Annotated in this window: 51 protein-coding genes and 3 tRNA genes (2 of these 54 only partly in view); 31 read left to right on the forward strand and 23 right to left on the reverse strand. The window is 68.1% G+C overall.

Features of this window, described 5'->3' with window-relative positions; all coding sequences use genetic code 11:
- The 5 genes from GNX95_RS40275 to GNX95_RS40295 form a co-directional block, all read right to left on the reverse strand.
- Positions 1-942, reverse strand: partial view of a serine/threonine-protein kinase gene (locus GNX95_RS40275; protein WP_163513309.1) — the 5' portion only. The gene continues 465 nt to the left of window position 1, outside the view; the window shows 942 of its 1,407 coding nt (coding positions 1-942); the start codon lies at positions 940-942; its stop codon lies beyond the left edge, outside the window.
- A 178-nt stretch (positions 943-1,120) separates the two neighbouring features.
- Positions 1,121-2,017, reverse strand: coding sequence for a phosphotransferase family protein (locus GNX95_RS40280; protein WP_163513311.1), 897 nt, complete (start codon positions 2,015-2,017; stop codon positions 1,121-1,123).
- A gap of 642 nt (positions 2,018-2,659) precedes the next feature.
- Positions 2,660-2,733, reverse strand: a tRNA-Phe gene (locus GNX95_RS40285).
- Positions 2,734-2,764: 31 nt separating this feature from the next.
- Positions 2,765-2,838 (reverse strand) — tRNA-Asp (locus GNX95_RS40290).
- A 63-nt stretch (positions 2,839-2,901) separates the two neighbouring features.
- Positions 2,902-2,974, reverse strand: a tRNA-Glu gene (locus GNX95_RS40295).
- Between the two features lie 131 nt (positions 2,975-3,105).
- On the opposite strand from GNX95_RS40295, the gene GNX95_RS40300 reads away from it, so the two are divergent.
- Positions 3,106-4,341 (forward strand): hypothetical protein, encoded by a 1,236-nt coding sequence (locus tag GNX95_RS40300; protein WP_163513313.1) that lies wholly within the window; start codon positions 3,106-3,108, stop codon positions 4,339-4,341.
- A gap of 18 nt (positions 4,342-4,359) precedes the next feature.
- Here the strand turns inward: GNX95_RS40300 and GNX95_RS40305 are convergent, their stop codons facing one another.
- Positions 4,360-5,010, reverse strand: coding sequence for a TetR/AcrR family transcriptional regulator (locus GNX95_RS40305; RefSeq protein WP_222854300.1), 651 nt, complete (start codon positions 5,008-5,010; stop codon positions 4,360-4,362).
- Positions 5,011-5,283: 273 nt separating this feature from the next.
- Here GNX95_RS40305 and GNX95_RS40310 point away from each other — a divergent pair, with 273 nt between their 5' ends.
- From GNX95_RS40310 to GNX95_RS40340, 7 genes are all read left to right on the forward strand, one after another.
- The gene (locus tag GNX95_RS40310; RefSeq protein ID WP_163513315.1) at positions 5,284-6,006 is read left to right on the forward strand and encodes a methyltransferase domain-containing protein; all 723 of its coding nucleotides are present in this window, start codon (positions 5,284-5,286) and stop codon (positions 6,004-6,006) included.
- Between the two features lie 36 nt (positions 6,007-6,042).
- Positions 6,043-7,323 carry an aspartate racemase/maleate isomerase family protein gene (locus tag GNX95_RS42295; RefSeq protein ID WP_222854301.1) on the forward strand — a complete coding sequence of 427 codons (1,281 nt, stop codon included), beginning with the start codon at positions 6,043-6,045 and terminating at the stop codon, positions 7,321-7,323.
- 99 nt (positions 7,324-7,422) lie between these two features.
- Positions 7,423-7,950 (forward strand): flavin reductase family protein, encoded by a 528-nt coding sequence (locus GNX95_RS40320; RefSeq protein WP_222854302.1) that lies wholly within the window; start codon positions 7,423-7,425, stop codon positions 7,948-7,950.
- Positions 7,951-7,961: 11 nt separating this feature from the next.
- Positions 7,962-9,497, forward strand: a complete 1,536-nt coding sequence (locus tag GNX95_RS40325) for a 4-hydroxyphenylacetate 3-hydroxylase family protein (protein ID WP_343035097.1) — start codon at positions 7,962-7,964, stop codon at positions 9,495-9,497.
- Positions 9,498-10,295 carry an IclR family transcriptional regulator domain-containing protein gene (locus GNX95_RS40330; RefSeq protein WP_163513317.1) on the forward strand — a complete coding sequence of 266 codons (798 nt, stop codon included), beginning with the start codon at positions 9,498-9,500 and terminating at the stop codon, positions 10,293-10,295.
- Complete coding sequence (locus GNX95_RS40335) at positions 10,288-11,508, forward strand: acetyl-CoA C-acetyltransferase (RefSeq protein WP_163513319.1); 1,221 nt, start codon at positions 10,288-10,290, stop codon at positions 11,506-11,508. The genes GNX95_RS40330 and GNX95_RS40335 overlap by 8 nt, the downstream gene beginning before the upstream one ends.
- The gene (locus tag GNX95_RS40340) at positions 11,505-12,365 is read left to right on the forward strand and encodes a dioxygenase family protein (protein WP_163513320.1); all 861 of its coding nucleotides are present in this window, start codon (positions 11,505-11,507) and stop codon (positions 12,363-12,365) included. Before GNX95_RS40335 ends, GNX95_RS40340 begins: the two co-directional genes overlap by 4 nt.
- Here the strand turns inward: GNX95_RS40340 and GNX95_RS40345 are convergent.
- The 3 genes from GNX95_RS40345 to GNX95_RS40355 form a co-directional block, all read right to left on the reverse strand.
- Entirely contained in the window at positions 12,350-14,125 is a 1,776-nt protein-coding gene (locus GNX95_RS40345) for a GMC family oxidoreductase N-terminal domain-containing protein (RefSeq protein ID WP_163513322.1), read from the reverse strand. The genes GNX95_RS40340 and GNX95_RS40345 overlap by 16 nt on opposite strands.
- Positions 14,125-15,024, reverse strand: coding sequence for a twin-arginine translocation signal domain-containing protein (locus GNX95_RS40350; RefSeq protein ID WP_163513324.1), 900 nt, complete (start codon positions 15,022-15,024; stop codon positions 14,125-14,127). The genes GNX95_RS40345 and GNX95_RS40350 overlap by 1 nt, the downstream gene beginning before the upstream one ends.
- Before the next feature lie 131 nt (positions 15,025-15,155).
- Positions 15,156-16,358, reverse strand: a complete 1,203-nt coding sequence (locus tag GNX95_RS40355; protein WP_163513325.1) for a PucR family transcriptional regulator — start codon at positions 16,356-16,358, stop codon at positions 15,156-15,158.
- Between the two features lie 245 nt (positions 16,359-16,603).
- Here GNX95_RS40355 and GNX95_RS40360 point away from each other — a divergent pair, with 245 nt between their 5' ends.
- Both GNX95_RS40360 and GNX95_RS40365 read left to right on the forward strand, forming a co-directional pair.
- Positions 16,604-17,374: a response regulator transcription factor gene (locus tag GNX95_RS40360; RefSeq protein ID WP_281357021.1), complete on the forward strand. Its 771-nt coding sequence runs from the start codon at positions 16,604-16,606 to the stop codon at positions 17,372-17,374.
- Positions 17,371-18,861, forward strand: coding sequence for a sensor histidine kinase (locus tag GNX95_RS40365; RefSeq protein ID WP_246281928.1), 1,491 nt, complete (start codon positions 17,371-17,373; stop codon positions 18,859-18,861). The genes GNX95_RS40360 and GNX95_RS40365 overlap by 4 nt, the downstream gene beginning before the upstream one ends.
- Here the strand turns inward: GNX95_RS40365 and GNX95_RS40370 are convergent.
- Positions 18,854-22,240 (reverse strand): S8 family peptidase, encoded by a 3,387-nt coding sequence (locus tag GNX95_RS40370; protein WP_163513329.1) that lies wholly within the window; start codon positions 22,238-22,240, stop codon positions 18,854-18,856. The two genes, GNX95_RS40365 and GNX95_RS40370, sit on opposite strands and share 8 nt — an antisense overlap.
- A gap of 212 nt (positions 22,241-22,452) precedes the next feature.
- On the opposite strand from GNX95_RS40370, the gene GNX95_RS40375 reads away from it, so the two are divergent.
- The 3 genes from GNX95_RS40375 (at position 22,453) to GNX95_RS40385 (ending at position 27,790) form a co-directional block, all read left to right on the forward strand.
- Positions 22,453-24,414, forward strand: coding sequence for a glycosyltransferase family 39 protein (locus GNX95_RS40375; RefSeq protein WP_163513331.1), 1,962 nt, complete (start codon positions 22,453-22,455; stop codon positions 24,412-24,414).
- 107 nt (positions 24,415-24,521) lie between these two features.
- Complete coding sequence (locus tag GNX95_RS40380) at positions 24,522-25,766, forward strand: bifunctional glycosyltransferase family 2/GtrA family protein (protein WP_163513333.1); 1,245 nt, start codon at positions 24,522-24,524, stop codon at positions 25,764-25,766.
- A complete protein-coding gene (locus GNX95_RS40385; RefSeq protein ID WP_163513340.1) occupies positions 25,763-27,790 on the forward strand; it encodes a glycosyltransferase family 39 protein in 2,028 nt (675 codons plus the stop codon). The genes GNX95_RS40380 and GNX95_RS40385 overlap by 4 nt, the downstream gene beginning before the upstream one ends.
- Before the next feature lie 16 nt (positions 27,791-27,806).
- Here the strand turns inward: GNX95_RS40385 and GNX95_RS40390 are convergent, their stop codons facing one another.
- The gene (locus GNX95_RS40390) at positions 27,807-28,334 is read right to left on the reverse strand and encodes a peptidase inhibitor family I36 protein (RefSeq protein WP_163513342.1); all 528 of its coding nucleotides are present in this window, start codon (positions 28,332-28,334) and stop codon (positions 27,807-27,809) included.
- A gap of 146 nt (positions 28,335-28,480) precedes the next feature.
- Between GNX95_RS40390 and GNX95_RS40395 the strand changes: the two genes are divergently transcribed.
- From GNX95_RS40395 to GNX95_RS40420, 6 genes are all read left to right on the forward strand, one after another.
- Positions 28,481-28,837 (forward strand): VOC family protein, encoded by a 357-nt coding sequence (locus tag GNX95_RS40395; protein ID WP_163513344.1) that lies wholly within the window; start codon positions 28,481-28,483, stop codon positions 28,835-28,837.
- Positions 28,838-28,839: 2 nt separating this feature from the next.
- Positions 28,840-29,181 (forward strand): ArsR/SmtB family transcription factor, encoded by a 342-nt coding sequence (locus GNX95_RS40400; RefSeq protein ID WP_163513346.1) that lies wholly within the window; start codon positions 28,840-28,842, stop codon positions 29,179-29,181.
- Positions 29,182-29,262: 81 nt separating this feature from the next.
- Complete coding sequence (locus GNX95_RS40405) at positions 29,263-29,748, forward strand: SRPBCC domain-containing protein (RefSeq protein ID WP_163513348.1); 486 nt, start codon at positions 29,263-29,265, stop codon at positions 29,746-29,748.
- On the forward strand, positions 29,745-30,086 hold the full coding sequence (locus GNX95_RS40410) for a YciI family protein (RefSeq protein ID WP_163513350.1): 342 nt from the start codon (positions 29,745-29,747) through the stop codon (positions 30,084-30,086). The genes GNX95_RS40405 and GNX95_RS40410 overlap by 4 nt, the downstream gene beginning before the upstream one ends.
- A 299-nt stretch (positions 30,087-30,385) precedes the next feature.
- Positions 30,386-30,637: a hypothetical protein gene (locus GNX95_RS40415; protein ID WP_163513352.1), complete on the forward strand. Its 252-nt coding sequence runs from the start codon at positions 30,386-30,388 to the stop codon at positions 30,635-30,637.
- Between the two features lie 169 nt (positions 30,638-30,806).
- Complete coding sequence (locus GNX95_RS40420) at positions 30,807-31,124, forward strand: hypothetical protein (protein WP_163513354.1); 318 nt, start codon at positions 30,807-30,809, stop codon at positions 31,122-31,124.
- Positions 31,125-31,168: 44 nt separating this feature from the next.
- Here GNX95_RS40420 and GNX95_RS40425 read toward each other — a convergent pair whose 3' ends face one another.
- From GNX95_RS40425 to GNX95_RS40445, 5 genes are read right to left on the reverse strand one after another with little or no spacing between them, the layout of a single operon-like run.
- The gene (locus GNX95_RS40425; protein ID WP_163513356.1) at positions 31,169-32,323 is read right to left on the reverse strand and encodes a VWA domain-containing protein; all 1,155 of its coding nucleotides are present in this window, start codon (positions 32,321-32,323) and stop codon (positions 31,169-31,171) included.
- Positions 32,316-34,523 carry a DUF5682 family protein gene (locus GNX95_RS40430; RefSeq protein WP_163513357.1) on the reverse strand — a complete coding sequence of 736 codons (2,208 nt, stop codon included), beginning with the start codon at positions 34,521-34,523 and terminating at the stop codon, positions 32,316-32,318. Before GNX95_RS40430 ends, GNX95_RS40425 begins: the two co-directional genes overlap by 8 nt.
- 8 nt (positions 34,524-34,531) lie before the next feature.
- Positions 34,532-35,614, reverse strand: coding sequence for an ATP-binding protein (locus GNX95_RS40435; protein ID WP_163513359.1), 1,083 nt, complete (start codon positions 35,612-35,614; stop codon positions 34,532-34,534).
- Entirely contained in the window at positions 35,611-37,101 is a 1,491-nt protein-coding gene (locus tag GNX95_RS40440) for a DUF5691 domain-containing protein (protein ID WP_163513361.1), read from the reverse strand. Before GNX95_RS40440 ends, GNX95_RS40435 begins: the two co-directional genes overlap by 4 nt.
- Positions 37,098-38,384 (reverse strand): SWIM zinc finger family protein, encoded by a 1,287-nt coding sequence (locus GNX95_RS40445; RefSeq protein WP_222854303.1) that lies wholly within the window; start codon positions 38,382-38,384, stop codon positions 37,098-37,100. Before GNX95_RS40445 ends, GNX95_RS40440 begins: the two co-directional genes overlap by 4 nt.
- A gap of 433 nt (positions 38,385-38,817) precedes the next feature.
- Between GNX95_RS40445 and GNX95_RS40450 the strand changes: the two genes are divergently transcribed.
- From GNX95_RS40450 to GNX95_RS40470, 5 genes are read left to right on the forward strand one after another with little or no spacing between them, the layout of a single operon-like run.
- Positions 38,818-39,951 (forward strand): LLM class flavin-dependent oxidoreductase, encoded by a 1,134-nt coding sequence (locus GNX95_RS40450; RefSeq protein ID WP_163513365.1) that lies wholly within the window; start codon positions 38,818-38,820, stop codon positions 39,949-39,951.
- The gene (locus GNX95_RS40455; RefSeq protein WP_163513367.1) at positions 39,948-41,255 is read left to right on the forward strand and encodes an LLM class flavin-dependent oxidoreductase; all 1,308 of its coding nucleotides are present in this window, start codon (positions 39,948-39,950) and stop codon (positions 41,253-41,255) included. Before GNX95_RS40450 ends, GNX95_RS40455 begins: the two co-directional genes overlap by 4 nt.
- Complete coding sequence (locus tag GNX95_RS40460) at positions 41,252-41,776, forward strand: NAD(P)H-dependent oxidoreductase (RefSeq protein ID WP_163513369.1); 525 nt, start codon at positions 41,252-41,254, stop codon at positions 41,774-41,776. Before GNX95_RS40455 ends, GNX95_RS40460 begins: the two co-directional genes overlap by 4 nt.
- Positions 41,773-42,300, forward strand: a complete 528-nt coding sequence (locus GNX95_RS40465; protein WP_163513371.1) for a flavin reductase family protein — start codon at positions 41,773-41,775, stop codon at positions 42,298-42,300. The genes GNX95_RS40460 and GNX95_RS40465 overlap by 4 nt, the downstream gene beginning before the upstream one ends.
- Entirely contained in the window at positions 42,297-43,406 is a 1,110-nt protein-coding gene (locus GNX95_RS40470; protein ID WP_163513373.1) for an LLM class flavin-dependent oxidoreductase, read from the forward strand. The genes GNX95_RS40465 and GNX95_RS40470 overlap by 4 nt, the downstream gene beginning before the upstream one ends.
- A 322-nt stretch (positions 43,407-43,728) precedes the next feature.
- On the opposite strand, the gene GNX95_RS40475 is transcribed toward GNX95_RS40470, so the two are convergent.
- A complete protein-coding gene (locus GNX95_RS40475) occupies positions 43,729-44,460 on the reverse strand; it encodes a phosphatase PAP2 family protein (RefSeq protein WP_163513375.1) in 732 nt (243 codons plus the stop codon).
- 70 nt (positions 44,461-44,530) lie between these two features.
- Here GNX95_RS40475 and GNX95_RS40480 point away from each other — a divergent pair, with 70 nt between their 5' ends.
- From GNX95_RS40480 to GNX95_RS40495, 4 genes are all read left to right on the forward strand, one after another.
- A complete protein-coding gene (locus GNX95_RS40480; protein ID WP_163513377.1) occupies positions 44,531-44,944 on the forward strand; it encodes a hypothetical protein in 414 nt (137 codons plus the stop codon).
- Positions 44,945-45,509: 565 nt separating this feature from the next.
- Positions 45,510-47,735, forward strand: coding sequence for a glycosyltransferase (locus GNX95_RS40485; protein WP_163513379.1), 2,226 nt, complete (start codon positions 45,510-45,512; stop codon positions 47,733-47,735).
- Positions 47,732-48,631 carry an alpha/beta fold hydrolase gene (locus tag GNX95_RS40490; protein WP_222854304.1) on the forward strand — a complete coding sequence of 300 codons (900 nt, stop codon included), beginning with the start codon at positions 47,732-47,734 and terminating at the stop codon, positions 48,629-48,631. The genes GNX95_RS40485 and GNX95_RS40490 overlap by 4 nt, the downstream gene beginning before the upstream one ends.
- Positions 48,628-49,692: a glycosyltransferase family 4 protein gene (locus GNX95_RS40495; RefSeq protein ID WP_163513381.1), complete on the forward strand. Its 1,065-nt coding sequence runs from the start codon at positions 48,628-48,630 to the stop codon at positions 49,690-49,692. Before GNX95_RS40490 ends, GNX95_RS40495 begins: the two co-directional genes overlap by 4 nt.
- A gap of 99 nt (positions 49,693-49,791) precedes the next feature.
- Here GNX95_RS40495 and GNX95_RS40500 read toward each other — a convergent pair whose 3' ends face one another.
- Genes GNX95_RS40500 through GNX95_RS40510 form a run of 3 tightly spaced genes read right to left on the reverse strand, consistent with a single transcriptional unit; the run spans position 49,792 to position 51,841 of the window.
- Positions 49,792-50,571, reverse strand: a complete 780-nt coding sequence (locus tag GNX95_RS40500; protein WP_163513384.1) for an ABC transporter permease — start codon at positions 50,569-50,571, stop codon at positions 49,792-49,794.
- The gene (locus GNX95_RS40505) at positions 50,568-51,320 is read right to left on the reverse strand and encodes an ABC transporter ATP-binding protein (RefSeq protein WP_163513386.1); all 753 of its coding nucleotides are present in this window, start codon (positions 51,318-51,320) and stop codon (positions 50,568-50,570) included. The genes GNX95_RS40500 and GNX95_RS40505 overlap by 4 nt, the downstream gene beginning before the upstream one ends.
- Positions 51,317-51,841 (reverse strand): cupin domain-containing protein, encoded by a 525-nt coding sequence (locus GNX95_RS40510; RefSeq protein ID WP_163513388.1) that lies wholly within the window; start codon positions 51,839-51,841, stop codon positions 51,317-51,319. Before GNX95_RS40510 ends, GNX95_RS40505 begins: the two co-directional genes overlap by 4 nt.
- Before the next feature lie 219 nt (positions 51,842-52,060).
- On the opposite strand from GNX95_RS40510, the gene GNX95_RS40515 reads away from it, so the two are divergent.
- Positions 52,061-53,206, forward strand: a complete 1,146-nt coding sequence (locus GNX95_RS40515; protein WP_163513389.1) for a glycoside hydrolase 5 family protein — start codon at positions 52,061-52,063, stop codon at positions 53,204-53,206.
- Here the strand turns inward: GNX95_RS40515 and GNX95_RS40520 are convergent.
- Positions 53,193-54,014 carry a VC0807 family protein gene (locus GNX95_RS40520; protein WP_163513391.1) on the reverse strand — a complete coding sequence of 274 codons (822 nt, stop codon included), beginning with the start codon at positions 54,012-54,014 and terminating at the stop codon, positions 53,193-53,195. The two genes, GNX95_RS40515 and GNX95_RS40520, sit on opposite strands and share 14 nt — an antisense overlap.
- A complete protein-coding gene (locus GNX95_RS40525) occupies positions 54,007-55,044 on the reverse strand; it encodes an FAD-dependent monooxygenase (RefSeq protein ID WP_163513393.1) in 1,038 nt (345 codons plus the stop codon). Before GNX95_RS40525 ends, GNX95_RS40520 begins: the two co-directional genes overlap by 8 nt.
- A 61-nt stretch (positions 55,045-55,105) precedes the next feature.
- Here GNX95_RS40525 and GNX95_RS40530 point away from each other — a divergent pair, with 61 nt between their 5' ends.
- Positions 55,106-55,579 carry a MarR family winged helix-turn-helix transcriptional regulator gene (locus GNX95_RS40530; RefSeq protein WP_163513395.1) on the forward strand — a complete coding sequence of 158 codons (474 nt, stop codon included), beginning with the start codon at positions 55,106-55,108 and terminating at the stop codon, positions 55,577-55,579.
- On the opposite strand, the gene GNX95_RS40535 is transcribed toward GNX95_RS40530, so the two are convergent.
- Positions 55,573-56,499: a DNA-3-methyladenine glycosylase family protein gene (locus tag GNX95_RS40535; RefSeq protein WP_163513396.1), complete on the reverse strand. Its 927-nt coding sequence runs from the start codon at positions 56,497-56,499 to the stop codon at positions 55,573-55,575. The genes GNX95_RS40530 and GNX95_RS40535 overlap by 7 nt on opposite strands.
- A 104-nt stretch (positions 56,500-56,603) precedes the next feature.
- On the opposite strand from GNX95_RS40535, the gene GNX95_RS40540 reads away from it, so the two are divergent.
- Positions 56,604-56,671, forward strand: the beginning of a protein-coding gene (locus GNX95_RS40540; RefSeq protein WP_163513398.1) for a glycoside hydrolase family 3 N-terminal domain-containing protein. It continues 1,051 nt past the right edge of the window; the window shows 68 of its 1,119 coding nt (coding positions 1-68); its start codon is at positions 56,604-56,606; its stop codon lies beyond the right edge, outside the window.

Consider the following 56,671-nt stretch of genomic DNA (forward strand, 5'->3'; position numbering starts at 1 on the left):
CACCTCTTGGAAAATGGCGAATGCGTGTGCGACTCGTGCTCGCCTTTCCTCGCGGACTTTTGCGATATCGGTAATCCAGCGACTCGAATCTATAGCTTGTTGCGCAAGGGTCCTGAGATCAGTTGGAGCTTGGCCAACTGTAAGAGGCGCATTCGAGATCCATGTCGCCAATTCCGACGAAACCGTGCGCATTGTAGGTCGGGCGTGAACATCCAAGGAAGTCATACGCTGAATAAGGGTATCGATCGCAGCAATGCGAGGATGCGGGTTGTACTGCGCGACAAGTCCCTGGCCCGGTGGATGTTCACCTGGCAATGGATAGCGCTGGCCAGTCAGCAGAACCCAGAGAGACTTGGCCAGGCCATAGACATCGGCCGGCCGGCCATCGGCAACGTCGGCATTGTCCAACATCTCTGGGGCGATGTAGTGAACCGGCCCGACCTTTTTGTGTGCTGCGGTTAACGGAGGTGCGCCGGGGAAGTCAACCAGCCCGAAGTCGCCAATCGCCCATCCAGACTCTGTTTGAAAGAGGTTCTCGGGTTTGATATCTCGATGAGATAGACCGCGATCGTGAACAGTGGCTAACGTTGAGGCGATGGACTGAATGGCCTCAACGATCTGTTCGACGGATTCGCCGTCTCCAAGAGCAGTCTGTAACGGAGTGGCCAGCTGCATAGCAAACCACGGATGATAATCATCTCCAAGAAGGCTATGGCCGAGTATCGTGACGATTCCGGGTTCGTCTCTCAACTCTTCCAGCTTTTCAATCTCGCGCATGAATCGTTTGTAAGGTTCTGAATCTGGGTTCTTTGCCTTTAGGAACTTGATCGCGACTTCGCCGATCGCTCCAGATGCTAGCCAGACTTCGGCGTTGCCGCCACTTCCGATATTTCTGACCAGCGTGTACCCGCCGACGACCTTTCCCTCTGTGATACCGCGCATTCATCCTCCCCGAGGGACCGAACCACGTCGAATACGGTATCGAACGTTCCGCAAGGTAGCTGGGACTATCCTGCCCGCTGGGGGAATCTCACGTGGGAGGTAGGCCGACAAGCCAGCCGTCCGTGGCTTAGGTATAACCGAATGGCCAACCCCAAGAGTCTTCCGACCTTAGCTGGGTTTAGTACGGCTTCCAGGTCCGACGACTCGCATCGTTTCGCAGCGACCGAATGCGCATTCGCACCTCGCCAGCAAAGTCGTCGTCCTCGCTGATCTTCTGAGTGAGCCAAGTGACCATAAGGTACTCGCGGAGGGACCGCAGGGCTTCGTAGCCGGGCCAGGTCATGATATCGAAGCCGTAGATCTGGACGAAGTCGTCGTACTCGGCCTTTTTATGCCAGCCGAAGCTGTCGTAGTACATCGCGGTGAGTACCAGGTCCCACTCGCGCGGGCCGGTGGCGAAGCCGTCCAGGTCGAGCAGGATCGGCTGGCCGGATGGGTTGAGGATGACGTTGCCGACACTGGCGTCACCGTGGATCGCTCCAGGTGGAAGTACGAAGTCAATTCCGGCGTAAGCCTTCTGCAGCTCGGGCAGACGCTCCACCAGGTAAGTCCGGTCTGCCTCGTCCAGGCCGGTGGCAGCGTCGAGACGTGGCATCACTCTGGCAAACGGGTCGAGCTGGGGGAGATCCAGGCTGGCAGGTGCGTCGAGCGCGTGGAGACGCTTGATCAGGTGCGCGACATCCGCGGGCTTGCCGTAGTTCTGCTCGTCTGAGATGGACTGCCAGAACACCACGACGCGATCGTCAACGACGATGGGCTGATCAACGGACACTGCACGTACGGCCGGATAGTCGACGGACTCCAGCCAGTTCGCCACCGCGATCTCTCGCCGGTAGCCGGCAACGTCATCGGCTGTACGCGAGACGCGCGCGACGATGGCGTCGCGAAGGCGATAGACCGCATGCGAGCCGAGCCGCAGCAGCTCCGCGCCGGTCGCGTCGATCCCGACCTGAGCCGCCGCCGTTTCCAGCGTCGCTCGCGTACTTTCTTCCGTGAACTCCGCTCGGTCGGCCATGCCAGCGACGTTACCGGGCGCCCGGGTGCGGTCCGATCCGATGTGCGCCAGGTCGCGTGGCCGGTATGCGCGTACGGCCGAGTGCGTATCGCTGCTGAATTGCTCTGTATTGGATCAAGGCGCGCCTCCGGCGCGCCCGGCCCGCCACACCGCCACTGCGGGCGGCGCTGGGGCGCCGTCCTCGGACGGCGGCCGTGCCGGACGACCGGAGTCGCACCCGCTCCGCACCAGAAGCATTCAGCACGAGCAGCACCAGGCCGAGCTGCTGACCGTCCAGTTGCGCTGTGCGTACTCGGGGGTCCTCGCCGGCCCCCGAACCCCCTGGCGCCTCCGAGAAGCCCTCGACGTACACGCGGTACGTGGCACTGGTCGGCCTTCCCGTCGACGCCAAAGGCGACCAGACCGGACTGCCAGGGTCAACCGACACCCCACGATTGACCCTGGCAGTCCGGCCCGGTAGGTCTGCGACCGCCGACGGGAAGACCAACCAGCACCACTAAGAGCCGTGCCCTTTGCGTGCCCCAAGCCCAGGCCAAAGCAGGGTTGAGCAGGTCATTCGAGGCCATCAAGATCCGGACAGCAAAGTACGCCGCTCAGGACGACTGAGCAGCGAATACGTGGATGACGAGGAAGAAGGAAGGGTGGCCAGGGGCGGGGTCGAACCGCCGACCTTCCGATTTTCAGTCGGACGCTCGTACCAACTGAGCTACCTGGCCGTACGTCTCGGCCACGGGATGACCGAGCGAGCGACCCCGACCGGGCTCGAACCGGCGACCTCCGCCGTGACAGGGCGGCGCGCTAACCAACTGCGCTACGGGGCCTTGCTTCACTACCTAACGCGACCGGCTGCCGCGCCTCAACCATGGTACGACCTCGCGGTCGAGTGCTCCCAACGGGATTCGAACCCGTGCTACCGCCTTGAAAGGGCGGCGTCCTAGGCCCCTAGACGATGGGAGCGGGCCGCACCCATGGTCTCACACCGGTCGGAGCCACTCGGCACCGACCAACCGCCGGAAGCCCGCTAAGCATACAGCCGGTACGTCGACAGGCCGACGCCGAGGGGTGCGCCTACGCGGCATGATGAATGGGTGTTCGGCAACAGTGAGGCGCGGCGGCAGGCCGCGGACGCCGCCTTCGAGGTGAAGTCCGCGGCGGCGCAGGCGTTCATCTCGATGGACACGACCCAGGACCACGTCGAGGCGCAGGTGCAGTCGTTTGCGCAGCTCGACGCGGGTCCGGCTGGCGACCGGATGCGGCTGGAGCTGCGGCCGCTGCTGGCAGCGGCGGAGCAGGCGTCGACGGCTTACCTCACCGCCGTCGAGCAGCATCCGATCGAGGAGGACACCAGGGTGCCGGCGCTGCGGCAGGCCGTGCAGGTCTTCGGCCAGGTACGCGACCAGCTCGCCGCGGCCGACGGCAGTCTGCAGGCCTTCGCTGACCGGATCGCGCCGGAGATGTCGCGTTTGGACGCGGCGCTGCAGGAGCTGGCCGGTACGCGATCGCGCGCGCGGGCCGGTCTGGAGAAGGCGCGGATGGCTGTGACCGGTCTCACCGCCGCCGGTTACGCCTCGGCCGCGGTGGCGGCCAAGCTCGACCAGGCGGAGCAGCGCTGGCGGGCGGTGAGTGCTGGTCCGGCGCCGGGGCGGGACGGGCTGGCGGCCGCGGTGCGGGCGGCGAAGGACGCGGAGTCGGCGGCGGCGGCGGTCCAGTCGGCGGCGGCCGCGTACTTCGCGATGGTCGACGACACGCGCAAGCGGCTCTCCTCGACGGCGACCAGGCTCGACGCGATCAGGCAGCGGATCCCGGCCGCCGTGGACCGGCTGTCGGACCTGCGCCGGCGATACGCGCGCGGCTGCTCGGCCGACCTGGAGTACGTGCCGGACGACGTGCGCGAGGCGGTCGACGTGGCCAAGTCGGCGTTGGTGACGGCGGAGCGTACGGCCAAGCGCGGCAACTGGGAGGACGCCGCCACCGCGCTGGCCAACGCCCGCCGCAAGCTCGACAGCGCCGAGTCAGGCCTGCGCGCGGTGGACAGCCGGGTGCGCGAGATCGCCGACGTGGCGGCCAACCCGAAGCAGGGTGCCGACCAGGCCTGGTTCGAGGTGCGCGACGCGCAGAAGTTCGTGCTGGCGGCGCCGGGTGGCGCGCTGCCGGTGGAGGTGCGCGAGCTGGACGCGCTGGTCGCCCGGCTGGAGGCGGCGCCGACGATGCTCAGTGGCGTGCATCCGGACTACTGGGCCTATCTGCAGGAAATGCGGACGATCTCGGTTGCCGCCAACGGAGTGGTCGAGCGAGCCAGGCAACGGCTCGCGAAGACGCCCTGACCGTCCACTGTGGACGGACTAACTTCCGAGTACGGCCAGTGAAATCCGGACGATCTCGGCGATCAGCACCTCCTGGTCGATGGCGCCGTCGGCGATCGACCACTGGTGTACGAGCTCGTTGATCGCCCCAATGATCGCGAGCGCGCCCAACCGGTAGTCGCGGTCCGGCGCCTCGCCGCGATCGACCGCGCGCCGCGCCTCGCCGACCAGCAGGTCGACGTAGTTGTTCCGCCAGTTGAGCCGGAAGCTCTCCACCGCCGGACTGACCCCGATGACCTCGACGTAGGCCAGCCGGGCCCAGCGGGGGTCCTCGGCCATGGTGCGCACGTACGCCCGGATGGCCCGTTCGACCCGCTCGGCCATCGTGCCGTCGGCGGCGTCGGTCATCGCGATGCCGATGGCGACCGCGGCCTGCTCCAGGATGCGGCCGTAGAGCGCGATCAGCAGCGCCTCCCGGCCGGTGAACTCCTCGTAGAAGTTGCGGGTGGAAACCCCGGCGCGAGAACACAACTTCTCGATCGAACTGGACGGATAGCCGAGGGTGCTGAAAAGCTCCAGGCCGGCCTGCATGAGCCTTTCCCGCCGCTCGGCCTTGCGTACGGAGGCACGGCGTCCGCCGTAAGAGCGCTGTTTCGGCTCCTCCGTGTTCACTGATTCTGGGCTGTTCACCGGTCCAGGTTACGGTACTTGTCGGAATCGCCAAGTCATTCCGCGCATAGTTTTGCCGCCGGCTATTTCCGCGCGCTCGGCTTCTTCGGTGTTATTGCTGGTGAAGTAGCGTTTGTCGGGTCCTCGCGCGGTCCGCGACCGTCCACAAAGCACGGTCGGACGGGCGGAATTTTAAATGCGCAAAACTCGAACGTGCAGATGCGCGTGCAGCCGGCCGGCGACGTAGTGTGGACGGATATCTCAACAAAACACGGTCGGAAAGAGGCAAACCGAATGACTGGAGCGCTGCACCGGATCGTGCCGTTGCTGGACGTCCCGGAGGAGGAGCTGTCCGTACGGGACGGCTATTTCGACCTGCTCGCCGGCCAGCCCGTGCGCTCGACCAGACGCGCGCAGTCGATGTGGCTCAACGACATCGGTGCCGGGCTGTACGACATGGTGCATCCGGTCACCCGGCTGATCGCGCCGGAGAGCCGGCGAGTGCCGGAGCGGCTGGCGCTGGAATGGGGATCGACCGTGCTCGATCTCGGTTGTGGGCCGGCCAACATCACCGTCTCGCTCGCCCACGCGGTCGGTGAGCGAGGCCTGGTGGTCGGCCTGGACGTGTCGGAAAAGATGCTCGCGCGAGCGGTCCGCCGGACCGCCGAGCCGAATGTCGGTTACGTACGCGCCGATGCCGAGCGCCTGCCGTTGCGGGACGAGTCCGTCGACGCGCTCTGCTCCTCGGTTGTGCTGCAGCTGGTGGAAAACGTCGATGCGGTTGTCGACCACATCGCTCGGGTCGTACGGCCAGGTGGCCGCGTCGCGCTGTCCGCGACCGCCGCCGGCTACGGCCTGGCGCGGCGCCTGACGCCGCACGTCGGCAGCTTCGCCGGAGCGCACATGTTCGAGCCGGACGAGCTGCCCTCGCGGCTGGCCGACCGCGGCTTCACCGGCATTCGCAGCCGTACGCACGGCATGCTGCAGTTCGTGGACGCACGGAAGCGACCCGCCTGAATCATCGCCGAAACATTTCGCGCCGACAATCGAGGCGTGGAAAACGGCAGGCACTATGGCATCGGGGTCGTCGCGCCGCACGACTTCGCGCTCGACCGCGAGTTGTGGCGGTGGACGCCGGAAAACGTGTCACTTTACGTGACCCGCATTCCGTACGTCGCCGAGCCGGTGACGGTCGGAATGGCGACGACGATCAGCGAGCCCGACGTGGTGGCGCGGGCGACCCGCGACCTGCTGACCCCGCGGCCGAGTGTCGTCGCGTACGCCTGCACCTCCGGCAGTTTCGTCGCCGGGGTGACCGGTGAGCAGGCGTTGCGGCGGGTGATGCTGGCGACCGGCGGACCGGCCGCGGTGACGACGTCGAGCGCGCTCATCGACGCGTTGCAGACGCTCGGGATCCGCCGGCTCGCGGTGCTCACGCCGTATGTCGACAGCCTCACCGAGCGGCTGGTGGATTTCCTCCGCGGTTATGGCGTACGGACCACGAAAAGCGTGAGCCTGGGGATGCTGGCCGACATCTGGACGCTGCCATACCAGGACATCGTCCGCCACGTCCGCGCGCTGGACACCCCGGAGGCGGAGGCGATTTTCGTCAGCTGCACCAATGTCGCGACGTACGACATCATCGCGCCGCTGGAGCGCGAGCTGGGCAAGCCGGTGCTGTCGGCCAACCAGGTGACGATGTGGGCCGCGTTGCGAGCGGCCGGGCTGCCGGCGCCGCGCTGTGGCCAGCTGCTTTTCCAGCCAGACGTGCCATCCGCGGCCGCGCCGGCCGACGCCGGAGCGCGATCGCTGTTCCGGATCAGGGTGAGAATGCCCGACGAGACCGGAAAACTCGCGCAGCTCAGCCAGGCGGTGGCGCTGTCCGGCGGTAACATCCTGGGTTTCGCGATCCATCCGGCCGAGGACGAGTCGGTGGTCGACGAGCTGGTCGTCAGCTGCCCGGAAACGGTGGAACCAAGCGAGATCTGCGAGCTGTTGTCGGCGACGACCGGCGCGCCGGTGCACCTGGCGCCGGCCGATCCGCACGACCTCGTGGACGGTCCGACCCGCGCGCTGGAGCTCGCGGCGGCGGTCTGCGCCGGCGAGACCGGGGTCGCGGCGGCCTTCGCCGCGCTCGTCCATGCCGACGATGTCAGCTATCAAACCGCGTCGCCGCCGAATCCTGGTGCGTACGTGTTGGTGCTGCCAAGTCCCTATCAGTCCGGATGTTTCGTGGCGCGCCGGGCCTGGGCTCCGTTCACGCCGGCCGAGCAGGCGCGAGCGCGGTCGTTCGCCGGCCTGCTGGCTCAGGTACGGGACGGCGTCAGCATCTGAATCGATGCTGCCTTGACACGCGTTGTGTCGCGGTTCACAGTGAGTGCTACCGGATAGCGACAAGATTGTACGCATCGCGTACAGGGCCGAAGGGCCGGAGTGCGCATCGATCCGCGCCAGCTGCGTAACTGCCTGGGTCACTTCGCCACCGGCGTCACGGTGGTGACCTGTGGCAGTGCGGAGGACCCGCACGGCGCGACGGTCAACTCGTTCACCGCGGTGTCGATGGACCCGCCTCTGGTGCTGGTCTCGCTGGACCGACGATCGCGGTCATGCGGCCTGCTGGAGGGAAATCCCTTCACTGTCAACGTTCTGCGCGAACCGCAGGACGAGCTCGCGTTGCATTTCGCCGGTCACCCCACCAGCAAACCGGTGCGCTGGGAGAAGCCGGCCGACGGACTCGCCCCGCGGCTGGCCGGCTCCCTCGCGTACGTCGCCTGCACGCCGTGGCGCTGCTACGACGGCGGCGACCACGTGCTTTTCCTCGGTGAGGTCAAGGAGTTCGAGTTCCACGGCGGCGACCCACTGGTCTTCTATCTCGGCGCGTTCCGGCATCTGGGCGGCGCGTTCGAGGACGTGCCGTGGCTGGAATCCGCGGATCATCCCGGGCTCAGCTGGTTTTCCTGACAGGAGCTACCGTGACATCTCAAAACCAAGAGACCGACAAGCGTACGACCAGGCCGATGACCGGCGACGAATACGTCGAGAGCCTGCGCGACGGCCGGGAGGTCTGGATCTATGGCGAGCGGGTCAGGGACGTGACCACGCATCCGGCCTTCCGCAACGCCGTACGGATGACCGCTCGGCTCTACGACGCGTTGCACGACAAGGAAAAACAGGACGTGCTGACCGCGCCGACCGACACCGGCAGCGACGGTTTCACGCACAAGTTCTTCCGCACGCCCTATTCCAAGGACGACCTGCTCGGCGACCGCGGCGCGATCGCCGAATGGGCCAGGATCAGCTACGGCTGGCTTGGTCGCAGTCCCGACTACAAGGCCGCCTTCCTCGGCACGCTCGGTGCCAATGCCGACTTTTACGAGCCGTACGCGGAAAACGCGCGCCGCTGGTATGCGGAGTCGCAGGAGAAGGTGCTCTATTGGAACCACGCGATCATCAATCCGCCGGTCGACCGGCACCGCCCGCCGGACGAGGTCTCCGACATTTTCATGCATGTCGAGGAAGAACGCGACGACGGTGTGGTGGTCAGCGGCGCCAAGGTGGTCGCGACCGGCTCGGCGATCACGCATTACAACTTCATCGCGCATTATGGCCTGCCCATCAAGAAACGCGAGTATGCGTTGGTGTGTACGGTGCCGATGGGGTCGCCAGGCATGAAGCTGATCTGCCGGCAGTCGTACGCGCAGGTCGCCGACACGCTGGGCAGTCCGTTCGACTATCCGCTGTCCAGCCGGATGGACGAGAACGACACCATCTTCATCCTCGACAAAGTGCTGATCCCGTGGGAAAACATCTTCATCTACGGTGATCCGGACAAGGCCAGCACGTTCTTCCCCGGCTCGGGATTCCTGCACCGCTTCACCTTCCACGGCGTGACCCGGCTGGCCGTCAAGCTCGACTTCATCGCCGGACTGCTGCTCAAAGGCGTGGAAGTGACCGGCACCAAGGATTTCCGCGGCATCCAGACCAGGGTCGGCGAGGTGCTGGCCTGGCGCAACCTTTTCTGGGGCCTGTCCGACGCGATGGCCAACAAGCCGGACGAGTGGAAAAACGGCGCCGTGCTGCCGAATCTCGACTACGGCCTGGCCTATCGCTGGTTCATGACGCTCGGCTATCCGCGCGTACGCGAAATCATCATGCAGGATCTCGGCAGTGCGCTGATCTATCTGCCGTCCAACGCGAAAGACTTCAAGAACGACGACCTGCGGCCCTATCTGGACCGCTATGTGCGCGGCTCCAACGGATACGACGCGGTGGAGCGGGTCAAGCTGATGAAGCTGATCTGGGACTCGATCGGCAGCGAGTTCGGCGGCCGGCACGAGCTCTACGAGCGCAACTACTCCGGCAACCACGAAGGCGTACGAGCCGAGATTCTGTTGTCGCAGGAGGCATCCGGCCTGGCCGACCAGCACCGCGGTTTCGCCGAGCAGTGCATGTCCGAGTACGACCTGGACGGCTGGACCGTGCCCGACCTGATCAATCCGGGCCACTAGATGGTCAAGCCGGCCGACCAGAAGGACTATGTCCAGTCGCTCGACCGCGGACTGGCGGTGATCCTGGCTTTCGCCGACCGCAAACCGCGGCTGAGCCTGGCCGAGCTGGCCGAGGCGACCACGCTCAGCCGGCCGACCGTGCGGCGGATCCTGATCACACTGGAACAACTCGGCTATGTCAGCGCCGACGGCCGGACGTTTTCGTTGACACCGCACGTGTTGGCGCTGGGCTATGCGTATCTCTCCTCGCTCAACCTCACCGAGATCGCGCAGCCGGTGATGGAGGCGCTGACCCGGCAGACCGGCCACACCAGCTCGCTGGCCGGCCTGGACGGGATGGACGCGATTTTCCTGCTGCGGGTGCCATCGCGGCAGGTGATGGGCACGATGCTGATCTCCGGCACACGCGTGCCGGCGTACGCGAGCGCCATCGGCCGCGTGCTGCTCGCCGAGCTGCCTGACCATGACCTGGACCACTTCCTGGACACCGTCGACCTGGCGCCGATCACCGCGCTCACCGTCACCGATCCCTGCCAGCTGCGGCAAACCCTTGCGCAGGCCCGGAAACAGGGATGGGTCCTCGTCGACCAGGAGCTGGAAGAAGGCGTACGGTCGGTCGCCGCGCCGGTGCGCGACGCCAGCGACCGGCCGATCGCCGCGTTGGGGATGTCGGTCGCCGCGCGTACGGTGAGTGTGGACGACCTGCACGCCGATTACCTGCCGGCGATCGTCGAGGCGGCCGCCGACATCAGCGAACGGCTTGGTGCCAACAATGCGAAGAAGGAGCGTCATGCGTGATGCGGTGATCTGCGAGCCGGTCCGTACGCCGGTCGGCCGGTTCGGCGGCGTGTTCCGGGACGTGCCCGCGGTCGACCTGGCCGCGACGGTGATCGCCGAGCTGGTCAGGCGCACGCGGATCGCCCCGGACGCCATCGAGGACGTGCTTTTCGGGCAGTGCTATCCCAACGGCGAGGCGCCGGCGATCGGCCGCGTCGCCGGACTCGACGCGGGCCTGCCGGTCGAGGTGCCTGGCCTGCAGGTCGACCGCCGCTGCGGCTCTGGCCTGCAGGCGGTGATCGACGCGGCGATGCGGGTGCAGACCGGCGTCAACGACGTGGTGTTGGCCGGTGGCGCCGAAAGCATGAGCCAGGTCGAGTTCTACACCGACGGGATTCGTTGGGGCGTGAAGGGTTCCGGGGTGGAGCTGACCGACCGGCTGGCGCGCGGCCGGGTCACCGCCGGCGGTAGGAACTATCCGGTGCCCGGCGGAATGCTGGAGACGGCGGAAAACCTGCGCCGCGAATACGGCATTTCGCGGCAGGAGCAGGACGAGCTGTCTCTTGCGTCCCACCAGCGCGCGGTGGCGGCGATCGAGGACGGCCGGTTCGCCGAGGAGATCGTGCCGGTGACGGTGCCAGGCAAACGCGGAAAACCCGGTGAAACGATCTCACGTGACGAGCATCCGCGCGCGGACGCGAGCCTGGAGACACTGGCCGCGCTGAAGCCGGTGATGCTCAAGCAGGACGCCGGATCCACCGTGACTGCCGGAAATGCCAGCGGCCAGAACGACGGCGCCGCGGTTTGCCTGGTGACCACCGCGGAGAAGGCGGCAGAGCTCGGCGTACGGCCGCTGGCGCGGTTGGTGAGCTGGGCCAGTGCCGGCGTGCCGCCGCGGACGATGGGGATAGGTCCGGTCCCGTCGACCGAGAAGGCGCTGGCGCGCGCCGGGCTTTCGTTGGCTGACATGGACCTGATCGAGCTCAACGAGGCATTCGCGGCCCAGGTGCTGGCGGTGACCCGCGAGTGGAAGTTTGCCGAAAAGGACTTCGAACGGACCAACGTCAACGGCTCCGGCATCTCGCTCGGCCATCCGGTCGGTGCGACCGGCTGCCGCATCCTGACCACGATGCTGCGCGAGCTGGACCGCCGGGAAGGCCGCTATGCCCTGGAAACCATGTGCATCGGCGGCGGCCAGGGACTGGCCGCGGTTTTCGAGCGGGTGGCGCGATGAACGAGCTGACCGAGGAAGTCGTCCGCAGTTTCGACGGCGCTCCGCAGCGGCTGAAAACCGTCACGCAGGCGCTCGTACGCCATCTGCACGCGTTTATCGACGAGGTGCGGCTGACCGAGGCGGAGTGGACGTACGCGATCGACTTTCTCACGCGTACCGGCCACATCACCGATGACAAGCGGCAGGAGTTCATCCTGCTTTCCGACGTGCTCGGTGCCTCGATGGCGACCATCAAGGTCAACCATCCGGCCGGCGGCACGGTCACCGAGTCGACCGTCTTCGGCCCGTTCTATCTGCCCGACACGCCGAAATTCGCCAACGGCGACGACATTTCCCAAGGCGCGCACGGACAACCGTGTTTCCTGAGCGGTGTCATCCGCGACGAGGACGGCGATCCGGTGCCGCACGCGGCGATCGAGGTGTGGCAGGCCGACGAGGACGGCTTCTACGACGTGCAGTATGCCGACCTCGACCGCGCACAGGGCCGCGGCCGGCTGGTCGCCGAGCAGGACGGCCGTTATTGGTTCTGGACGGTGCATCCGGAGGCGTATCCGATCCCGACCGACGGTCCGGTCGGCGAGCTGCTGACCGCGACCGGCCGCCATCCGATGCGGCCGGCACACGTCCATTTCCGAGTTGCCGCGCCGGGCTTCGACACCTTGACCACGCATGTTTTCACGTCAGACAGCGAATATCTGGACTCCGACGCGGTTTTCGGGGTGAAACGCTCGCTGATCGCCGACTTCCGCCGGCACGAGCCGTCCGAGCTCACGCCGGACGGCCGCACCGTTGACGTGCCGTATTACACCGCCACCTTCGACATCGTCCTCGCCAGGCAGCTTCACAGGCCGAGCTGACCGAGGCGGACGCTGATCCGGTGGTCGGTGGAGACGACCGGTGCCTCCTTGCCGACCCACGGATCCCCGCCGAAGTAGAGCCTGAAGATCTTCTCCGCCGTACGGGTCGACAGCGCCTGGTTGGACAGCGTCGGGTTGGGCCCGCCGAGACCGTTGGACAGCGCGGAATTGTCCGCGATGAACAGCCGCTTCACCCAGCGCGCCTCGCCGTTGGCGTCGAGCACCGAGTTGTTCTCCGACGTGCCCATCCGCATCGACGACTGGACGTGCAGGATGAGCGGCGCCCAGTCGATCCGGTAGATTTTCTTGGCACCGGCGCCTTTCAGCAGCTCCGCGGCCTTGCGGGCCATGAACTCGCGGTTGGCCAGCGTACGCGCGGACCGCTGGCGGCCGTGAAACTCCACCTTCGCGACCGGTCCGTTCCGGTCGGCCGGCAGCGCCGAGCGTACGACCCGGTTCTGCGCCTCGACGTCGTCGTCGGTGATCACCAGCACGTTGAGCAGCCGGTCGATGCCGTGGCTCATGATGTCGAGCAGCTCCTTGCCGAGCGGCCGGCCGGTCGGTCCGTCCCAGTTGCCGGTCTTGCCGCGGCCGTTGGCGTACGCGCCGCGTACGCCCGAGTCGGACAGCGCCAGCGTGAAGGCCTCCAGCGCCGGCGGCAGCCCGACGTTTTCCAGGCCTCCGTGGCCAGGAAAGTCGCAGCGCGCCGACGATCCGACACCCTTGCTGTTTCCGGTGTATTCGTCGAAAGTGCCGAGCACCCAGTCGAAGAAGTGGTCGGTGTAGCCGCGGCCGACCCAGTCGTTGGGGTTGGGCAGCTCGCTGTTGAGCCACAGCCGCGGGTTTTCCGTGCAGCCGGCGGACATCACGACCACCGTGGCGTCCTCGCGGTGCAGCTCGCCGGTGTTGGTGTCGCGCCAGGTGACTCCGGTGGCGGTCGGCGTGCCGTGCTTTTCCTCGTAATGCACCTGGTTGACGAACGCGTCGGTGATCAGCGTGATCGGCCGGCCAGCTTTTGCCCACACCTCGGCGGTCAGCGCCATCGGCACATAGCTGTTGTCCGTCGACCGCTTGGCAAACTGGTTGCGCGGCGCGTTGACCGGCTGCATGCAGCCCTGGAAACAGAAGCCACAGAACGTGCAGCCGGTCGCCTTCGGATAGACCAGCAGCTCACGGTCGCTGGTCCTGCCGGCGTTGCCGCCCGGCTGCAGGATCGCGTTTTCCTGCGGTCGATAGGCGAAACCCTTGGCGTCCTTGGTCGTCTGTACGGGGATGCCGAGCGTCTCGCAGCCGCGGAAATAGATCTCCTCCTTCGTCCCCATCGCCGCGGTCTGCACCGGCGCGGTGTGCTCGACCCACTCGAAATAGGGCACCATTTCCTTGTATGTGAAAGGAAAAACATGCTCGGTGTCGTATGCGCCGCGGTCCGCGCCGGCATAGCCCTGGAAAACACCTGGATAGGCACGCGGGTAGTTGCCGTAATAGTGTTGCGTCGTGCCGCCCACACCGGAGAGCTGCCAGAGGAACGAGTTCTGGTTGGTCTCCCGGAACCACGCCGGTTTGGTACGGTCAGCCGGACCGAAGCGGAAAAATCCGGTCAGCGGGTTGTTGGCGTCATTCTCGTAATGCGTCCATTCCCGGCGCGGATTGGCATGCCGCGGCCCCGCCTCCAGCAGCAGCACGTCCAGGCCGCGCGCGGCCAGCTCCTTGGCAACGACCGGGCCGCCACCGCCGGCGCCGATCACGATGACGTCGCGCATCAGCCTTCCACCTTCGTCCGGCCCTGGTAGTAACCCTTGAACTCGTCCCATCCCTCGGCGATGCCGTCATATCGGCTGATCGTCCAGCCGACCGGCTTGGCGGTGAGGGATTTGGTCTGCTTGTCGAAAACGGCGTATTCGGTGAACGAGCCGTACGCGGAGAATTCGATGAGCGCGCCGCCGACGAACTTCAGCACGCCGGACAGCGACTGGTGCAGCGGTTGCGGCAGGTTGACGTCCAGCGCCTCGACCAGATCGGCGTCGGTCTGCTCGACCATCCGCATCGCCTGCGCCTTCTCGGCCCAGCTGAGCCGCGCGAACGGCGACACGAAAACGCCGTGCAGCGAGGCCGGATTCACCTGGGTGGCGACCAGGTTCAGCGTCATCGCGATGACCAGCGACAGCGGCACGGTCTCGTCGGTGGACAACAGCTTTTTCAGCGCCTCGTCGACGGTGTTCAGGTGCAGCGGCAAAAGCCTGGTCAGGTCGCCGGGCAACGGAATTTTGTCATCTGCGACCGCGGTGGCCAGCGCGGCGGCCACCGGTCGTACGTATTCGTTGGGCAGCGGCACGAAATTGTCGAGAGCCGACATCAGGAAATCCGGCGTCCTGGCGTGGATCGCGCCGGGGCCGTTGGTGGAGACGCCCTGCGCCTGGGAATACGGGTCGGAGCCTGGCACCACGAAGGTGGTCAGGCCGTTGATGGTGTCCCTGGCCAGCTCCTGCAACGCCGGCCGGAGCAGCGCGATGACCGGATCCAGGCCGGCTTTGGTCTGGCCGGCGGCGAACGGCAGGCCGGTGACCGTCGGGACGATCGCGCCGGCGGCCACCGCCGCGCCGAGCACACCGGCGCGCGCCAGGAAGGCGCGGCGCGACAGTTGCTGTCGATGGGTCGTCATGGGGCCTCATTTCAGCCGCGTACGTGACCCGAGATGCATATCACTCAAAGGCCGCGATTCGGCCGCCCGGCTGCACAGAGTTACCGGTGCGCGACTGTGCAGCTTGCCTAACCCAGCCCGCAGATGCGGTGTTATCGCAGGTCGTACGCCGCTAATGCGAGCCGGAGTTGCACCTGTCCGCGAGGGTCGTGCATCGGCACCAGCAGCAGGTCTTCCAGCCGGTGCAGCCGGTTGAGCACGGTGTTGCGGTGGCAGTAGAGCCGGTCGGCGGTGCTGCTGGCCGAGCAGTTGGCCTCCAGCCAGGCGCGCAGCGTCTCCAGCAGCATCTCCTGCTCGCGCGCCGGCAGCTCCAGCAGCGGACCGAGCGCGACCTGCACCAGCCGCCCGGCCAGCTCCGGCGACTGCACCAGCAGTGCCTCCTGCAGCCGGTCGTCGAGGTTGGCCACCATGGTCGCGCCGGTGTTGACCGTACGCAGCGCCAGCAGCGCGAGCCGATAGCCGGTCGCCACCTCGGCGAGGCCGCGTACCCGCGGCGAGATGCCGACCGGACCGCGGGCGATCCGGTCGAGCAGCATCATCAGGCCGGTCATCGCCGGCTGGTGGACGACCACCAGGCCGGTCAGGTTTTCCGACCGCTGCTGCCAGATCGACCGGATGCCGCGGATCGCCAGCATGTCGCCGGGCGTGCGCAGGCTCGGCCGGCCGTCGTCGGCGGTCGCCGCGGTGACGACGACGTAGTCGGCGTCGACCGGCAGGTCGAGGACGTTGGCCGCGGCGCGTACGACCGACGGATCCTCGGCGCGGTTGGCGAGCAGGTCGTCGACCAGGGCGAAACGGCGTTGCTCGTCCGTACGCAGCAGCTCCATCTCGGCGCGGTGGTAGGCGCCGGCGACCTCGGCGGACACCGAGTCGATCATGGCCCACACCGTGCTGGCCAGGTCGAGCAGCGAGTCGCGGTCGATGCCGTCGTCGCGTTTGGCCAGGTCGACCAGCGCCTCCCAGAGCACCCGGCCGCCGAGCCGATAGGTCGACAGGACGGTGTCCAGCGGCACCTGCTGCTCCGCGCGCAGCCGTCCGGTCTGGCGTGCGGTGTCGTACAGATGACCGCCGACGGGCTCACCGTTGCCGAGGATGCGTAGCAGTGAGTCGAGGTTGTCCTCGCAGCACCGGCGTACCTCGTGCCGGGGCAGACCCGCCGAGTTGTTCGCGGCGTGTGAGTCGTGCGGAAGCGTCTCCAGAAGCCGGTCCGCGAGCTCGTCCACCCGGCCCAGCAGGGTGCCGGCCAGCACGCTGACCTGGTCAAAGCTCGCGGTCCTGGCCGCACTGCCAGTCATCTCAGACACGGTACGGCCTGTCGCCGATTTCCCATAACCACCCAATTGGTGGGGGCCGGGTCGGTGGTCGCATGGCCACCATGCGTGCGCTCAACGCAAGCATGGTGGCCATGCGACCAAAAGGCTCGAGTGACGGGGAGTGAGCGAGGCGGCGCGAGACGTGGCAGGCTGTGCGTACGCACAGGTGGCACACAGGAAGTCCACAGGCCCGGCACATCGGGTCAGACCACGATGAGGTCATGTCGATGGCGAACGCGGCAACCAGCCAACCGTCCAGCGAAACGGCACAGCCGTCCAAGCTGCGCAGGGCCGACGGCGAACCCATCCGCGTGCTGGTGGTCGACGACGAGCAGACGCTCGCCGAGCTGATCTCGATGGCGCTGCGCTATGAGGACTGGGAGGTGCGCAGCGCGGGCGACGGCAACGCGGCCGTACGGTTGGCGCGCGAGTTTCGTCCGGACGTCGTCGTGCTCGACGTGATGCTGCCGGACATCGACGGCCTCGAGGTGCTGCGGCGCCTCCGCGCGGACGCGCCGCGCATCCCGGTGCTGTTCCTGACCGCGAAGGACGCGGTCGAGGATCGCATCGCCGGCCTGACCGCCGGAGGCGACGACTACGTCACCAAGCCGTTCAGCCTGGAGGAAGTGGTGTTGCGCCTGCGTGGCCTGCTGCGCCGCGCGCACGTCACCGAGGAGACCGACAGCGCGCTGGTGGTCGTCGGCGATCTGACGCTCAACGAGGACAGCCGCGAGGTGCGGCGCGGCGGTGACCTGGTCGCGCTGACCGCGACCGAGTTCGAGCTGCTGCGTTTCCTGATGCGCAACCCCAAGCGCGTACTGAGCAAGATGCAGATCCTCGACCGCGTCTGGAACTACGACTTCGGCGGCCAGGCCAACATCGTCGAGCTCTACATTTCCTATCTGCGCAAGAAAATCGACGCCGGCCGTACGCCGATGATCCACACCATGCGCGGCGCCGGATACGTGCTCAAGCCCGGAGTGGACCAGACGTCGTGATCCGCGATCGCCTGCGTCACCTCGTCCGTCCCGGCGAGTGGACGTTGCGCGGGCGGTTGCTCGGACAGCTGGTCGCGCTGGTCGCGATCGCCTGCCTGGTGATGGGGGTGGTCACGACCGTCGGCCTGCGCGGCTATCTGCTCGGCAAGCTCGACGGACAGGTCGGGGTCGCGGCCGACCGCGCGATGAACACGGTCATCGGGCCGGACGGCCGGATGGCGGACCCGGTGCCGCCGGATCCGCGCAACCAGCGTCCGAGGGTCTTCGGTGGCAACGCGACGGTCACGCTCAGCCTGATCGACGGCAACGTACGGTCTGCGTTTTTCGTCGACCCGCAACAACATGGTGAGCCGCAGTTTCGACCGCTCGCCGCGTCGGTCATCGACACGCTGGTCCAGGCCGCCGCCACACCGGGGATTCACACGGTCGACCTGGACGGTCTGGGACCGTACCGCGTCACCGGAGTGCCGGGCCGGATCGCCGGCCAATCGTTCGTGGTCGGCCTGTCGATGGGCGAGGTGGAAGCGACGGTCGTCTCGGCCACCTGGATCATGCTGGCCGTCGCGCTGATCGTGCTCCTGCTGACCGTGCTCGGCGGCGAGCTGATCATCACCTATACGTTGAAACCGCTCAGACGGGTGGCCGCCACCGCTGGCCGCGTCGCCGAACTTCCGTTGGAACGCGGCGAAGTCGCGCTGTCCGTACGCGTGCCGGACGAGGACACCAATCCACGCACCGAAGTCGGCCAGGTCGGCGCCGCGCTCAACCGGATGCTCGGCCACATCGCCAACGCGCTGGCCGTACGCCACGCCAGCGAGATGCGCGTACGAAAGTTCGTCGCGGACGCCAGCCACGAGCTGCGAACACCGCTCGCGGCGATCCGCGGCTATGCCGAGCTGACCCGGCGCTCCGGCGACCAGGTGCCGCCGGACATCGCGCGCGCGATGGGCCGGGTCGAGTCGGAGTCGGTGCGGATGACCGCGCTGGTCGAGGACCTGCTGCTGTTGGCACGCCTGGACGCCGGCCGGCCGCTGCGCCGCCAGCCGGTCGACCTCACGCAGCTCGTGGTCGACTCGGTGAGCGACGCGCACGTCGCCGGCCCCGACCACAAATGGCGGGTCGATGTGCCGGACGAGCCGGTGACCGTGCCGGGCGACGAGGCGCGGCTGCGGCAGGTTTTGGCCAACCTGCTGGCAAACGCGCGCACGCACACGCCACCCGGCACGATCGTCAACGTGACCGTCGAGGCCGACGGCGGTGACGTACGGCTGTCGGTCACCGACGACGGCCCCGGCATTCCCCCGGAACTTCTGCCGGAGGTCTTCGAAAGGTTCGCGCGCGGCGACAGTTCACGGTCGCGTGCGGCCGGCAGCACCGGGCTCGGCCTGTCGATCGTCGCCGCCGTGGTGTCGGCGCACAAGGGCACGGTCAGTGTGTCCAGTCATCCCGGACACACCGAGTTTTCCGTGCAGCTGCCGGCTATCTGACCGCGTACGCGCGGATGATCGTCTGGCTCAGACCGGTGCCGCGCGTGTCGGTCGCGGTGGTCCGCAGCGAGACGTATCCACTGGCGGGGTTGGTCACCACGGCGACCCACCTGTTGTAACCGGCCGGCACCAGGCCGGCCTTCAGCCAGCTTTTCCCGTCGTCCGTCGAATATTCCAGACTCGCCTTCGTTATCGGCACGTTCGGGGCGCCGTCCTGCCGGTCGGCGTAGACCGGGATCACGAAGCGTCCACTCCGGGCGCTCTGGTTGTCGTCGAGTTTCGCGCCAAACCGCATCGCATAGAGCGGAAATGGCACGCCGTCGGCGTTTGTCGTTGGCACGGAAGCGAAAGTCCACGATGCCGCGACGCTGGTCGAGACCGTGCTGAAGGTCTGGGTCACGTCGGCGTCGAGCCGATACGACCCGGCCGCCGCCGGCGCCGGATAGCGGAGCAGGCCGGACGGATCGGTGGACTCGGCGACCTTCGTCCCGCCGCGATAGAGCGCGGCGTGGTTTTTGGACGTGTAGTTGTAGTTTCCGTACGCGAAACCGCTGTGCGACGGAACGGAGTCGGAGAACAGCCGGAGGTTGAACTCCATCCCGTCCGGACGCTGGACGGCGTTTTGGGTGCGGCCGTCCGGACGGAAGGCCGGTCCGAGAATGCCGCGGTTCCAGGTTTCGGTGTAGGTGCCGCGATGGAGCTGCCGCGGTTCGCTCATCTGGATCAGGTCGGGATCGAACGCGCGGACGAGCTGCGGCATGAACGCGTAGCTCCAATACCCCGCGTCCGGACTGAAGTAGTCGACGTTGTCGATCGTGCCGGGTGTCTCCAGTGCGTACGTGTTGAACCGCGCCGTCACTCCTGGCGCGAACTGGATGTCGGCGGAGCGCAGCACCGCCGGGTCACCGGCCGGCCGGACGTTTTTGTTGACCAGCTTGGCCATCTTCGACCGGGTCGCGTCCACGGCCGCGCCGGCCGGCGCCTTTCCGTAGGACGGCACCGCGATGTGATACCAGTCCGCCGGTCCCGGAATGCCGGGCGATGAACCGGACGGATCGGGAGTCGGGTCGGGAGTCGCCGACGGGTCGACCACGGGGCCGTCGTAGCCGCAGTCGGCGGCCAGCATCGACCGGTAGTCCGACGGCCTGGTCGCCGGGCCGAGGTTGCCGGTGTACAGAGAGGCCGCGGAGCCGAGGATGAACAACTCGCGGTGATATCTGCCGGCCACCAACGAGTCGAAGCTCGGCAGTGCGCAGTAGAACTTCGGTTGGTCGACGTTGATCGCAAACTGTTTGGCCGTACGGAAATCCGCCGTCACGGTGAGGTCGTGGTCGACGGTCAGCGACGGCTGGTCGAGCTCGGCAACCCTGAAGTCCTGCTCGCCGAGGACGGCGAGTGTCTCCAGGAGATAGCGGCCTTTGGGCAGCCGTACGGTGACCGCCCCGTTGCCGGTGTCCTGTGGCGTGTTGTCCACCGGTCCGGTCTGGTAGCTCACGAAGGAGGTGGCAAAACTGAGCGGCTTGCCGTCCAGCCCGACGCCGTGCAGCGTGACGTTGTAGCTTTCCGGCTCGCGCTCGGCCGTGAACGCGGTCGACACGTTTTGGTCTCCAGACGTGCCAACGACACGACCCTGGTAGCGGCCGTCAGGCCCGTCCACGCTCGGTTTCACCGTCAGCGTCAGGTCGGCCTTGCCGCCGGCCGGAATCCTGACCGAGTTGGCGGACAGCGCGAACATGCCGGCTGGTGCCGGTTTTCCGTCCGGTCCGGTGACATCCAGCTGGACCGCGACGGTCGCCGGCTGGTCGCCGAGGTTCTGGTAGGTGAGCGTACGCTGCACCGGCTGGTCGTCGTTGTGGGGCCATGGCTGCGTCGGCACCAGGATGTTGGCCGGTCCGAGCAGAGTTTGCCGATATGCCTTGGCAACGTCGACGCGTCCGGCGCCGCCGTGGTAGATGTCGATGTCCGGCAACGGTTTCGCCGAGCTCATCAGCGCCGACTTGATCTGCTGGCCGGTCCAGCCCGGATGCTCGCCGGCCAGGATCGCCGCCGCGCCGGCGACGTGCGGTGTCGCCATCGACGTGCCGGAAAGACCGACGTAGTTCGGATTGTCACTGGTATCGCCGATGGAACCGTTCTTCGCCTTGGCCGCGACGATGTTCACACCTGGCGCGGAGATGTCCGGCTTGGCGGCTCCGTCGCCGACTCTGGGACCGTAGTTGGAAAAGTCGGCCAGCTTGTCCTGTTTGGACACCGCGGCGACGGTCAGCGCCGCGTCGGCGCTGCCAGGTGAGCTCACGTACGGCGAGCCCGGCGGGTGGTTTCCGGCCGCGATGACGAAAAGCGCGCCGGTGCTGGCGGACAGGTCGTTGACGGCGGCTTCCAGCGGGTCGACGCCAGGCGTGTCGTCGCCGCCGAGGCTCAGGTTGACCACCTTGGCGTGCGCGGTCTGCACGGCCCAGGCCATGCCGGCCAGGATCGCCGAGTCGTCGCAGGATTCGTCGCCGCAGACCTTGCCGATGGCCAGTTTCGTGCCGGGCGCCACACCTTTGTATTTGCCACCGGAGGCGGCACCGGAGCCGGTGATGGTCGAGGCCACGTGCGTGCCGTGGCCGACCAGGTCGTCGGTGTCGGGTGCGTCGGTGAAGTTCTGGCTGGCCACGATCTTGCCGGCGAAGTCGGGATGAGTGGCATCGATGCCGGTGTCGAGTACGGCCACCGTCACGTCCTGGCCGGTGAAACCGGCCGACCAGGCGACCGGCGCGCCGATCTGCGGCACGCTCTCGTTCAGGTTGACTTTCCGCTTGCCGTCAAGCCAGATCTGGGCGATGCCAGGTGCCACGGAGCGTTGCGACGCACCGGTCGCGACACTGTTCCAGAAATCCGGTGCGTCCGCCTTGTCTTCGCGTACGGCCGCGGCGTGCAGCGACGGCAGGTCGCGTTTGACGTTTGCTGAGGCCAAACGCGGTCGTGCCGCGCGGCTGTTCTGGTCGTACCGGATGATCAGCGGCAGATCGCTGCGGTGCGCGTCGTCGTATCCACCGGCGATCAGCGCCGTGACGTCGAAAAGCCGCGCGTCGAGCTTGCCGGCGTCGACCATCCGCAGCGCGTCCAGCGGGATCACCGAGATGTCGGATCCGGTTTTTCTGGTGACGAAAGCGACGTTCTTGCGGCCTGCGCCGGCGGTCGTACGCAGCTGGCCGGTCGGCAACACGGTGACCTTGTCGCCGGTGACCAGCGTGACGGTCCGCGAGGCGGCCGCCGCGCCGGCCGGTTTGGCCGCCTGCGCCAATGTCGTCGCGGCCAGGCAGGCCGCCACGGTGGCCGCCGCCGCGATGGCCGAGACGGCCGCGGCTTTCCATCTTCGTCCGGATGAGTTCATGGCAACTGACTCCAGGTTTCTGAGTGGTTTGCCGGGTTGGATCGGGAAACCGGCATAAACCCGGACTCATCTCGGCGACCGCAGGTTGCAGCGGGGACCGGATGCGGACAGACTCTGCCTTTTGGCGCAACGAGGATTCCGCCGTAACCATCACAGGCCGGACACAGCGAGCGCACAACGGCGCCACAGCGGCTTTGGGAAACCTCGACCGTATGACGACCGACCTCTCTGTTGCCGGCTCCATCCCGGCGGACAAGCGAAAGTCGTGGCCACACACGCTCGTACGCGGCCGGGAGTCCGACGCCGCCTGGGTCCGGCCGGCGCTGATCGCGCTGCTCGCGGCGACGGCCCTGCTCTATCTGTGCGGACTCGGTGCGTCCGGCTGGGCCAACTCCTACTATTCGGCCGCGGTGCAGGCAGGCGCGCAGAGCTGGGAGGCGTTTTTCTTCGGCTCGTCCGACGCGGCCAACGCGATCACCGTCGACAAGACGCCACTTTTCCTGTGGCCGATGGAGATCTCCGCGCGGATCTTCGGGCTCAGCTCGTGGAGCGTCCTGGTGCCGCAGGCACTGGAAGGCATCGCCGCGGTCGGCCTCCTGTACGCGACCGTACGCCGCTGGTTCGGACCGGTCGCCGGCCTGATCGCCGGCGCCGCACTCGCCATGACACCGGTCGCGGTCCTGATGTTCCGGTTCAACAACCCCGACGCGATGCTCGTGCTGCTGCTGGTCGCCGGCGCGTACGCCTGCACTCGCGCGCTGGAAAACGGCAGCGCGAAATGGCTGATGCTGGCCGGCTCGCTGGTCGGTTTCGGCTTCCTGGCGAAGATGCTGCAGGCGTTGCTGGTGGTGCCGGCCTTCGCGATCACGTATCTGGTCGCCGCGCCACCAAAACTCGGCAAGCGCGTCTGGCAGTTGCTGCTTGCCGGAGTGGCCATGGTGGTGTCGGCCGGCTGGTGGATCGCGATCGTCGAGCTGTGGCCGTCGTCCAGCCGGCCGTACGTCGGTGGCTCGCAGACCAACAGCGTCCTTGAGCTGACCCTCGGATACAACGGTTTCGGCCGGATCACCGGAAACGAGACCGGCGGCCTGGGCAACCTGAACCAGGACGCCGGCATTTTTCGGCTCTTCGGCTCGGAGATGGGAAGTCAGATCTCCTGGCTGCTGCCGGCGGCCCTGCTGATGATCGTGGCTTTGCTGTGGCTGAGCGGAAAGTCGCCGCGGACTGACCGTACGCGTGCGGCTGTGCTGCTGTGGGGTGGCTGGCTGCTGGTGACCGGCCTGGTTTTCAGCCTGTCGCAAGGCATTATCCATCCGTACTACACCGTCGCCTTGGCACCCGCGATCGCCGCGCTCGTCGGCATTGGCGTCGTGCTTTTCTGGCGCCAGCGAGAGCAACTCGACGCGCGGCTCATCCTCGCGGTGACCGTCGCGGCGACCGCGGTCTGGTCGTTTGTCCTGCTGTCGCAGGCAGACTGGCTGCCGTGGCTGGCCTGGGTCGTGCTCGTCGCCGGACTGATCGGCGCGGTGGCCATCGCGGTCAGCAACCGGAGGGCCCGCTGGGTCACGGCGATCGCGGTCCTGGTCGCGATTTTCGCCGGAGCAGGTGGATCCACCGCGTACGCGGTGCAGACAGCGGGCACGGCACACACCGGCGCCATTCCGTCGGCCGGTCCATCCAGCCGACGTGGTGGTTTCGGCGGCGGCGGGCGGATGATCGTGATGGGGAACGCGAACGGGGTCCGGCCGCCTGGCAACGCCGGCAGCCAGGGCCGGCCACCTGGTGCTGGTCAGCGCGTCTTCGGCGGCGGTGGTCTGCTCGACGCCGGTACGGTGCCGACCGCGGTTTCGGCTCTGTTGAGGCAGAACAGCGGGTCGTACAGCTGGGTCGCGGCCGTGGTGCAGTCCAACAGCGCGGCCGGCTACCAGTTGGCGACCGGTCTGCCGGTGATGGCCGTCGGCGGCTTCAACGGTACGGACCCGTCGCCGACGCTCGCGGAGTTCCAGCGGTTGGTGGCGCAGCACAAGATTCATTACTTCATCGGTGGAAACGGCGGATTTGGCGGCCGGCAGGCCGTCAGCGGCAGCAACGCCTCGCAGCAGATCGCGACCTGGGTCGCACAGCATTACCAGGCACAGACGGTCGGCGGAGTCACGCTTTACGACGTCTCCTAGCCAACGAACACGTGTCCGTCAACGCGGATGAAACGGTGGAAAAACCTCATAGCCGGTTCACAGGCCGAGCACATAGGCACCATAGCCGGGTTTCAGATCGTCGGAGCATGACGACGACATCATCGCCACTGCCGGGGTCAGCCCGCGCGCTGGAGTCGCCGGCCGGTCCCGTCCTGGACGTGGTGATCCCCGTCCACAACGAGCAGGTGGATCTCGGGCCGTCGGTGCACCGGTTGCACGGTTATCTCCGCGCACATTTCCCTTATCCGTTCCGGATCACCATCGTGGACAACGCGAGCACCGACCGTACGCCCACGGTCGCGGCCGGCCTGGACGACGAATTCACCGAGGTCGCTTTCCTGCGGTTGGTGGAAAAGGGACGTGGACGCGCGCTGAAAGCCGCGTGGAGCCAGTCGGACGCGGCGGTGCTCGCGTACATGGACGTGGATCTGTCCACCGACCTCGCCGCTTTGCTGCCACTGGTCGCGCCGTTGATCTCCGGTCACTCGGACCTGGCGATCGGCACGCGGCTGTCTGGCAGCTCGCGAGTGGTGCGCGGACCCAAACGCGAGTTCATCTCGCGCACGTACAACCTGATTCTGCGCGGCACGCTCGGCGCGAGGTTTTCCGACGCACAGTGCGGATTCAAGGCGATCCGGCAGGACGTGGCCAGGCAGCTGCTGCCGATGGTCGAGGACACCGGCTGGTTTTTCGACACCGAGCTGCTGGTGTTGGCGCAGCGCGCCGGGCTGCGTACGCACGAGGTGCCGGTCGACTGGGTCGACGATCCGGACAGCCGCGTCGACATCGTGTCGACCGCGATCGAGGATCTCAAAGGTGTGTGGCGGGTCGGTCGGGGACTCGCCACCGGAGCCATTCCAGTCAGCCGGGTCTATCAGGAGCTCGGGCGCGCGCCGCTGGACCCGCCCGGCGGCGACGTCTCGGCCGGGTTTTTCCGCCAGGTCGTACGGTTTTGCTGCATCGGCGTCGCGAGCACCGCCGCTTACGCGGTGCTTTTCGTGCTGCTGCGCGGACTCGTGCCGGCGCAGGCGGCCAACCTGCTGGCGTTGCTGATCACCGCGATCGCCAACACGGCCGCCAACCGCCGGCTCACTTTCGGCATCCGCGGTCCGCGGCGCGCCGGCATCCACCAGCTGCAGGGCCTGTTCGTTTTCGCCCTCGGCCTGGCGCTGACCAGCGGAAGTCTCGCGTTGCTGCACTCGGTCAGCGCGCAGCCGCATTATCTGATCGAGCTGGCGGTCCTGGTGGTTGCCAACCTGGTCGCCACGCTGCTTCGGTTCGTACTGCTGCGCGGCTGGGTTTTCCGCGCACGGCAAGGAGAAAACCAGTGACGACCATTCTCGGCGACGACCTCACCGCGGCGGCCGAGCCGGCCCCGGTCCGGCGGACCGGCATCGCGTGGCACCGGCCCGCGCTCGCGGTGTTGCTGCTCGGCACGGCGGCGCTCTATCTGTGGAACCTCGGCGCGTCCGGATATGCCAACGATTTCTACGCCGCCGCCGTGCAGGCAGGCACGCAGGACTGGAAGGCGCTGTTGTTCGGCGCGCTCGACCCGGCCAACTTCATCACCGTCGACAAGCCGCCGGCGGCGCTGTGGGTGATGGGGATCTCCGGCCGGATCTTCGGTTTCTCCAGCTGGAGCATGCTCGCGCCACAGGCGCTGGAGGGCGTGGCGTCCGTCTTTCTGTTGTACGCGGCGGTGAAGCGCTGGAGCGGTCCGCTGGCCGGCCTGCTCGCCGGCGCGATCCTGGCGCTGACACCGGTCGCCGTGCTGATGTTCAAGTTCAACAACCCCGACGCCCTGCTCGTGCTGCTGATGGTGGCCGCCGGCTATTGCGTCGTACGCGCGATCGACGCGCTCAGCGTCAAAGCCAGCACACTCTGGATCGCGCTGGCCGGCGCGGCCATCGGGTTTGGTTTTCTCACGAAGATGTTGCAGGTCCTCCTGGTCGTGCCGGCCATGGCGCTGGTCTTTCTGGTTGCCGCGCAGGGCGGCTGGTGGCGGCGGATCTGGCAGCTGCTGGTGGCTGGCGGCGCGATCGTCGTGTCGGCTGGCTGGTGGTTGCTCGCCGTCGCGCTGGTGCCGGCGTCGCAGCGTCCGTACATCGGCGGCTCCACCGACAACAGTCCGCTCGAGCTTGCCTTTGGTTACAACGGATTGCAGCGAATCTTCGGCGGCGAACGCCGCGGTGGTGGTGGCATGCCCGCACCACCGGCAAACTTCGCACGTGAGCTTGAGCGCGCCGGTTTCACCAGCGGCGGTGGCCCTGGCGGTGGAGGATTCGGCGGCCAGTCCGGCATCACCAGGATGTTCGGGGAAAACTTCGGTACGCAGATTTCCTGGCTGCTGCCGGCGGCGCTGGTGGGTCTGCTGGTTGTCCTGTGGCTGACCCGAAAAGCCGCCCGTACGGACCGGGTCCGCGCCGGCCTGATCCTGTGGGGTGGCTGGATGGTGGTCACCGGCCTGGTGTTCAGCTTCATGAGCGGCATCATCCACGAGTACTACTCGATCGCGTTGGCACCGGGAATTGCCGCGACAGTCGCGATCGCGGTGACGTATCTGTGGCAGCGGCGCGCAGAATGGGTCGGCCGGATCACGCTCGCGGTGATCGCCGTGGTCACCAGCGTGTGGTCGTACGTGCTGCTGAACCGTACGGACTGGCTGCCGGTGCTGTCCTACATCGCCGCAGCGGCCGGAATCCTGACCGCCATCGCCCTGCTGGTCGGCATGAAACGCTGGCGCCACACGGCAACTGTGGCGATCGTCGCCGCGGTGCTCACCGCTTTCACCGGCACCGCCTCGTACGCGGTGGAAACCGCCGTGACCTCACACGACGGCTCGACGCCGAGCGCCGGTCCGGGTGGCAACACGCGAGGCGCCGGCCGCCTGGTCATCGCCACTCCACAAGGCACGTTCACCGGCCCGGCCAACGGCGGTGCGCCAAATCGGAACGCCGGTGGACGACCAGGCGGCACGACGAACGCGGCGCTGGTGAAGCTTTTGCAAGCGACCAACACGCGCTGGGCCGCCGCGACGACCGGCTCGCAGGAAGCCGCGCCGCTGGAGCTGGCCAGCAAGAAGGCGGTTATGGCGATGGGTGGTTTCTCCGGTGGCGACCCGGCGCCGACTTTGGCGCAGTTCCAGCAATATGTGGCGCAGGGTCAGGTGCGCTACTACCTCCCGGGCGGCCGGGTGGGTGGCGGTCCGCCGATGCCTTCCGGTCAACAGGGCCAAAACCGGCTCGGCGGCGGTCGCGGTGACAGCGGCGAGATCAGCACCTGGGTCGCGGCGCATTTCACGGCGATCACCGTCGGCGGCGAGACGATCTACGACCTGAGCCAGCAGATCAAATGATGCGCCAACCCGAAAATCAGAGGTCGCCGCAGGTGTCGAGCGAGGAGTAGATCGTCACCGAGCTGGCCTGGTCGTTGTCCGGGATGCCGACCTTCGGGTTCTTGCCGGACCGGCCGCTCATGCACCGCGAGGTGCCGGTGTTGTTGAAGCCGTACCACCAGCGTGCGTTGCGCGCGCTGGGGTTGTACCACGACGACATGATGTTGTCGAAGCCGTACGACGCGAGGTCATAACGGCCGGGGTAGTGGCCATTGAAGATTTCGACCTTCTTGTTGAGGTCGTACGGCCCGTTGTTGTAGTTGTCCGCCTCGTACAGGCAAAGCTCGACCGCCAGCTCGCACAGCTCCAGGCCGTGACCGCGCAGGTAGAGCGTCGCCGCCGGCCAGACGACGCGGTCGCCGGAGACCTTCCATCCCGGCGCGAGCTTGTCCGCGTCGATGCCGTTGGCGGCGAGGACCGCGCGGTCGTTCACCGCCGCGGCCGCCGGCGCCGCCGGAAGGCTCATGACAGCGGCCAGAACCGCCGCGAGATATCGCATCCGCATGCTTCCTCCTCAGACACACCGGCGACGTAGCGCCCGGCCACACGATGGCCGGCTCCGCTATGCCGCGACTAACCTCCCACTAACGACAGTTGACGCTAACGTTAGTCAGAGCTAACGTATGGCTTCTCGACGACGAGGAGGACGAGTTGGGAAACGCGGTCGCGTTTTTCGAGATCACCAGCGACAACCATCAGCGCGCGCAGGAGTTCTACGCCAAACTGTTCGACTGGAAGGTGCAGGCGGATCCGGCGATGGGTGGATACGCGGTGGTGGACACCGGAGCTGGCGAGAGTGCGGTGGCCGGCGGCATCGGGCCGTCGATGGCGCCCGGTGATGCCGGCGTGAAGATCTACCTGCGCGTCGACGACCTCGACGCGTACGTCAAGAAGGCCCAGGATCTGGGCGCGAAGGTGCTGGTCGAGCCGCAGGCACTGCCCGGTGACTGGGGGACCATCGCGGTCGTCAGCGACCCCGACGGCAACCCCGTTGGCCTCTGGAAATAGCGATGGACGAGCGCCAGACCGACGACGCACTCCGGGCGCTGGCCGAGCCGCGCCGGCGCGCGATCCTGCGGCTGGTGGCGACCGACGAGCTGGCCGCCGGGCAGATCGCGGCGGCCTTCGACGTCACGCGTACGGCGGTCAGCCAGCACCTGACCGTGCTCAAGTCGGCCGGCCTGCTGCACGAGCGTCGCGACGGCACGCGGCGGCTCTATCGCGCCAGGCCGGAGGGGTTGGCCGGGTTGCGCCGGTTCCTGGACGAGATGTGGTCGTCCAGCCTGGACGTGGCGCGCCGGCTGGTCGAGGCGGAACGAGGGCTCGATGACCAAGCCGAGCACACCGGCTAGCCGCCGGAAAGTCCGTTGGATGTGGACCAAAGCGCTGCACCGGGCCAGGCGGCTGGTGCGACTGGATGCGAGGAAGAAGCGATGACCAGCACGAAGCACCAGCGGCCGCCGGTCCGGCAGGCGACCACCGTACGCAGCGACGTCGAGCACACTTTCGACGTGTTCGTCAGGACGATCGGCCAGTGGTGGCCGGTTGTGCCGATCAGCGCGGGAAAGGAGCGCGTACGAGAGGTCACCGTCGAGCCGGGCGTCGGCGGCCGGTTGTACGAGACCTGGGACGACGGCACCACCCGGACCTGGGGTGAGCTCACCAGCTGGGACCCGCCGCGCGGTTTCGTGATGACCTGGTTCGCCTCCGCCGAGCCGACCGAGGTCGAGCTGACCTTCACCGCGCTCGGCCCGTCGCTGACCAGGGTTTCGGTGGAACACCGCGGCTGGGAGGCGCTGTCCGAGGCGCAGACGCACGCCGACTGCGCGGTGCCTGGCGCAGGCGGATACGCGGAAGGCTCGTACGACTGGGGCTGGACCAAAATCCTCGCCAACTTCACCGCGGCGATCGGGGAATGATGGAACTCGACTCCTACACGCTCGTCCTTTTCAAGGCCGGGCCGAAAAAACTCGACCCGGAGACCGAGCGGGAGCTGCGCGCCAAACATATCGCCGCGGCGATTCAGCGGCGTGAGGAAGGCCATCTGTTGTTGGCCGGTGCGGTGCCGGAGCCGGCGGCCGGCCTGCCGGTCACCGGTGTCGCGTTTTTCCGTACGTCCGCTGAGGAAACCCGCGAGCTGCTGGCGACCGATCCGGCCGGCCAGGCCGGCCTGTTCGAGACCGAGATCGTCACCTTCGTCTGTCAGAAAGGCTCGCTGCTTTCGCAGTCGGAACCCCCCTCGACGACGTCGCCATGAGTGGTTGGATGCGCACTGAGCGCACGTCCGCGGAGCTGGCGGTGTGAGCTCTTGTGCAAGTGCGTGTTTTAGCGATCCAGTCCTGCCGTTTACGCAGGTCAGGCGGCCATTTTTTACCGAATGATGGCGACTGTGACGGTGTTGGAGCGCTACTGTCGGTAGTCGGCCACGTTTCCTTGGTCGAAACGCAACCCCTGCTGGTCAACGGGTGGCACGAATATGGGATTCTGCCGGGGTGCTGACGGCTTAATGTCGTAGCTGTCAGCAGGACAGCATCCTTCCCGAGAGGCAGAGGCAGCATGACCGACTACGACCTGAACCACGACGGTGTCACGGACGCGGAGACCCACGACTACAACGGTGACGGTTACAGCGAGACCACCGTCTATGACCGCAACGAGGACGGCGTGGCCGACGCGGTCGGTGTCGACAGCAACGCGGACGGCTACAACGACACCGTCTACTACGACGACAACGAGGACGGACACGTCGACGGCTACTCGACCGACACCAACGGCAATGGCGTCGCCGACACCTACCACAGCGTGTGATCTGTCCGCCTTACGGGCCGGTTCTCCATCGCGGAGGCCGGCCCGTACGCGTGTTCCGACCAGCGGTTTCGTGCGTTTGCGGAGGTGGCACGAATATGGGATGGTACGCAGTCGATCCGGTCGTAAAGTAAACGTCAACACCGGAAACATTCCCGAAAGGCCAAACGCCATGTCCGACTACTCCATCGACCACGACGGTGACGGTCACGTCGACGGATATCACCACGACTTCGCCGGCGGTGGCAGCGAAGACGTGGTCGACACCAACAGCGACGGTCAGTACGACACGGTCTACGTCGACAGTGGCGGCGACGGCTACGTCGACCGGGTCTACACCGACTCCGACGGTGACGGCGTGCTCGACCACCGTTACGACGACACCAACGAAGACGGCGTCGTGGACCGCACCTCGGTCGACTCCAACGAGGACGGCCAGATCGACTTCAGCTATCGCGGCGGCAGCGCGCCGGAATACGGCACCAACTGATCGACCGAAGACGGCCGGCTTTCCTGGAGAAGGCCGGCCGTTTTCTATTGGCTGCGCAGCTGATAGCGCTCGGCCCAGCCAGTCAGGTCGCCGCGGGACAACGCCTCGGCGAGCAACTCCGGAAAGGCGTCCGGCGTGCAGGCAAAAGCCGGCACGCCGAGCGTCGCCAGGGCCGCCGCGTTTTCCCGGTCGTATGACGGCGCACCGGAATCGGACAGCGCCAGCAAGACGACGACCTGCACACCGGACGCCGTCATCGCGCGGATCCGGCGCAGCATCTCGGCGCGTACGCCGCCTTCGTACAGGTCGGAAATGAGCACGAAAAGCGTCTCGGTCGGCCGCGAGATGAGCGTCTGCGCGTACGCGATCGCCCGGTTGATGTCGGTGCCACCGCCGAGCTGCGTGCCGAAAAGTACTTCGACCGGATCGTGCAGCCGGCCGGTCAGGTCGACGACGTTGGTGTCGAAGGCGATGACCGACGTACGCAGCGCCGCGATGCTGGCCAGCACCGCGCCGAAAACTCCCGCGTAGACCACCGACTCGGCCATCGAGCCGGATTCGTCGATCGCCACGATCACGTCACGCTGGACGGCTTTCTGCCGCCGGCCGAAGCCGACCAGCCGCTCCGGGATGACCGTCCGCTGCGCCGGCTGATAATGCTTGAGGTTCGCCTGGATCGTGCGGCTCCAGTCGACGTCCGGCAGCTTCGGCCGGTGCGTACGCGAGGCCCGGTTGAGCGCTCCGGCGACCGCCGACCTGGTCGCCTGCGCGATCCGCTTCTCGACCTCGGCCACGACCGTCGCGACGACCTGCCGTGCGGTCGCCTTGGCCGTCTCCGGCATCGCCTTGTGCAGCGACAGCAGCGTGCCGACCAGGTGTACGTCCGGCTGCACGGACGCCAGCATCTCCGGCTCGAGCAGCAACTGCGCCAGGTTCAGCCGCTCGATGGCGTCGGCCTGCATGACCTGCACGACGCTGGACGGGAAGTACGTGCGGATGTCGGCGAGCCAGCGCGCCACCTTCGGCGCCGAGTCGCCCAGCCCGGCCGAGCGTGAGCCACCGCGCTCGGACGGCTCGTACAAAGCGTTCAGGGCGCCGTCGATCGCCTCGTCGTCACCGGAGACCGCGCCGAGCGCGGCACTTCCGGGATCGCCGAGCAGCAGTCGCCAGCGGCGCAGCCGCTCCCGCTCGTCAGCCATCCGGCGGCACCCCTATCAGCAGCGCGACGGTGGCGACCGCGCCGGCGGCCCGGTCCGCGTCGATGTCGTCGGCGGCGCCGATCCTCACCCCGGTCGCGGTCTGCTTGAGTTTGTCGGCCAGGTTGCGCCGCTCGCCGCCCGGCAGCGCGCCAAACGTACGCCGCAGCAACGGCAGCACCGACACGAAATCCTCACTGTCCAATGTGGACACCCAGTCGTCCAGGATGCGCAGCAGCTCCGGATCGTTGAGCAGCAACAGGCCGCCACCGGCCAGGAACCCCTGGATCCAGGCGGCTTTCGCGTTGGCGCCGGCGCCGACCGACAGCGCGGCCGACAGCCTTTTCGCCGCCTCCTCGGCCTCCAGCCGGCCGCTGTCCAGCAGCAGCCGTACGAGCCGGCCGACCAGCAGGCCGTGCACGTCGCGGCGGTCGATCAGGCCGGCCAAGGTGTCCAGCCAGCGATCGCGTACGGACTCGTCGTCACGCAACGCGACCGCGGCGTGCACCTCCTCGACGCTGCGGCTCATCTGCGCCGCGCCGGCGTCGTCGAGCGACCCGATGCCAGCCGGCAGACCAGCGCAAACGCGCACCAGGATGGCGTCGGTGACGGCGCCGAGCGCGCCGGTGTCGGTGCCGCGCACGTCCCCATAGCGCAGCGACCGCGCGAGCGCCGGCAGGGCGGCCATCAGGTGCGCGATGTCCAGGTCGACGGCGGCCTTCGCGTCCAACGCCGCGAGCACGGCGGCCAGCGCCTCCGGCAGGTCGGAGAGCAGCGTCCGCTCGACCGTGTCGGTCACGCCGGCCAGCGTGTCGGCCGTCTCGGCGTCCTCGACCAGCCGGTTCGCGGCCGCTGCGGCCACGGTCGTGCCCCACCGCGCCGCGTCGATCACCGCGACCGACAGCTCCGGACGCCAGGCGAGCGTCCACGACTCGGCGAACGTACCGGTGTGGCGGACCTGCGAGTCGGCCATCTCGGCCCAGTCGATGCCGATCGCCAGCAGCCGGTGCAGCAGCCGCGACTTGTCCCGGTCGTTGGGTTTGCGCAGGTCGAGGGTGATGGTCTTCTCGTTGGCGGAGATCTGCAGCCGCAGCCGGCGAGCCTGCGCGCGCAGGTCGGCCTCCAGCGGCACGGTCGGCGCGGCCGGTGGCACGCGGCCGAGCTGCTCGCCGATCACCAGTTTGCGGGTGACGAGATCCACCAGCATGTCGTCGCCTTCGCAGAGCACCGAGCGGGTCGCCTCGGTCAGCTCGGCCAGGCCGGCCAGCGATCGTCCGCGCAATGCCGCCAACGTCTCGGCCAGCCGCGCCGCCTCGATGACGTGCGCCGAGGACACCGGCAGGTCCTGCTCGCGCAGCGTGGCCGCGACCGCGGTCAGCCAGCGTACGACCGGCCGGTCGGTCGAGGTGAACAGGTGGTGATACCAGCCGGGCGAGATGATGCCGGCGCCATAGCCGGAAGCGGCGGCGATCCGCGTGTGCGTCCACGGCACCCAGGTCAGCTGCGCCTTTTTCTTCGCCAGGCCGGTGAGCAGCTGGCGATCGGCTGTGGCGGAAGGAAAAGGCGGCAGCAATGCCGGAGAATGCCACGCGCCGCACACCACCGCGATCGGGTCTTTGCCTTCCTTCACGGCTTTCCGGATGGTCGTACGCATGTGTGCTTCACGTTTGTCTTCCCAGGCCTTCTCGCCGGCGGAGACTTCCGGAGCCGCCTGGCGCAGCTCGGTCATCGCCTCGATCACCGCCGGAAACGGGCTCACGCCGGAGTCCGCGCGGGTTTCGATGACCGCGTCCCACCAACGCTCCGGATCGTCGTAACCGGCCGCAGCGGCCAGCATGCCGAGTGGATCGGCGGTCGCCTCGCCGTCCTGGTCGTCGTCCTTGTGCGCGAGGTTGGCGCTGGCCGGCAGATCGCAGAACCGTACGGGCACGCCTGCGCGCAAGGCCCACTGGATCGCCTGCCATTCCGGCGAAAACGTGCTGAACGGCCAGAACGAGGCCACCCTCGGCCGGTCCGGCAGATACGCCAGCAGCGCCACCGGCGGCACCATGTCCGGATCGCCGGCCAGCTCGACCAGCGCGTCGGCCTCCGGCGGTCCTTCGATCAGCACGATCTGCGGCCGCAGGCGATCCAGCTCCGTCACCACGGCTCGGGCCGAGCCGGGGCCGTGATGGCGAATCGGAAGGATGCTGACGACACTCATTCAGGCCGTCACCCGGTGACCTCGCGGCACGCTCGATAGAAATCGGCCCAGCCGTCGCGTTCGCGGACGACCGCCTCGAGATATTCCACCCAGGCAACGCGATCCGAGACCGGGTCGCGTACGACCGCGCCGAGAATGCCGGCCGCGATGTCGGCCGGCCGCAGCACGCCGTCGCCGAAATGCGCGGACAATGCCAATCCGTTGGTGAGCACCGAAATCGCCTCGGCGGTGGACAACGTGCCGGACGGCGACTTGAGTTTCGTACGCCCGTCTTCGGTGCCGCCCGAGCGCAGCTCGCGGAAAACCGTGACCACCCGCCGGATCTCGGCCACCGCGGCCGGGATTTCCGGCAGCTGCAGGGAACGTCCGAGCTGCTCGACCCGCCGTGCGACGATCTCGACCTCTTCCTCGGCGGTCGCCGGCAACGGAAGCACGACCGTGTTGAAGCGCCGGCGCAGAGCGCTGGACAGCTCGTTGATGCCGCGGTCGCGGTCGTTGGCGGTCGCGATCACGTTGAAACCGCGCGCGGCCTGCACCTCGCTGCCGAGCTCCGGCACCGGCAGCGTCTTCTCCGACAGGATCGTGATCAGCGCGTCCTGCACGTCGCTCGGGATGCGGGTCAGCTCCTCCAGCCGGGCCAGCCGGCCTTCGCGCATCGCGGTCATCACCGGGGAGGGCACCATCGCACCCTCGGTCGGTCCTTCGGCGAGCAGCCGCGCGTAGTTCCAGCCATAGCGGATCGACTCCTCGGCCGTGCCGGAGGTGCCCTGCACGAGCAGCGTCGAGTCGCCGGAGACGGCCGCGGCCAGGTGCTCGGAGACCCAGGTCTTGGCCGTGCCAGGCACTCCGAGCAGCAACAACGCGCGGTCGGTGACCAGGGTGGCGACGGCGACCTCGACCAGCCGGCGCGGACCGACGTACTTCGGCGTGATCACCGTGCCGTCGGTGAGCGTGTCGCCGAGCAGATACGTGACGACGGCCCACGGCGACAGCCGCCAGCGCGGCGGCCGGGGACGGTCGTCGGTCTTCTCCAGCGCCGCGAGCTCCGCCGCGTACTCCTGCTCGGCGTGCGGCCGCAGCAACTCGGTCAACGTAAACCCTCCAGCATGTGGCGTCGGATGTCGATCAAGGTCGCGGCGCGGCGCAACGCCGGCTCGGCGCGGCTCTGGCTGAACCGCTCGGCCAGGCCGCGGAGCAGCTCGGCGATCCGTACGCTCGACTCGTCGGCCACCGCGCGATAGCCGATCAGCTCGATCGTCGTGCGCGGCACGTACGACTTCGGATCCTCGGCCAATGCTGCCAGCACCGCGGTCGACAGCTCCGGCGGCCACGGCCGCGCGCAGCTGCTGAGCAACGTCAGCGCACGCTGGCCGTCATGGCTGAGCGCGGTCGCGACGGCGTTTGTGCGTACGTCCGGAGGCAGGAGCGCCAGCAGGGGTTGGCAGCGATACGGTCCGAGCGCCTTGACGAAGGCGGTGGCCCAGGTCAGCTCCTCCTCCAGCTGCGTGGCCTCCATCCAGCCGGTGCGCAGCTCGCCGCCAAAGGGCTGGTTGTCGGTCATCGCCAGCAGCTCGGCCGGCGGCAGCTGCTCCGACCAGGTGCGCAGCGGCGTGGCCGCGATGACCTGCCGCAGCCAGAACGCGGAAAGGCCCTCGCCCTGTCGGCCGGGTTTCTCGGCGATGCCGTCCGCGCGCATGCCGGCGTCATAGCCGGGTGTCGCGATCAGCATCCGGTGCCGCCCGAGCCGCCGCTTCTCGATCGTGACCAGCAGCCGCGCCCGCTCGGCCATCCGCTGGGAGCGGCCGGAGTCGGGCAGCCGGCGCAGCAGGTCCCAGGCGATCTCGCGCACCTCGCGGCGGCGGTCGGCGGCGGCGAGGTTGAGCGCGTCCTCGTCGGCGTCGGACAGGCCCTCGGCGAAGGCGGCCAGCAGGTCGCGGCGCTCCGGCAACGCCTCGGTGTCCCAGCCGGCCATCAGCGCCTCGCGGGCCGCGCCGGGGTCGTGCCGGCGCGCGGCCGCGAAGGCATCGCGCCGGGTCAGCGGGTCGGCGACGCGCCAGTCGTCCGGCAGCGGCGCGGCGATCTCGCCGTACGCGAGCAGCTTGCGCCACTCCGGCCGCTGCGCGGCCAGCCAGCGGCCCCGCTCGCCGACCACCTCCACCAGCGGCTTGGCCAGGTCGCCGTGCATCGCCGCACGGTCGAGCAGAGCCGGGATGCGGGCCTCCGGCGCGCGGAAGCCGGCAGCGGTCATCGCCGTCACCAGCTCGTCCAGCAGGATCGTGTCGCCGCCGGCGAGGATGTCCGTCAACGCGGCGCTGACCAGCGCAGATGCCGTCGGCAGCCGGTCGTCCGGTGCCGGCCGCGGAGTCGCGACCGGCGACTGCAGCGGCTTGCCGGCGCGCCGATAGGCGGTCATGAACGCGGCCGCGTCGAGCAGCGTGCCAGGCGGGTCCGGCGGCTGGTGCAGGTCGGCCACCTCGCGCAGCGACCTGGCGACCGGCGGCGGCAGCTTGGCGATGTCGAGCCGGCGCCGCGCGGTGCCGACGGTGGCAGCGGCGACTACGTCGTCCCAGGTCGTCACAGGGACACCACCGCTGTCGGCGTCAAGGCGGAGACGACGCGTACGCCGGTGGCCGTCCACTCCGCGAGCACGTCCACCGGCCGCCCACCGGAGACCGCCAGCAACGGCCACGGATCGGCGGCGTACAGCGGCACGGTCGCGTCCGCGACCAGCAGCCACTCGTCGTCGTGGTGTACCGGCGTGACCTGGCTGAGCAGCACCGGCCACGACTCCAGCCACGGGTTGGCGGCCAGCGCCTGCGACCAGCGCTTCGCCGCCTCCGCCATGGTCAGCTTGCCGTCGATCGCGGTGATCCGCTGCGGCTCGCCGCGGTTGTTGCCGGCCAGCGCGCGCAGGCCGTCGGAGGCCGGATAGAAGTGCAGGTCGGCGACCACTTCCTCGCCGGGCACGAACGAGTTGTCGAGCAGCTGGCCGTTGGCGGCGAAGGACAGGATGAGCGCCGGCCGTCCGGTCCGCGCGCCGCGCAGCCAGATGCGGCGCGTACGGATCCGGGTGTCCTCGCTGTCTCGCCAGCCGAGCACCTGCCAGGTGTCGGTGACCGGTGGGGTGGCCAGCACGTCCTCCCGGCTGACCGGATAGCCGATCTCGGCGCGTACGGCGGCGGCCAGCGGCGCCGGCAGCTCGCCGAGCCGGCGGTGTGCGCGTACGAGCAGGCGCAGCATGCCGTACTCGGCCAGCACCGCGTCGGTCCAGCCGGGACCGACCGTGCTCAGCCGGCGCAGCTTCGTCGCGATGCTCTGTGCCTGCGCGTCGACCATCCGCGCGGCCATCGCGTCCAACTGCGCGTATCCGCCGCGGGTCAGGCCGGCCAGGCCGGTGCGCACCTGGTCGCTCAGCCACTGGTCGAGCTCGTCCAGGCCGGCGCTGACCCTGGCCTCGCGCTGCTCCGCTCGCCGTGCCTGCGCGACCGGATCCGGCGTCCTCGGCGTCTTTTCCAGCGACTTTGCCGCGCGCTCCTCCAGCCACTCGGCGGCCCACGGCGGCACCGGCTTGTCCGTGACCTTGCCTTCCGACCAGTGCAGCAGCAGTGCGAGCGCGTGCTTGCAGGGAAGCTTGCGGCTCGGACACGTGCACTTGTATGCCGGGCCGGTCAGGTCGGTGACCACGCGGTAGGTCTTCAGGCCGCTGCCTTCGCAGATCCCCCAGACCGCGGTCACCGTCTGTGTGTCGGCGCTGCCGGTCTCCAGCCACGGGTTGCTCCTGGCGACCACGCGCGCCGCCCGCACCGACGCCTCATCCGACGCCAGCGCCAGCACGCGCTCCACCACCCAGGGCCGACCCACACTGGCGAGCGTATCGATGCCGGGTGACATCCCGGCGCCGTACGGACCGACTCGACCGACGACCCGCGCTGCCGCCCGACGTTCGCAGGGGACCCTTACATGCGTCAGGCGTACGTAAGGGTCCCGTGGCGCGCGTACGGGAATAGAAGGCGGGTCACAGGGCATTTGCATTGCTAACGCTCCGGGACGCGCCGTACGGTAGCGGATGACTCCGGCCGCGGCGGCCGGCTGGCCTCGCAGTGCGGCGGGACCGAGATCATGACTCTCGTGGAGGCGACATGCGCTGGAGGTTGGGTCTGACCCAACGCCGCCACGTCGACCTCGGCCGCGTCCACAGCTCCACCTGTCGCTGATTCCCGCCTTTCCGCCACCTGGCCGGCAGTCGGCGCGCGACGCCTGGGTTTCCGGCCGCCACGGCCCGAAACGGAGTCTCATGCCAGCACTTTCCCGACCGATCCTCGGCATCGCCGCCGACGCGGCCGGCCATCACCCGGCCGGCTGGACGCAGTCGTCGGCCGATCCGCGTACGTTGCTCACCGCCGGCTATCACGTCGGCCTCGCTCAGCTGGCCGAACGCGGCCGGTTCGACTTTCTCACCATCGCCGACTCGTTCGCGCCGGGTCCGGAGACCGACGCGACCGCCAGTGGCCGGTTGGACGCGTTGTTGACCGCGGCCAGGGTTGGTCCGGTGACACGGCACATCGGCCTGCTGCCGACCGTCACGACCACCCACACCGAGCCGTTCCACGTGTCGAAATCGTTGGCCACGCTGGATTTCGTCAGCCTCGGCCGGGCCGGCTGGCAGGTCGAGGTGTCGCGTACGGCCGCCGAGGCCGCGCACTTCGGACGCAAAACCGTTGCTCCATCGGACAAACTCTGGTCCGAGGCCAGCGACGCGATCGATGTCGTACGCCGCCTGTGGGACAGCTGGGAGGACGACGCGGAAATCCGCGACGCCGCGACCGGTCGGTTCATCGACCGCGACAAACTGCATTATGTCGACTTCTCCGGTGAGTTTTTCTCCGTACGCGGACCGTCGATCACTCCGCGGCCGCCGCAGGGCCATCCGCTGATCGCCGTACGCGTCGACGATCCGGAGGCGGTCGCGGTCGCCGCGCGGTGGGCCGACATCGTACGCACCGCGGCAAAAGACATCACCGAGGCGGCCGCGATTCGTGAGCGCGTACGCGCCGAGATCGCCGCCAACGGACGCGACCCGGACGAGGTCGCCTTCCTCGTCGACGTGGCGACGACCGTCGCCGAGACGGCCGCCGAAGCGACCGCGTTGGACGAAAGACTCAATGCCCGCAAGCATTTCACGCCACCGGGCCTGACCTTTGTCGGCGGCGGCGCGGAACTCGCCGAGCGGATCGAGGAATGGCGGGCGTACGTCGACGGATTCACCCTGTCGGCGGCCGTCCTGCCGCAGGGCCTGGAAGCGATCGTCGACCACACCATTCCGGTGTTGACCGATCGCGGCATCCATCCGCGGGCGTACCCGCCTGGGTCGTTCCGTGAGCGGTTTGGCCTGCGCCGGCCGGAAAACCAGTACGCGGAGGCGACATGACCAAGCAGATCCACCTCGCGGCGCATTTTCCCGGCGTCAACAACACCACGGTCTGGAGCGACCCGCGCTCCGGCAGCAACATCGACTTCAGCGGCTTCGTCCATCTTGCCAAGACCGCCGAACGCGGAAAGATGGACTTCTTCTTCCTCGCCGAGGGCCTGCGACTTCGCGAGCAGCGCGGCAAAATCCACGATCTCGATGTGGTCGGCCGGCCGGACACCTTCACCGTGCTCGCCGCTCTCGCGGCGGTGACCGAGAAACTCGGCCTTGGCGGCACGATCAACGCGACCTTCAACGAACCGTACGAGCTGGCCCGGCAGTTCGCCGCGCTCGACCACCTTTCCGGCGGCCGCGCGGCGTGGAACGTCGTCACCTCCTCTGACGCGTTCACGGGTGAGAACTTCCGTCGCGGCGGCTATCTCGACCATGCCGCGCGATATGACCGCGCGGCCGAGACGGTGCAGACGGCACGAGAGCTGTGGGACACCGGAGTCGGCGAGTTTTCCCACCAGGGCAGGCAGTTTGACATCCACGGCGAGTTCAACACACCGACTCCGCCGCAGGGACATCCGGTCGTCATCCAGGCCGGCGACTCCGACAGCGGCCGGGAATTCGGCGCGGCCACCGCGGACGCGATTTTCTCCGCCCATGGCACGTTGGCGGCCGGCCAGGCCTTCTACCGGGACGTGAAAGGCCGGCTGGCGAAATACGGGCGTACGCCCGACCAGCTGAAAATCCTGCCGGGCGCCACCTTCGTGCTCGGCGACACCGACGAGGAGGCGCGCGAAAACGCGCGACAGATCCGGTTGCGGCAGGTCGGTCCGCAGACCGCGATCGCCTTCGCCGAGCAGCTGTGGAACCGCGATCTTTCCGCGTACGACCCGGAAGGACCGCTGCCGGACCTCGAGCCGGCCGACGACGCCGTGTCGATTTCGCAGGGTCGCGCGCGTACGCACCGCGACCGGCTGACGAGCGTCGAGCGGTGGCGGCAGATCGCCGCGGAAAAGGGCCTCAACCTCCGGCAGACCGTCATCGAGGTCACCGGCCGGCAATCCTTTGTCGGCACACCGCGGAAAGTCGCTGAGGAGATCAACGCGTACGTGCAAAGGGACGCGGCCGACGGCTTCATCCTGATCCCGCACCTGACCCCGACCGGCCTGGACGAGTTCGTCGACAAGGTCATCCCGGAGTTGCAGGAACGCGGCGTCTTTCGCGGTGACTACACCGGAAACACCCTACGCGACCATCTGGACCTGGCGCCGGTCGGGCAGGACGACCGACGGAGCGGAGTGATCTCGGCATGAGCGAGGCTTTGACGCTGATCGGCCACCCACGGGCCGGCTCGCGCACCGGCGCGCTGGCGCGGGCGGTGGCGACCGCGATCGGTGGCAGCGTGCCCGGCCTGGACGAGTGGCGGACACTGGAGCTCGCCGAGGTCGTCCAGGTGCGGATCGCCGGCCAGCCCGACGACCGGCCGACGCCGCCGGCCACCGGCGACGATCCTTTCACGCTGGTGAAAAGCGCGCGGCTCGTGGTGGTGGCGACGCCGTCGTTCAAGGGGACCTACACCGGCCTGCTCAAGGCATTCATCGACCTGCTGCCGCCGGGACATCTCGGTGAGACGGTCGTGGTGCCGATCGCCGTCGCCGGCTCCGACGCGCACGTACAGTCCACATCGGACACTCTGCGCGCGGTGCTTGTCGAGGTCGGCGCGACCGTACCGGTGGTGCTGGGTGTGCCGGAGTCGGCGCTGGCCGAAAGTGACGCGATAGCACAGAAGTTCGTCGCCGATCGCGCCGCCGAGATCGCACGGGCGCTGGCATGAGCAGCCTGGCGGCCCTGGTGAGCGACGCCCGGCCGGACGGTGTCGACCTGATCTTCCGCGAGGTTTTCCGGCGGCACGCGGTCGGTGTCGCGGTCGTCACGGCCGGCGTCGACAAGCCGGTCGGTTTCACCGCGACCTCGCTGGTCTCGGTGTCGGCCGAGCCGCCGTTGCTCAGTTTCAACATTTCCAAAACGTCATCGAGCTGGCCGACCGTCTGCCGGTCGGAGCACCTGGCGATCCACCTGCTCGCCGAACACCAGGGTGCGGTGGCGACCGTCTTCGCGACCAGCGGCATCGACCGGTTTGCCGAGGTGCCGGGGTGGCGCCGCGGACCGTACCAGGTGCCGCTGCTGCCCGACGCGCTCGCACATCTGGTCGCTCGCGTGCACACTCGGATCGACGCCGGTGATCACGCGGTCGTGATCGCCGCGGTGCTCGACGGCGCGCACACGGACGCCGCGCCGCTGGTCGCGCACCAAGGTGGCTGGACCGGACTGCGGCAACGACAGGGAGACAGCAGATGACCCGACTGTCCATTTTGGACCTGTCGCCGGTCGGCGCTGGCGGCACTGCCGCGCAGGCCGTCCATAACAGCGTCGACCTGGCGCGAAAGGCGGAGGCGGCTGGATATCACCGTTATTGGCTGGCCGAGCATCACATCGCACCTGGCGTGGCCAGCTCGGCCACCGCGGTGCTGATCGGCCAGATCGCGGCCGCGACGAAGACGATCCGCGTCGGCTCCGGTGCCGTCCAGCTCGGCCATCACACCGCGCTGTCGGTCGCGGAGGAATTTGGCACGCTGGCGGCGTTTTACCCCGGCCGCATCGACCTCGGCCTCGGCCGCTCCGGCCACCGTAAGCCACCACCGCCCGGCGTGAGAATTCCGGAACCGCCGCGTGGCGAACGAAAGGTCGTCGACGGCCTGGTCGTTCCGGCCGGATTTCCGATCACGCCGATGGCCACCTCGCCGCGGCTGGTGTTGGAAAACCGGCTGATTCACCTGCCGGGCGCCGAGCCGGTCGATTACGGCGACGCCGTACACGACATTTTGGCCTTCCTCAACGGAAACTACAGCTTGGATGGGTTGGAGGCGCACGCCACGCCCGGCGAGGGCGCGGACGTGCAGCCGTGGATCTTCGGCAGCAGCGGTGGTGAAAGTGCGATCTTGGCTGGAAAGCTTGGCCTGCCCTTTGCTGCCAGCTATCACGTGGCGCCGGCCAAGGTGCTGGAGGCTGTGGCCGGCTATCGTGAGGCTTTCCGTCCGTCCGAACGGTTTCCGCGGCCGTACGTGGCGGTCAGCGCCGACATCGTGGTCGCCGACTCCGACGAGCGCGCCGCCGAGCTGGCTTCGCCGTATGGCCTGTGGGTCCTCAGCATCCGCTCCGGTCGCGGCGCGATTTCCTTTCCCACGCCGGAAGAAGCCGCCAAACATGAGTGGACCGACGAGGAACGCGAGCTGGTTGTCGACCGGCTGGACACGCAGTTTGTCGGCTCACCGGCGACGGTCGCGGAAAAACTGCGTACGCTCCAACGCGTCACCGGCGCCGACGAGCTCATCTTGACCACCATCACGCACGACTACGCCGACCGAGTCCGCTCACACCAACTCATCGCCGCCGAACTCGCCTGACGCGGCTCACGCGGAGAAAAGAATGCGGCCCCTCACGGGGCCACCCCGCTGGTCGTAGCCAGCATCGTCCTTCCAGCATACCCGACGTTCGCCGGTTTTTATCCACCTCTCTACGATTTGGCTGTCAGGCAATAGGCCCGCACGGGGAGGAGGCCGCCGAACGATGCCGACGTCGTGGCTTCATTGATGAGGCACATCTGCGCTCGTCTCTTTTACCGGACAGTGTGCATATCCCAGGCAAAGGACGTGCGTGTCGGCCAGCCACGTGGTGCGGTTGACGAGCCGCCGATTGGCGTGACCTCTCAGTTCCCCCAACAGTCTCTCAAGCGCGGGGTGGGCGTGAGCGTTGCAGGCGCGCGGTCAGGGACCGTACGGACCGGCGAAACGGCGGATGACTGGCGACCCCGGCTCCAACCAGCACCAGGGTCAGCCAGCCGAGTCCGACCATGGTCCCGGCGAGTACGTCGGTCAGCCAGTGCACGCCGAGATAGACGCGGCTGACCGACACCGCGACGACCATCGCACCGGCCGCCAGCGCGACGGTCAGCCGCGCCCACAGCGCGCGTACGAGGCAGCAGCCGACGAAGGCCAGCACGCTGTACGTCGACGCCGACAGCAGGGCGTGGCCGGACGGGTACGAGTAGCCGCCGGCGTTGGACAGCCAGAAGCCGTGCGGCGGCCGGGCCCGGTGGACCAGCACCTTGGCGGTCGTACTCACCAGCTCCGCGCCGACCAGCGTCACCAGCACCAACACCCCCGGCCAGATCGATCGCAGCCGCCACATCCCCAGCGCCGCCACCGCCAGCGCGACCACGACCAGGCCGGGACCGGCGCCGAGCGCGGTGACGGTGGCGAAGAAGCCGGTCAGCGGCGCGGCGCGGTGGTGTACGGCGAACGCGAGCACCGGCTGGTCCCAGCCGGCGATCCCGTCCCGCTCGTTGACCGCGTCCAGCAGCGCCAGGAACCCGAAGGTCAGCACGAGCAGCGCGATGACACCGGCCGCGACCAGCTGGCTGAGCCGCGGCCGGCTGGACCGGACGAGGGAGGTGCTCACGGCCAACCACACTACGAGCCGGACGCGAGTCGTTCGGCCGTTCCGTGCAGGACGGCGGCATACTGAGCCTATGCCGGTCGTACGGTTGATGGGACGCGCCTTCCACGAGATCTACCGGGTCGTCCGCGGCACGACGCCGACCCACCAGCACCTTCGCGAGCGGCTGGTCTTCCTGTTCGTGCTCAGCGTGGTCGTCGACCTGATCTCCAGCGCGGTCATCCTGTACGCCGAGCACGCGGCTCCGGGGACCCAGATCCACACGTACGGTGACGCGTTCTTCTGGACGACCGGCCAGCTGCTGACGGTGTCGTCCAACCTCGCCAACCCGATCAGTCCGCTGGCGCGAGCGGTCGACATCGGGCTGGAGTTCTACGCGATCACCGTGGTCGCCTCGCTCGCCGGCTCGATGGGGGCCTTCTTCCATCGCCGCGGCCTGGAACGTCATCCGATGCACCTGCCACCGGCCACCACCGACCTCAGCTGACGAGGCATTTTCCGGATCGGAAATTGCCATGACGCCGCGTAGGGGTGGGGTAACTCACCTACTGAGACGATCACGACACCGGAATGCCGGCGAGTGTGCGATTCCGCCGGATTCTCGCGGGGAATACACAGGAAAGGTCGCGTACCGCAATTCCGCCGAATTGGCCCAGAGCAAAGGTACTTAACCGTTGGGATGACGCGCCGAAGGTATGTCCTACTTCCGGGGTACGTGCGGATGGCACCTCCGGGTGGCGAGGCACGTGCGCGTTTGGCCTATTCTTTGGTTTGTGCCGGTTCGGCGATGAAGCCGATCACCGCTGGACGGACGGGCAGTGGGAGGGGCTGGCTGCGGTGACTCGGACCATTCCGATGACGCACTCAGCGACCTCTCAGTGCGCGGGTCGTAGGGTTGATTTGTTGCGTCCCGGTCGCCAAAGCCCGGAAATACCATTCCGAGCGTCGGTGCCGCCTCACGGTTGTCACCGGTTGTTCATGACCAGGCAAAGTTGGGCAGTGACCATGAAGTCATCGATGACGACCGCAGCCCGGACCGAAACCAGGCCCATATGACCGCGATCACTGCCTTCGCCATCCTCCTCGCCGCGCTCGGGGCCTGCTGCTACGCCGCCGGCGCCTGGCTGCAGCACGGTGCGGTCTCGGGTGTCGCCGCCGCCGAGAGCAAGTTCGGCCTCGGCTCGCTGGTGACCATGCTGCGCCAGCCGCGCTGGCTGCTCGGCCTGCTGGTCATCGTCGGCGGCATCGTCTCGCACCTGCTCGCGCTCGGCTACGCCCCGCTGACCATCGTGCAGCCGGTCGGCGCGCTCGCGCTGCCGCTCACCGTCTTCATCTACGCGCGATCGGCCGGCAACCGGCTCGGCCGCCGCGCGACCGCCGGCGCGCTGGCCACCACGGTCGGCCTCGCGGTCTTCGTCTTCACCGCCGCCAACGGCTCGACGTACACCGAGGTCAGCGCGGCCGCCGAGGTGCTGGCCACCCAGCTGGTGGCCGGTGGCCTGGTGGTGCTCGGCCTGGTCGGCCTGCTGGCCAAGGGGACCGTACGGTGCGTCGCGCTGGCCTGCGGCGCCGGCGTCGGCTACGGCTACGTGTCGCTGCTGATGCGCGGCATCATGCAGGGCTTCGGCGCGGAAGGCATCACCGGCATCCCGGTGCTGTCCGTGGTCTGCCTGCTGTTGGCGCTGGTCATCGGGGTCGCGATGCTGCAGCTCGCGTACGCCAGCGGACCGCCGGACATCGTCATCGCCTGCCTCACGCTGGTCGACCCGCTGGTCGCCGTCGGCCTCGGCATCGGCCTGCTCGGCGAGGGGGCCCACAACGACCAGTGGATCATCACCGGCGAGATCGTGGGCGCGCTGATCGCCAGCATCGGCGTGGCCATCCTGGCGCGCTTCCATCCGGAACGGCTGCGCAGAGCCGCCGACCGGGTCGAGGCAAAACCTAAGAACTCGCTCACCGAAGCCGCGCTCCTTGGCCTCGGTGAGCGCAAGCTGCGTATCGTCATCGCCGCCGACACGTTCCCACCGGACATCAACGGTGCCGCGCGCTTCGGCTCACGGCTGGCCCGCGGCCTGGTCGAGCGCGGACACGAGGTGCACATCATCTGTCCGTCGCGGACCATCCACGACGAGACGACCACGTACGAAGGCGCCACGCTGCACCGCATCGGGTCATACCGGACGCCGTGGTTCCATCCCACCTTCCGGCTCACGCCGGTGTGGCGGATCGCGCGCGCGACGCGAAAGCTGCTCGACGAGGTCGAGCCGGACGTGATCCACGTGCAGTCGCATTTCCTGTTCGGCGACGCGCTGCTGTGGCAGGGTTCGCGGCGCGGCATTCCGGTGGTCGCGACCAACCACTTCATGCCGGAAAACCTCTACGGCTCACTGCACCTGCCGCATGTCGTACGCGCCGCGGTCGGCCGGCACCTGTGGCGTTCGGTGGTGCGCCGTTACAAGCGGGCCCAGATCGTCACCGCGCCGACCGGTCGTGCGGTGGAGTTGTTGCACGACAACGGTTTTCCGGAGATCGCCATTCCGGTGTCCTGCGGCATCGAGGTCGAGCTCTACGCGCGGCACACCGAGGAGTTTCTGGCCGCGCACACCGAAAAACGGCCGCCGATGGCGCTTTTCGTCGGCCGGCTCGACGAGGAGAAGCACATTGACGAGCTGGTGCGCGCGATCGCGAAGGTCCAGCTGCCGGAGCCGCCGCACCTGACGATCGTCGGCGGCGGTGTCTGCCGCGGACCGCTGGAGGCGCTGGCCGCCGAGCTGGGGATCGCCGACCGCGTCCATTTCACCGGCCTGGTCACCGACGAGGAAGTGCGCGACGCGTACGCGGCCGCCGACGTGTTCTGCATGCCGAGCATCGCCGAGCTGCAAAGCATCGCCACGATGGAGGCGATGTCGTCCGGCAAGCCGGTCATCGCCGCCGACGCGATGGCGTTGCCGCATCTGGTACGACCAGACGAAAACGGCTGGCTTTTCCGGCCCGGTGACGTGGACCAGTTGGCGGCGATGATCCAGCGGCTGCTGTCCGACGCGGAGTTGCGCGCGCGGTTCGCCGCGGCCAGCCGGCGGATCATCGCGCCGCACGACATCAACGCCGTTCTGCGTACGTTCGAAGACATCTATCGTGCGGTCATCGACGGTTCGCCGGCCGACCTGGTCCAGCAGCTGGTCGCCGGCTCCGGCACGCAGACGCGCGCCATCGCGCCGCCGCCCAACCGGATCCGCTTCCGCGAGCAGCTGGCTCGGCTGTCCGGACGGTCCCGGTGACGGCTGTCGTGCCGAGCGCCGAGGCACGCGCCTCGGTCGAGTCCGTCGCCACCGTCGACGGTGCCGAGCTGCATTACTGGACTTACTATCCGGCGCCGCGGGTTGGCGTCGAGGCGCCGACTTTGGTCATGGTGCACGGATTTCGCGGCACCCACCAGGGCCTGGAGCTGATCGCCGGCAACCTGCCGGAGTTTCGGGTGGTCAGTCCGGACCTGCCGGGTTTTGGCCTGTCGCCGCCGATGCCGGCGTTGCCGCACGACGTTTCCGGCTACGCAAAGGTGATCGCCGACCTGATCCGGCAGGTGTCGGCCGGTCCGGTCGTGTTGCTCGGACATTCCTTCGGGTCGATCGTCGCGGCGCGGATCGCCGCTTTTGAGCCGGAGCTGGTCAGCTCGCTGGTTCTGGTCAATCCGCTGGCCACACCGGTGCCGGCGAACGGTGGTCCTGGGCGCCTTGGTCTGCGGTTCGCTTCCGCGTACTATCGCGCCGCCGTCGCCATGCCACCGCGCGCCGGCCGGTTTTTGCTTGCCAGCAAGGCTTTCACGCTCTCGATGAGTGCCGCGATGGCGGTGACCCGCGACCGTGAGCTGCGCAAGGACATACACCGTCGGCACCTGCTGCATTTCAGCGACTTCCACGACCGTGCCGTGCTGCTGCAGGCTTTCACCGCGATCGCCTCCTGCGGTGTCTGCGACTATGCGGCGGACATACATGCGCGTACGCTGCTGATCGCCGGCGACCGCGACCGGATGGCGCCGCTGGCCGGCGCACGCTGGCTGCTGCCGCGGCTGGCCGACGGCCGGCTGCGTACGATCGACGGTGTCGGACACCTTGTGCATTACGAAAAACCGGCGGCCGCCGCCGCGCTGATCCGTGACTTCCTGGCCACGTCATGAAAGTCTTCTTCGACGCGCGGTGGACCCGGACCGACACGCATGACGGCATCAGCCGCTATGGCGCGAGCCTGGTGGAGGCTTTCAGCCGCATCCATCCGGTGACGATGATCATCAACGACGAGCGGCAGCTCGCTCTGTTGCCCGATGGCATTCCGTACGTCCGGCTCAACAGCGCGATGTCGCCGAAAGAGCTTTTCCTGCCGCGAAAACTGCGCAAGCTCGGCGCCGACGTGGTGTTCAGTCCGATGCAGGTGATCGGCAGCCTCGGCCGCGATTACCAGCTGATCCTGACGTTGCACGACCTGATCTACTACCGGCACCGCACGCCGCCCGGGTTTTTGCCTTTGCCAGTGCGGATAATCTGGCGGCTTTACCATATGACATATACGCCGCAGCGGCTGTTGCTCAACCGCGCCGACGCCGTTGCCACGGTGAGCGAAACCAGTCGCGACCTGATCGTGGAGCACCGGCTGACCAGGCGGCCGGTCGAGGTGATCTACAACGCCCCGCCGGAGGGGCTTGGCAGCACGGCGGCGGTGGAGCCGACGAAGGACCTCGTCTACATGGGGTCGTTCATGCCGTACAAGAATGTCGAGACGCTGATCGCCGGCATGCGGTTTCTGCCCGGCTACACGCTGCATCTGGTCAGCCGGATCAAGCCGGAACGCGAGGCCGAGCTGCGCGCACTGGTGCCGGATGGCGCCGAGGTCGTCTTCTGGCGGGGGATCAGCGACGGCGACTATCACCAGCTGCTCAAGTCGGCCGCCGCGCTGGTCACCGCCTCGAAGGACGAGGGTTTCGGCCTGCCGCTGATCGAGGCGATGGCCTTCGGCGCTCCGGTGGTGTGCAGCGGACTGCCGGTTTTTCACGAGGTCGCCGGCGAGGCCGCCGCGTTTTTCGACACCGACTCGCCCCGGACGTACGCGGACGCCGTGCTGGCGGTCTCCGAGCCGGCGCGCCGCGCCGAGCTGGCCGCCGCCGGCCGCGCGCGTGCTGCCGACTTCACCTGGGACTCGTCGGCGCGGCGCCTGCTCGCGCTCATGCAGCGCCTCACCGCGTAGACCGCATGGCGGCTACACCCAGGTCGACAAGGGTTGCGTCCAATTGTCGGATGGGGGCTTAAACTCAAGTCCCACGCAAGCATGGTGGCCATGCGACCACTAGCGGTGGCTTTCGCGGTAGGTGAAGGCGATCGTGCCGGCGAGAAGCAGCACGGCGAACAGGCCGCCGACCACGACCGCGTCGATGACTGGGCCGGCGACCACGACCTCGGCATAGCGTGAGCTGCCGGCATAGAACTGCTCGCGGGTGAGGCCGACGGCATAGCGCAGCGGCATGGCCCAAGCCAGGAAGTCCAGATATGGCGGCAAACCGTGCAGCGGTACGATCACGCCGGCCACCACGTACTGCGGGATGATCAGAAACTGGAAGACCTGCATCGCCGACCGCTGGTTGGGCAGGAGCGCGACGGTCGCCAGGCCGAAAGCGGCGCCGAGCAAGGTGGTCGCGACACACGGAAGCGCGAGCCGGAGCAGCAACGACGGCGTCAGGGCGACGCCGACCAAACCGGCGGCCGCCACCACGAAACAGCCCTGCAGCAGCGCGACGCCGCTCTCGCCGGCGATTTTTCCGGCCATCAAGGCAAAGCGTGACACCGGAGCGACGAACAGCTCGCGCGAGAAGTCGGTCTCGCGGTCCTCGACGATGGAGATCATGCCGGCTGCCGCGGACTGGAACAGGCTCGCGGCGAGTACGCCGGTGAAGGCCAGCGTCACCGCGTCCAGTCCGGTCACCTTCCCGACCGTCGATTGCAAGACCGTACCGAGGCCGGCGATGAGGACGATCGGAAAAGCGAGGTTGACGGCCAGCCGCGCGCGGTCGCGGACCAGTTTCGTCACGTCCCGCTGCGCGATCGCCAGGATGGCCCAGAGCGTGGTCATAGCCGCGATTTCTCCAGCAGCAACAAATAAGCGTCCTCGAGGCTGAGGCCGCCGGCGCGCAGCGCGGCTGGCGTGTCCAGTGTCAGTACGCGACCGCCCGACATCACACAGACGGTGTCGGCGGTTTCCGCCTCTTCCAGGTAGTGCGTCGTGAGAAAGATCGTCGTGCCGTCGCTGCAGCGGATCTCGTCGAGATAGACCCACAGGTCGCGGCGGCTTTCCGGATCCAGTCCGGTCGTCGGCTCATCGAGAAAGAGCACGCGCGGCTGATGCATCAGTGCGCGTACGATCTCCAGCTTTCGCCGCGTGCCACCGGAAAGCGACCGCGTACGCTGGCCGAGCACGTCGTCAACGCCGAGGATCGCGGCCAGTTCCTCGACATGCCAGCGATACGCGCGCGGCATCAGCCGGTGCGACGCGCGCCACGGATAAAGGCCATAGAGGATCGCGTGCAGCCGGATGTTTTCCTCGGCGGTGAGGTTGGGGTCCAGCGACGGCTGCTGGAAGACGATGCCGATCTCGCGGCGGATCCTGGAGCGTTGCGTGGCCAGGTCGAAACCGGCAAGCCGCACCTTGCCGGCTGTCGGCAGCAGAATCGTGGTGAGCACTGACAAAGTCGTCGTCTTGCCGGCTCCGTTCGGCCCGAGCAGGCAGAAGAAGTCGCCGTCCGGCACGTCGAAGCTGACGCCGTCGACCGCCGGGCGGTCGCTGCCGCGAAACCGCTTGGTCAGCTCGCGCACCTCGATCATCGCGCGGACCGCCGATATCGCCGGTCGAGCCGGCACAGCCTGGCCAGCCAGGCAGCCGGCACCACGACCGCGTTGACCAGCGCGCCAAAATGCGGTGCGCGCACTTCCCGGCGGAAATCCGCCATGAACAGCACCAGATCCAGCGGCGCCGGCAGCCGGCGGCCGCGTCTGGACAGCCACGCGGCGGTGGCGAGCAGGTCCTGCATGTCCAACGCCGGCCGCGTCTCCACCAGCACGTGCGCGGTTTCGCTGCCGGGGTTGGAGAAACTGTGCGCGACTCCTGGCGGCACCCGCACCACCTCGCCGGGACCGGCGACGACCGTACGTCGGCCGAGCCGGAAACGCATCCGGCCGGCCAGCACGACAAAACGCTCGTCCTGCTCCGGATGGGTGTGACCGCTCGGCACGTGTCCGCCTGGCGCCAGGAAAAGTTCCCACGACAACAGCGAGCCACCGGTGTCGGCCGCGGTCCGCCTGATCACGATCCGCTCGCCGGTGGCCGGGTTCTCGATGACGGACACTGCGCCTCCTCGCGGTTCGTTTCCGTGCCGATCGTCGCGAAAACCGGCGCCGCCGTCGTCCGTTGGCGAGCCAACGTCGGATACGCAGATCTGCGACGCTGGGACGGCGCGCGTACGTCCTGGCGCGTACGTGCGGATAGCTCGCCCGGCCGACGACAACGGCCACGGCACCGGTGATGCTGGCAATGACAGCAGTCGACGCCAGCGAGGAGTGCAAGCATGAGGCGAGCCGCCGCATTGGCCGTCGGAGCCGGCATCGGACTTGCCGCTCCGCTGCTTTCCGAGCTGCGCGTACGAAAAGCGGCGCGTCCGTTGACCAGCGACTGGCGACGCCGGCCGGTTTGCCGGCGCGGAGTCACCCGGCTCGGCCTGAGTTTTCGTCCGCTGCAGGCCGAGGCGCTCGGCCTCGACGCCGGACAGGCGCTCAAGGAACTGCTGTCCTATCCGTACGAGACGATCCGGCTCGCCGCCTACTGGGACCGGATGGAGCCGGCGCCCGGCCAGTGGCTGACCGACGACCTCGACCGCCAGCTGGATGCCGCGCAGGCGGCCGGAAAGCAGGTGATCCTCTGCCTCGGACCGGTGAAGGCCTTCGGCTATCCGGAGTTTTTCGTGCCGCCGCACCATTTGCGGACGCCGCTGGCGGAAGGGTCACTGGTCGAGCGCCGTGACCTGCTGGAGGCGGCGGCCGGATTCGCCGTCAAGGTCGTCGAGCGCTATCGCGATCGCCGCTCGATCGTCGCCTGGCAGGTGGAGCACGAGGCGACCGATCCGCTCGGCATGGAACATTCGTGGCGGCTGTCGACCGCCTTCGTACGCGCGGAAGTCGAGGCCGTACGCGCCGCGGATCCCGGCCGGCCGGTGATGATGAACGGATTTCTGCCGACTTCCACGGCGGTCCGCTTCCAGCAGTGGTGGCGCACGCGTGACCAGGGCGATTCACTCGACGTGGCGATGCGCTTTGCCGACATCGTCGGCATCGATTACTACCCGCGCCACGCGGTCACCGAGGTGGCTGGCCGGACGGTGTATCTCGACGGCAGCCGCCGGCCATGGCTGCAGCGCCGGCGAAAGGAACTCTTCGACTGGGCCGCGGCCGGCGACCGCCAGCTGATCGTCGCCGAAGGCCAGGCCGAGCCGTGGGAAACCGTTACGGTGCCGCCGAATCCGACCTCCAACGCCATGTTCAGCTGCCTGCCGGAAAACCTGATCGACAACTACAACCGGTGCATGCGATGGAGCCGGTCGGCGCGTACGCCGTTGTCCGCGTATCTGTTCTGGGGTGCCGAATACTGGCTTCTGCGCCACCGGCAGGGAGACTCCAGCTATCTCCGCGCCTTCGAGCGGGTCCTCAACGAGAGCTGACCTCCATTTCCGCGTCGAGAATCCGCCGTGCGCGCGGCACGACCAGGCCGCGACCGATGACAAACCACAAGGCGACCATGACGATCAGCGGAATCTGCGAGGTGAAGGACGTTTTGGTGACGGCATCGGCCGGCTGGCCGTAGATGATCACGATACGCAGCACGGCGTCGATGAGCAGCACGACACCGAAACCGGCTGTCAGGCCGCGATAGATCGCCCGGAACTGTCGCGACTTTTCCCACGTACGGTCAAAAGCCTCGGCGCGAGCCGGATCACCATTGGCGGCGACGGGTTTCAAGGCCGTACGCATCAGCGGATTGGTGGTGAACGCGGACACGAGCATGTAGACGCCGCCGACCGCCATGTAGAGCGAGGTCCTCGCCAGCACGAATCGCGCGTCGCCGCTGATCGAGGTGAGGACGACGCCGAGCGCCACTTCCACCAGCACCAGCAAGGCAAATCCGTCGAGCGTGGGCCGGCTCCGGTCGAGCAACAGGTCACCGATCACCAGCACGCCGGAGGTGATCGCGCCGGCCACCATGCTGGGCACGGCACCGAAACCGGCGAGATAGCAGCCGACGATCGCCGTTGTCGCCAGCGCGGCCACCAGAATGCCGAATCTCCACCGGAAAACGCCGGTCTCGACGCGACCGGCGACGGCTTTTCCGGTCAGCAGCGTGCCGCCGATCGCCAGCCGTACGGCCGTTGGCAGCCCGGTCGGTGTCAGCGCCACCAGGACCAGAGCCGGCAGCAGAATGTCGGCCGCGATGTTGAGCAGCATGATCGCCAAGTACGCGCGCTTACGCATGGCTCACCTCCGCGGACGTCAGCCGCGCCGACCGTTCCAGTGCCGCACCGGCTCTGACGCGCATTTCCTTGTGGTAAGCCGAAACCGCGTCAGCCGGGTCGTCGCGGGCGGTGAGCTGGGCGACCAGCGAGCCGGCATCAGCGAGAGCGGTGTTGGCGCCTTCGCCGGCGGCCGGTGACATCGCGTGGATCGCGTCGCCGAGGAAGGCGACCGGCGTACGCTCCGGAATCGGCGGAATCTCCGGCATCGCGCGCAACGGTGCCAGAAAACTGTCGTCGGCGACACTCTCGCGCAGGATCGCGACAGCTCGTTTGTCCCAGCCAGCCGTACGTTCCACGGCAAACCGGACGAGGTCCCCGTCTCGCGGCAGCTCGCCGGACGGCCCCATCAGGACCCACATCACGTACGATCCGCCGTTCGGCGGATCGTACGCGCACAATGCCAGGACGGTCGTTTTGTCGACCACGCCGCAAAATCGGCTGTGCAGGATGGTCGGCGAGAGCCACGGCCGGTTGGCCGCGGTCAGCGGGGCGCGACCGAAAATCGCCGACCAACCGAGCCGCCGTGGCTCGGCGCCAGGCAACAGTTCCTTGCGCAGCACCGAATTGACGCCGTCCGCGGCGACGACCAGGTCGGCGTCGCCGACATCGGCGAGCGACCTGACACGACGACCGAACCGGATCCGGCCGGCCACTGCGTCGGCGAGGATGCGGCGCACGGTCCCGCGGTCGATCGCGCCAGGCGCCGGCGGCGCCTCATGCCGCGACACGAGCCGTAGGTCTGGCGCGTACAGATAGACACCGGGGTCGCTCTGCCGGTGCAGTGTCCGTTCGTACGCGGCGAAATGTTCGTCGTCCAGACAGGCCCGCAGGCCGCGATGGCCGTCAGCGTTGACGTTGATCCGATAACCCTGGCCGGCGTCGGCGACCTGCTCCCGAGCCTCCAGAACCTCGACCTGGAAACCGGCTCTGAGCAGGCCGTTCGCGACGCACAGGCCGCCGAGGCCGGCTCCTACCACGACTACACGCATTCTCTGACTCTCTAAGTGTCTCGGCTACTAAGATAATTGGAGAGTAAGATACGATGTGGTCATGACGCAAGGCATCACCCCGGAAGCGCAGGCCGCCGGCGCGTTGCTCGGCCGTGAGTTCGCCACTGCGATGGTCGTGTTCCACGAGGCGATCGGCCGGCTGCTGGGGCTCAGCTCGGTGGAGCGCAAGTGCCTCGACGTGCTGCAACGGCTCGGCCCGGTGACCGCCGGCACGATCGGCGAGCACACCGGCCTGACCACCGGCGCGGTCACCGGCCTGGTCGACCGGCTGGAGAAGGCCGGTCACGCGAGGCGTACGCGCGATCCGCACGACCGCCGCAAGGTCGTCGTGGAGCTGGTGCCTAACGAAAAACGCGATGCGCTGATGGCCGCGGCGTTCGGACCGTTCACCGACGACATGGCGAAGGTGGCCACCAACTACGACGAGGCCGAGCTCCGTGCGATCGGTGACTGGATCCGGCGTACGACCGACGTGCTGGTCGCCAACACGCGCCGAATCATGGAAATTCAGTGACGGCGGTGATCCTGGATGGTCATCCGCGGACCACGGCGTGGCGCGTGCGCGAAAGGTGACGACTCGATGAGGCGTACGACCCGATAGCGGTGCGGCCGCCACGGCTCGAGCAGCTCCACCATGCCGTCGTCGTCGAGCGGCTCGCCGACGAGCGCGTGGCCGACGACCTTGCTCAGGTGATAGTCGCCGACCGACAGCGCGTCGGTGTCGCCGAGCGCGCGGCCGGCGACCTCGGCGGCGGTCCACACGCCGATGCCGCGCATGGACTGCAACCGCCGATAGGCCTCCTCCAGTGGCAGGTCGGCGCAGCGGTCGAGCTGAGCGGCGACGCGCGCGCAGGTGACGATCGTGCGCGACTGCGGCGGCTCGACGCCGGCGCGATGCCAGTCCCACGACGGAATGTGGCGCCACACCTCGCCGGAGGGTGGCACGCGCATGGCCGCCGGCGCCGGACCTGGAGCTGGCGTGCCATAGCGGCGCACCAGCCAGCGCCAGGCCATCCTGGCCTGCTTGCCGGTCACCTTCTGCTCCAGTACGGCTGGCACCAGCGCCTCCATCACGCGGCCGCTGCGTGGAATGCGCAGGCCAGGATTTCGGTCGTACGACTCGGAAAGCAGCGGATGCGCCGGCACGAAGCCGGCCGGGTCGTCGCGACCGCCGAGCAGGTCAGGCAGGCCGGCGACGACCTCCTCGGCGCCGGGACCCCAGGCCTGGCAGGTGATCTCGTGCAGGCCGCGCGCGGTCAGCCGGTACGACGCGGGGCCGCTGGCCATCAGGGTCGTACGCCAGAGTGCGCCATCCGGCGCGAACTGGTGGCACGGGTCGCCGCCGCCGCGCGCCAGCGGCCAGAGCGTCGCGCGTACGTCCACCGGGAAGGCCGGTCGCCAGGTCGTTGTCACGGGCTCGGCGACGGCGGTCACGGGAGAGAGTCTACGGCGGGCCGGATGCGGCCAAATTGCGGCGATGTTTGTAAATTTCGCCATCTAGAGATGCGTAGTGACTCAGTTGCGGCTCTAATGGCCACATGAGATGGCAGTCACGCAGGTGGGCCGTCACGTCGGCCCTGGTGCTGGTCGCGGTCACCGCGACGAC

Source organism: Fodinicola acaciae (genome assembly GCF_010993745.1).
Lineage (GTDB): Bacteria > Actinomycetota > Actinomycetes > Mycobacteriales > HKI-0501 > Fodinicola > Fodinicola acaciae.

Bases quoted from the DNA above. Each gene is read 5' to 3' on its own strand.
- GNX95_RS40410 (WP_163513350.1), top strand. From the start codon at position 29,745: ATGATGGAACTCGACTCCTACACGCTCGTCCTTTTCAAGGCCGGGCCG.
- GNX95_RS40500 (WP_163513384.1), bottom strand. From the start codon at position 50,571: ATGACCACGCTCTGGGCCATCCTGGCGATCGCGCAGCGGGACGTGACG.
- GNX95_RS40515 (WP_163513389.1), top strand. From the start codon at position 52,061: ATGAGGCGAGCCGCCGCATTGGCCGTCGGAGCCGGCATCGGACTTGCC.
- GNX95_RS40465 (WP_163513371.1), top strand. From the start codon at position 41,773: ATGAGCAGCCTGGCGGCCCTGGTGAGCGACGCCCGGCCGGACGGTGTC.
- GNX95_RS40430 (WP_163513357.1), bottom strand. From the start codon at position 34,523: ATGAGTGTCGTCAGCATCCTTCCGATTCGCCATCACGGCCCCGGCTCG.
- GNX95_RS40415 (WP_163513352.1), top strand. From the start codon at position 30,386: ATGACCGACTACGACCTGAACCACGACGGTGTCACGGACGCGGAGACC.
- GNX95_RS40470 (WP_163513373.1), top strand. From the start codon at position 42,297: ATGACCCGACTGTCCATTTTGGACCTGTCGCCGGTCGGCGCTGGCGGC.
- GNX95_RS40495 (WP_163513381.1), top strand. From the start codon at position 48,628: ATGAAAGTCTTCTTCGACGCGCGGTGGACCCGGACCGACACGCATGAC.
- GNX95_RS40390 (WP_163513342.1), bottom strand. From the start codon at position 28,334: ATGCGGATGCGATATCTCGCGGCGGTTCTGGCCGCTGTCATGAGCCTT.
- GNX95_RS40455 (WP_163513367.1), top strand. From the start codon at position 39,948: ATGACCAAGCAGATCCACCTCGCGGCGCATTTTCCCGGCGTCAACAAC.
- GNX95_RS40450 (WP_163513365.1), top strand. From the start codon at position 38,818: ATGCCAGCACTTTCCCGACCGATCCTCGGCATCGCCGCCGACGCGGCC.
- GNX95_RS40460 (WP_163513369.1), top strand. From the start codon at position 41,252: ATGAGCGAGGCTTTGACGCTGATCGGCCACCCACGGGCCGGCTCGCGC.
- GNX95_RS40405 (WP_163513348.1), top strand. From the start codon at position 29,263: ATGACCAGCACGAAGCACCAGCGGCCGCCGGTCCGGCAGGCGACCACC.
- GNX95_RS40280 (WP_163513311.1), bottom strand. From the start codon at position 2,017: ATGGCCGACCGAGCGGAGTTCACGGAAGAAAGTACGCGAGCGACGCTG.
- GNX95_RS40370 (WP_163513329.1), bottom strand. From the start codon at position 22,240: ATGAACTCATCCGGACGAAGATGGAAAGCCGCGGCCGTCTCGGCCATC.
- GNX95_RS40355 (WP_163513325.1), bottom strand. From the start codon at position 16,358: ATGACTGGCAGTGCGGCCAGGACCGCGAGCTTTGACCAGGTCAGCGTG.
- GNX95_RS40330 (WP_163513317.1), top strand. From the start codon at position 9,498: ATGGTCAAGCCGGCCGACCAGAAGGACTATGTCCAGTCGCTCGACCGC.
- GNX95_RS40310 (WP_163513315.1), top strand. From the start codon at position 5,284: ATGACTGGAGCGCTGCACCGGATCGTGCCGTTGCTGGACGTCCCGGAG.
- GNX95_RS40340 (WP_163513320.1), top strand. From the start codon at position 11,505: ATGAACGAGCTGACCGAGGAAGTCGTCCGCAGTTTCGACGGCGCTCCG.
- GNX95_RS40505 (WP_163513386.1), bottom strand. From the start codon at position 51,320: ATGATCGAGGTGCGCGAGCTGACCAAGCGGTTTCGCGGCAGCGACCGC.
- GNX95_RS40375 (WP_163513331.1), top strand. From the start codon at position 22,453: ATGACGACCGACCTCTCTGTTGCCGGCTCCATCCCGGCGGACAAGCGA.
- GNX95_RS40485 (WP_163513379.1), top strand. From the start codon at position 45,510: ATGACCGCGATCACTGCCTTCGCCATCCTCCTCGCCGCGCTCGGGGCC.
- GNX95_RS40400 (WP_163513346.1), top strand. From the start codon at position 28,840: ATGGACGAGCGCCAGACCGACGACGCACTCCGGGCGCTGGCCGAGCCG.
- GNX95_RS40525 (WP_163513393.1), bottom strand. From the start codon at position 55,044: ATGCGTGTAGTCGTGGTAGGAGCCGGCCTCGGCGGCCTGTGCGTCGCG.
- GNX95_RS40530 (WP_163513395.1), top strand. From the start codon at position 55,106: ATGACGCAAGGCATCACCCCGGAAGCGCAGGCCGCCGGCGCGTTGCTC.
- GNX95_RS40350 (WP_163513324.1), bottom strand. From the start codon at position 15,024: ATGACGACCCATCGACAGCAACTGTCGCGCCGCGCCTTCCTGGCGCGC.
- GNX95_RS40335 (WP_163513319.1), top strand. From the start codon at position 10,288: ATGCGTGATGCGGTGATCTGCGAGCCGGTCCGTACGCCGGTCGGCCGG.
- GNX95_RS40520 (WP_163513391.1), bottom strand. From the start codon at position 54,014: ATGCGTAAGCGCGCGTACTTGGCGATCATGCTGCTCAACATCGCGGCC.
- GNX95_RS40345 (WP_163513322.1), bottom strand. From the start codon at position 14,125: ATGCGCGACGTCATCGTGATCGGCGCCGGCGGTGGCGGCCCGGTCGTT.
- GNX95_RS40380 (WP_163513333.1), top strand. From the start codon at position 24,522: ATGACGACGACATCATCGCCACTGCCGGGGTCAGCCCGCGCGCTGGAG.
- GNX95_RS40420 (WP_163513354.1), top strand. From the start codon at position 30,807: ATGTCCGACTACTCCATCGACCACGACGGTGACGGTCACGTCGACGGA.
- GNX95_RS40360 (WP_281357021.1), top strand. From the start codon at position 16,604: ATGGCGAACGCGGCAACCAGCCAACCGTCCAGCGAAACGGCACAGCCG.
- GNX95_RS40425 (WP_163513356.1), bottom strand. From the start codon at position 32,323: ATGGCTGACGAGCGGGAGCGGCTGCGCCGCTGGCGACTGCTGCTCGGC.
- GNX95_RS40480 (WP_163513377.1), top strand. From the start codon at position 44,531: ATGCCGGTCGTACGGTTGATGGGACGCGCCTTCCACGAGATCTACCGG.